At 63.1% G+C, this 56,468-nt stretch carries 54 protein-coding genes and 1 pseudogene (2 of these 55 running past the window's edge); 27 read left to right on the top strand and 28 right to left on the bottom strand.

Annotated elements, in window-relative coordinates:
• From FJ434_RS08330 to FJ434_RS08300, 7 genes are all read left to right on the top strand, one after another.
• On the top strand, positions 1-555 hold the 3' portion of the coding sequence (locus tag FJ434_RS08330; RefSeq protein ID WP_140503111.1) for a TetR/AcrR family transcriptional regulator. It extends 123 nt beyond the left edge of the window; only the last 555 of its 678 coding nucleotides appear in the window; its start codon lies off the left edge, out of view; its stop codon occupies positions 553-555.
• A gap of 366 nt (positions 556-921) precedes the next feature.
• Positions 922-2,238 (top strand): ABC transporter substrate-binding protein, encoded by a 1,317-nt coding sequence (locus FJ434_RS08325; RefSeq protein WP_027144635.1) that lies wholly within the window; start codon positions 922-924, stop codon positions 2,236-2,238.
• A gap of 69 nt (positions 2,239-2,307) precedes the next feature.
• Positions 2,308-3,213: a sugar ABC transporter permease gene (locus FJ434_RS08320; protein WP_015315632.1), complete on the top strand. Its 906-nt coding sequence runs from the start codon at positions 2,308-2,310 to the stop codon at positions 3,211-3,213.
• A gap of 1 nt (position 3,214) precedes the next feature.
• On the top strand, positions 3,215-4,174 hold the full coding sequence (locus FJ434_RS08315) for a carbohydrate ABC transporter permease (RefSeq protein WP_027144637.1): 960 nt from the start codon (positions 3,215-3,217) through the stop codon (positions 4,172-4,174).
• Positions 4,171-4,401 (top strand): hypothetical protein, encoded by a 231-nt coding sequence (locus FJ434_RS08310; protein WP_140503109.1) that lies wholly within the window; start codon positions 4,171-4,173, stop codon positions 4,399-4,401. The genes FJ434_RS08315 and FJ434_RS08310 overlap by 4 nt, the downstream gene beginning before the upstream one ends.
• Entirely contained in the window at positions 4,398-5,501 is a 1,104-nt protein-coding gene (locus FJ434_RS08305) for an ABC transporter ATP-binding protein (protein WP_140503107.1), read from the top strand. The genes FJ434_RS08310 and FJ434_RS08305 overlap by 4 nt, the downstream gene beginning before the upstream one ends.
• A complete protein-coding gene (locus FJ434_RS08300) occupies positions 5,501-6,604 on the top strand; it encodes an ABC transporter ATP-binding protein (RefSeq protein ID WP_140503105.1) in 1,104 nt (367 codons plus the stop codon). The genes FJ434_RS08305 and FJ434_RS08300 overlap by 1 nt, the downstream gene beginning before the upstream one ends.
• Positions 6,605-6,610: 6 nt before the next feature.
• On the opposite strand, the gene FJ434_RS08295 is transcribed toward FJ434_RS08300, so the two are convergent.
• On the bottom strand, positions 6,611-7,042 hold the full coding sequence (locus FJ434_RS08295) for a DUF4437 domain-containing protein (RefSeq protein WP_140745108.1): 432 nt from the start codon (positions 7,040-7,042) through the stop codon (positions 6,611-6,613).
• Between the two features lie 117 nt (positions 7,043-7,159).
• Entirely contained in the window at positions 7,160-8,131 is a 972-nt protein-coding gene (locus FJ434_RS08290; protein ID WP_140503102.1) for an AraC family transcriptional regulator, read from the bottom strand.
• A gap of 177 nt (positions 8,132-8,308) precedes the next feature.
• On the opposite strand from FJ434_RS08290, the pseudogene FJ434_RS08285 reads away from it, so the two are divergent.
• Positions 8,309-9,524 (top strand): annotated as a pseudogene (locus tag FJ434_RS08285) (MFS transporter).
• 113 nt (positions 9,525-9,637) lie between these two features.
• Here the strand turns inward: FJ434_RS08285 and FJ434_RS08280 are convergent.
• Positions 9,638-9,985 (bottom strand): GFA family protein, encoded by a 348-nt coding sequence (locus FJ434_RS08280; protein ID WP_140503098.1) that lies wholly within the window; start codon positions 9,983-9,985, stop codon positions 9,638-9,640.
• 116 nt (positions 9,986-10,101) lie between these two features.
• On the opposite strand from FJ434_RS08280, the gene FJ434_RS08275 reads away from it, so the two are divergent.
• On the top strand, positions 10,102-11,397 hold the full coding sequence (locus FJ434_RS08275) for an amidase (RefSeq protein WP_140745110.1): 1,296 nt from the start codon (positions 10,102-10,104) through the stop codon (positions 11,395-11,397).
• A gap of 24 nt (positions 11,398-11,421) precedes the next feature.
• Here the strand turns inward: FJ434_RS08275 and FJ434_RS08270 are convergent, their stop codons facing one another.
• Genes FJ434_RS08270 through FJ434_RS08250 form a run of 5 tightly spaced genes read right to left on the bottom strand, consistent with a single transcriptional unit; the run spans position 11,422 to position 15,677 of the window.
• Positions 11,422-11,811, bottom strand: a complete 390-nt coding sequence (locus FJ434_RS08270; protein ID WP_140745112.1) for a hypothetical protein — start codon at positions 11,809-11,811, stop codon at positions 11,422-11,424.
• 39 nt (positions 11,812-11,850) lie between these two features.
• The gene (locus FJ434_RS08265; protein ID WP_140745601.1) at positions 11,851-12,831 is read right to left on the bottom strand and encodes a hydroxyacid dehydrogenase; all 981 of its coding nucleotides are present in this window, start codon (positions 12,829-12,831) and stop codon (positions 11,851-11,853) included.
• Positions 12,832-12,845: 14 nt separating this feature from the next.
• Positions 12,846-13,565: a FadR/GntR family transcriptional regulator gene (locus FJ434_RS08260; RefSeq protein ID WP_140503093.1), complete on the bottom strand. Its 720-nt coding sequence runs from the start codon at positions 13,563-13,565 to the stop codon at positions 12,846-12,848.
• Between the two features lie 2 nt (positions 13,566-13,567).
• Positions 13,568-14,737 (bottom strand): mandelate racemase/muconate lactonizing enzyme family protein, encoded by a 1,170-nt coding sequence (locus FJ434_RS08255; protein WP_140503091.1) that lies wholly within the window; start codon positions 14,735-14,737, stop codon positions 13,568-13,570.
• A gap of 52 nt (positions 14,738-14,789) precedes the next feature.
• The gene (locus FJ434_RS08250) at positions 14,790-15,677 is read right to left on the bottom strand and encodes a sugar phosphate isomerase/epimerase (protein ID WP_140503089.1); all 888 of its coding nucleotides are present in this window, start codon (positions 15,675-15,677) and stop codon (positions 14,790-14,792) included.
• A 399-nt stretch (positions 15,678-16,076) separates the two neighbouring features.
• Here FJ434_RS08250 and FJ434_RS08245 point away from each other — a divergent pair, with 399 nt between their 5' ends.
• Genes FJ434_RS08245 through FJ434_RS08235 form a run of 3 tightly spaced genes read left to right on the top strand, consistent with a single transcriptional unit; the run spans position 16,077 to position 19,262 of the window.
• A complete protein-coding gene (locus tag FJ434_RS08245; protein ID WP_140503087.1) occupies positions 16,077-17,132 on the top strand; it encodes a sugar phosphate isomerase/epimerase in 1,056 nt (351 codons plus the stop codon).
• Between the two features lie 53 nt (positions 17,133-17,185).
• Positions 17,186-18,373, top strand: a complete 1,188-nt coding sequence (locus FJ434_RS08240; protein ID WP_140745114.1) for a Gfo/Idh/MocA family oxidoreductase — start codon at positions 17,186-17,188, stop codon at positions 18,371-18,373.
• A 37-nt stretch (positions 18,374-18,410) separates the two neighbouring features.
• Positions 18,411-19,262 carry a sugar phosphate isomerase/epimerase gene (locus FJ434_RS08235; RefSeq protein WP_140745116.1) on the top strand — a complete coding sequence of 284 codons (852 nt, stop codon included), beginning with the start codon at positions 18,411-18,413 and terminating at the stop codon, positions 19,260-19,262.
• Positions 19,263-19,340: 78 nt separating this feature from the next.
• Here FJ434_RS08235 and phnE (FJ434_RS08230) read toward each other — a convergent pair whose 3' ends face one another.
• From phnE (FJ434_RS08230) to phnG, 12 genes are all read right to left on the bottom strand, one after another.
• Positions 19,341-20,708 carry a phosphonate ABC transporter, permease protein PhnE gene (phnE, locus tag FJ434_RS08230; protein ID WP_140745118.1) on the bottom strand — a complete coding sequence of 456 codons (1,368 nt, stop codon included), beginning with the start codon at positions 20,706-20,708 and terminating at the stop codon, positions 19,341-19,343.
• A 3-nt stretch (positions 20,709-20,711) separates the two neighbouring features.
• Positions 20,712-21,668: a phosphonate ABC transporter, permease protein PhnE gene (phnE, locus tag FJ434_RS08225; protein WP_140745121.1), complete on the bottom strand. Its 957-nt coding sequence runs from the start codon at positions 21,666-21,668 to the stop codon at positions 20,712-20,714.
• 60 nt (positions 21,669-21,728) lie between these two features.
• A complete protein-coding gene (gene phnD / locus FJ434_RS08220; protein WP_140745123.1) occupies positions 21,729-22,637 on the bottom strand; it encodes a phosphonate ABC transporter substrate-binding protein in 909 nt (302 codons plus the stop codon).
• 110 nt (positions 22,638-22,747) lie between these two features.
• Positions 22,748-23,605: a phosphonate ABC transporter ATP-binding protein gene (gene phnC, locus FJ434_RS08215; protein ID WP_140745125.1), complete on the bottom strand. Its 858-nt coding sequence runs from the start codon at positions 23,603-23,605 to the stop codon at positions 22,748-22,750.
• A gap of 130 nt (positions 23,606-23,735) precedes the next feature.
• Entirely contained in the window at positions 23,736-24,446 is a 711-nt protein-coding gene (locus FJ434_RS08210) for a DUF1868 domain-containing protein (protein WP_140745127.1), read from the bottom strand.
• A 149-nt stretch (positions 24,447-24,595) separates the two neighbouring features.
• A complete protein-coding gene (locus FJ434_RS08205; protein ID WP_140745129.1) occupies positions 24,596-25,213 on the bottom strand; it encodes a DapH/DapD/GlmU-related protein in 618 nt (205 codons plus the stop codon).
• Complete coding sequence (phnL, locus tag FJ434_RS08200) at positions 25,210-25,917, bottom strand: phosphonate C-P lyase system protein PhnL (protein WP_140745132.1); 708 nt, start codon at positions 25,915-25,917, stop codon at positions 25,210-25,212. Before phnL ends, FJ434_RS08205 begins: the two co-directional genes overlap by 4 nt.
• A 49-nt stretch (positions 25,918-25,966) precedes the next feature.
• Positions 25,967-26,743 (bottom strand): phosphonate C-P lyase system protein PhnK, encoded by a 777-nt coding sequence (phnK, locus tag FJ434_RS08195; protein WP_056577906.1) that lies wholly within the window; start codon positions 26,741-26,743, stop codon positions 25,967-25,969.
• The gene (locus FJ434_RS08190) at positions 26,740-27,651 is read right to left on the bottom strand and encodes an alpha-D-ribose 1-methylphosphonate 5-phosphate C-P-lyase PhnJ (protein ID WP_140712114.1); all 912 of its coding nucleotides are present in this window, start codon (positions 27,649-27,651) and stop codon (positions 26,740-26,742) included. Before FJ434_RS08190 ends, phnK begins: the two co-directional genes overlap by 4 nt.
• Positions 27,648-28,760: a carbon-phosphorus lyase complex subunit PhnI gene (locus tag FJ434_RS08185; protein ID WP_140745135.1), complete on the bottom strand. Its 1,113-nt coding sequence runs from the start codon at positions 28,758-28,760 to the stop codon at positions 27,648-27,650. The genes FJ434_RS08190 and FJ434_RS08185 overlap by 4 nt, the downstream gene beginning before the upstream one ends.
• Before the next feature lie 2 nt (positions 28,761-28,762).
• Complete coding sequence (gene phnH / locus FJ434_RS08180) at positions 28,763-29,374, bottom strand: phosphonate C-P lyase system protein PhnH (RefSeq protein WP_140745137.1); 612 nt, start codon at positions 29,372-29,374, stop codon at positions 28,763-28,765.
• A complete protein-coding gene (gene phnG / locus FJ434_RS08175; protein ID WP_140745139.1) occupies positions 29,374-29,835 on the bottom strand; it encodes a phosphonate C-P lyase system protein PhnG in 462 nt (153 codons plus the stop codon). The genes phnH and phnG overlap by 1 nt, the downstream gene beginning before the upstream one ends.
• Positions 29,836-29,943: 108 nt before the next feature.
• Between phnG and phnF the strand changes: the two genes are divergently transcribed.
• Entirely contained in the window at positions 29,944-30,690 is a 747-nt protein-coding gene (gene phnF, locus FJ434_RS08170; RefSeq protein WP_140745141.1) for a phosphonate metabolism transcriptional regulator PhnF, read from the top strand.
• An 8-nt stretch (positions 30,691-30,698) separates the two neighbouring features.
• On the opposite strand, the gene FJ434_RS08165 is transcribed toward phnF, so the two are convergent.
• From FJ434_RS08165 to FJ434_RS08140, 6 genes are all read right to left on the bottom strand, one after another.
• A complete protein-coding gene (locus FJ434_RS08165) occupies positions 30,699-31,715 on the bottom strand; it encodes a zinc-binding alcohol dehydrogenase family protein (protein WP_140745144.1) in 1,017 nt (338 codons plus the stop codon).
• A 76-nt stretch (positions 31,716-31,791) separates the two neighbouring features.
• Positions 31,792-32,760 carry an ABC transporter permease gene (locus FJ434_RS08160; protein ID WP_140745146.1) on the bottom strand — a complete coding sequence of 323 codons (969 nt, stop codon included), beginning with the start codon at positions 32,758-32,760 and terminating at the stop codon, positions 31,792-31,794.
• Positions 32,757-34,310: a sugar ABC transporter ATP-binding protein gene (locus tag FJ434_RS08155; protein ID WP_140712102.1), complete on the bottom strand. Its 1,554-nt coding sequence runs from the start codon at positions 34,308-34,310 to the stop codon at positions 32,757-32,759. The genes FJ434_RS08160 and FJ434_RS08155 overlap by 4 nt, the downstream gene beginning before the upstream one ends.
• Positions 34,311-34,467: 157 nt before the next feature.
• Entirely contained in the window at positions 34,468-35,460 is a 993-nt protein-coding gene (locus FJ434_RS08150; RefSeq protein WP_140745149.1) for an ABC transporter substrate-binding protein, read from the bottom strand.
• 337 nt (positions 35,461-35,797) lie between these two features.
• Entirely contained in the window at positions 35,798-36,796 is a 999-nt protein-coding gene (locus FJ434_RS08145) for an aldo/keto reductase (protein WP_140503052.1), read from the bottom strand.
• Between the two features lie 61 nt (positions 36,797-36,857).
• The gene (locus tag FJ434_RS08140; RefSeq protein WP_027144671.1) at positions 36,858-38,363 is read right to left on the bottom strand and encodes an altronate dehydratase family protein; all 1,506 of its coding nucleotides are present in this window, start codon (positions 38,361-38,363) and stop codon (positions 36,858-36,860) included.
• 243 nt (positions 38,364-38,606) lie between these two features.
• On the opposite strand from FJ434_RS08140, the gene FJ434_RS08135 reads away from it, so the two are divergent.
• From FJ434_RS08135 to gndA, 6 genes are all read left to right on the top strand, one after another.
• A complete protein-coding gene (locus tag FJ434_RS08135; RefSeq protein WP_140712096.1) occupies positions 38,607-39,509 on the top strand; it encodes a GntR family transcriptional regulator in 903 nt (300 codons plus the stop codon).
• A gap of 120 nt (positions 39,510-39,629) precedes the next feature.
• The gene (locus FJ434_RS08130) at positions 39,630-39,986 is read left to right on the top strand and encodes a DUF2946 family protein (protein ID WP_140745151.1); all 357 of its coding nucleotides are present in this window, start codon (positions 39,630-39,632) and stop codon (positions 39,984-39,986) included.
• A gap of 96 nt (positions 39,987-40,082) precedes the next feature.
• A complete protein-coding gene (locus FJ434_RS08125; RefSeq protein ID WP_140745153.1) occupies positions 40,083-40,625 on the top strand; it encodes a copper chaperone PCu(A)C in 543 nt (180 codons plus the stop codon).
• A gap of 40 nt (positions 40,626-40,665) precedes the next feature.
• A complete protein-coding gene (locus FJ434_RS08120) occupies positions 40,666-41,184 on the top strand; it encodes a YcnI family protein (protein WP_140745155.1) in 519 nt (172 codons plus the stop codon).
• An 88-nt stretch (positions 41,185-41,272) separates the two neighbouring features.
• Complete coding sequence (locus FJ434_RS08115; protein ID WP_246678243.1) at positions 41,273-42,874, top strand: copper resistance CopC/CopD family protein; 1,602 nt, start codon at positions 41,273-41,275, stop codon at positions 42,872-42,874.
• A 135-nt stretch (positions 42,875-43,009) separates the two neighbouring features.
• Positions 43,010-44,437, top strand: coding sequence for an NADP-dependent phosphogluconate dehydrogenase (gndA, locus tag FJ434_RS08110; RefSeq protein ID WP_140745159.1), 1,428 nt, complete (start codon positions 43,010-43,012; stop codon positions 44,435-44,437).
• A gap of 56 nt (positions 44,438-44,493) precedes the next feature.
• Here the strand turns inward: gndA and FJ434_RS08105 are convergent, their stop codons facing one another.
• On the bottom strand, positions 44,494-45,546 hold the full coding sequence (locus tag FJ434_RS08105) for a LacI family transcriptional regulator (protein WP_140745161.1): 1,053 nt from the start codon (positions 45,544-45,546) through the stop codon (positions 44,494-44,496).
• A gap of 403 nt (positions 45,547-45,949) precedes the next feature.
• On the opposite strand from FJ434_RS08105, the gene FJ434_RS08100 reads away from it, so the two are divergent.
• The 8 genes from FJ434_RS08100 (at position 45,950) to FJ434_RS08065 (ending at position 54,092) form a co-directional block, all read left to right on the top strand.
• Complete coding sequence (locus tag FJ434_RS08100; RefSeq protein WP_140745163.1) at positions 45,950-47,188, top strand: ABC transporter substrate-binding protein; 1,239 nt, start codon at positions 45,950-45,952, stop codon at positions 47,186-47,188.
• A 98-nt stretch (positions 47,189-47,286) separates the two neighbouring features.
• Positions 47,287-48,180 (top strand): sugar ABC transporter permease, encoded by an 894-nt coding sequence (locus FJ434_RS08095; protein ID WP_015315676.1) that lies wholly within the window; start codon positions 47,287-47,289, stop codon positions 48,178-48,180.
• A complete protein-coding gene (locus tag FJ434_RS08090) occupies positions 48,173-49,108 on the top strand; it encodes a carbohydrate ABC transporter permease (RefSeq protein WP_140503031.1) in 936 nt (311 codons plus the stop codon). The genes FJ434_RS08095 and FJ434_RS08090 overlap by 8 nt, the downstream gene beginning before the upstream one ends.
• 5 nt (positions 49,109-49,113) lie before the next feature.
• Positions 49,114-50,211, top strand: coding sequence for an ABC transporter ATP-binding protein (locus tag FJ434_RS08085; protein ID WP_140745165.1), 1,098 nt, complete (start codon positions 49,114-49,116; stop codon positions 50,209-50,211).
• A gap of 54 nt (positions 50,212-50,265) precedes the next feature.
• Positions 50,266-51,012 carry a sugar phosphate isomerase/epimerase gene (locus tag FJ434_RS08080; protein WP_140745167.1) on the top strand — a complete coding sequence of 249 codons (747 nt, stop codon included), beginning with the start codon at positions 50,266-50,268 and terminating at the stop codon, positions 51,010-51,012.
• 11 nt (positions 51,013-51,023) lie between these two features.
• Entirely contained in the window at positions 51,024-52,166 is a 1,143-nt protein-coding gene (locus FJ434_RS08075) for a Gfo/Idh/MocA family oxidoreductase (protein ID WP_140745169.1), read from the top strand.
• A gap of 131 nt (positions 52,167-52,297) precedes the next feature.
• Positions 52,298-53,344 carry an L-glyceraldehyde 3-phosphate reductase gene (gene mgrA / locus FJ434_RS08070; protein ID WP_140745171.1) on the top strand — a complete coding sequence of 349 codons (1,047 nt, stop codon included), beginning with the start codon at positions 52,298-52,300 and terminating at the stop codon, positions 53,342-53,344.
• 343 nt (positions 53,345-53,687) lie between these two features.
• Entirely contained in the window at positions 53,688-54,092 is a 405-nt protein-coding gene (locus tag FJ434_RS08065) for a Fur family transcriptional regulator (RefSeq protein ID WP_140712072.1), read from the top strand.
• A gap of 143 nt (positions 54,093-54,235) precedes the next feature.
• Here FJ434_RS08065 and polA read toward each other — a convergent pair whose 3' ends face one another.
• Positions 54,236-56,468, bottom strand: the 3' portion of a protein-coding gene (polA, locus tag FJ434_RS08060) for a DNA polymerase I (RefSeq protein ID WP_181165826.1). The gene runs 725 nt beyond the window's last position; the window shows 2,233 of its 2,958 coding nt (coding positions 726-2,958); its start codon lies off the right edge, out of view — the gene reads right to left on this strand; it ends in the stop codon at positions 54,236-54,238.

The raw sequence follows: 56,468 nt of genomic DNA, 5'->3' as shown, positions 1-56,468 counted from the left end.
GCGACGCCCTCGGTCAGCGAGGTGGCGGAGGCGGCCGAGGTTTCCCGCGCCACCGCCTATCGCTATTTCCCGAGCCAGGCAGCCTTGGTGCAGGCGGTCGTCGACGAGGGACTCGGGCCGATCCTCACCTGGAAATCCACCGCCGCCGACGCCGAGCGCCGGGTCGCAGAACTGTTCGATACGGCCATGCCGCGCATCGAGGCCTTCGAGGCGACATTCAAGGCAGCGTTGAAGCTGTCGCTCGATCAATGGGCGCGACGCCAGGCGGGTACGCTGGGCGGCGAGCCTGCCTTCACGCGCGGCCATCGCGTCGAATTGCTGAAAGAGGCGCTCGCGCCGCTCAAGGGCCGCTTGCCGCCGCGCGACTTCAAGCGGCTGGCGCAGGCGCTGTCGCTCATCTTCGGCGTGGAGGTGCTGATCGTGCTCAAGGATATATGGGGGCTGGACAGCCCCCGGACGATGTCGGTCGCGCAATGGGCGGCGAGTGCGTTGGTGCGCGCGGCGATCGCGGAGTCGGCCACCGATACGCCTGGGATGACGCTGGCGACGACATAGGAATAGCGCTAATCTGGTTCTACCAGATTAGCGCGTCGACCACTGATAATACCCGCCATGCAAAAGTCCGCACAAGGCCGAAGCATATCAACGAGTAGGAAAATACAGAGAAAACAGCTGGATAAGTCTGAAATTCGACGGCTTTGGCAGGCATCGTTGCGCAAGAAAGGGCTTGACGGGCATTCATAATTGGTAATACCAGATTTGGAAAGAAAAGCGGATCGAAAGTGAGGGCTGCGACCCATTTCCGGACAGAGCGAGGAGGCTCCGAATTTCGGAAAGCGCGACCACCGGAGGAACTACCAGGGCCAGCTCCGTCGCCGGCTCGCAAGACAAGGTAGAATGCGCACAAGGGAGGAAATCATTATGCGCAAGTTAGTGACCAGCGTGCTTGCTGGTATCGGCTTAACGCTTGCCTGCGGAACATCCGTCTACGCGCAGGAAAAGTCGCTCACCATCTTCTGGGCGGAGTGGGATCCGGCCAATTACCTGCAGGAACTCGGCAACGAGTACGAGAAGGAAACCGGCGTCAAGATCACGGTGGAGACTACGCCCTGGTCCGACTTCCAGACCAAGGCCTTCACCGAGTTCAACGCCCATGGCGACGCCTATGACCTAGTCGTTGGCGACTCGCAGTGGCTCGGCGCCGGTTCCACCGGCGGCCACTATGTCGACCTGACCGACTTCTTCAAGAAGCATGATCTTGGCAACGTCATGGCACCGGCGACGGTGAAATACTATGCCGAGTATCCCGGCAACAGCGGCAAATACTGGGCGATCCCGCTCGAGGGCGATGCCGTCGGCTGGTCCTATCGCAAGGACTGGTTCGAGGATCCGAAGGAGAAGGAAGCCTTCAAGGCCAAGTACGGCTACGACCTCGACGTGCCGAAGGACTTCAAGGCGCTGCGCGACATCGCCGAGTTCTTCCACCGGCCGGATCAGAAGAGATACGGCATCGCCATCTACACCGACAATTCCTACGACGCGATGGCGATGGGCTTCGAGAACGCGCTGTTCTCCTATGGCGGTGAGTTGGGCGACTACACGACCTACAAGGTCGATGGTCACATCAACTCCGACAAGGCGGTGGCCGCGCTCGATGCCTATAAGGAACTCTACAAGTTCACGCCTCCGGGTTGGGCCAAATCGTTCTTCGTCGAGGACAACCAAGCAATCACGGAAAACCTGGCCGCGATGAGCATGAACTTCTTCGCGTTCTTCCCGTCGCTGATCAACGAAGCGTCGAACCCGAATGCCAAGAACACCGGCTTCTTCGCCAACCCTCCCGGTCCCAATGGCGACCAGTTCGCCGCGCTCGGCGGGCAAGGTATCTCCGTCATCTCGTACTCGCAGAAGCAGGAAGAGGCGATGAAGTTCCTCGAATGGTTCATCAAGGACGAGACCCAGAAGAAGTGGGCGGCCCTTGGCGGCTATACCTGCAGCCAGGCAGTGCTCAAGTCGCCTGAGTTCCAGAACGCCACGCCCTACAACAAGGCCTTCTACGAGACCATGTTCAAGGTGAAGGACTTCTGGGCGGTGCCGGAATATGCCGAACTGCTGCAGCAGCTGAACCAGCGCGTCTATCCCTACATAATCGGCGGCAGTGGCACCGCCAAGGAAACGCTGGACGCCTTGGCTGGAGACTGGAACGCGACCTTCAAGAAATACGGCCGCGGCCAATAATCATTCATGTCCCGCGGAGGGGGCGGTGTCGCCTCCTCCGTTTCTTTTTCTTGAACCGGGAGCAGGGTCTTGGCGACCACGATGATCACCACCCTCGACAGATCCTCGCGTGCCGCGGCGCGCGGCCTGAGCGATATTTCCATCCGCAATCTCTTCATCATCCCGACGGTTCTGTTCCTGATCGTCTTCAACATTTTCCCGCTGATCTACTCGCTTGGCTATTCCTTCACCGACTTCCGCGCGTCGACCAACGCGCCGGCGAATTTCGTCGGGCTGCAGAACTATCGCGACCTGCTCAACGACCCCTATGTCTGGTCGAACTTCGCCATCACGGCGAAATACGTGATTGTCTCGGTCGTCGGACAGTTGCTCGTCGGCTTCGGCGTGGCAATGCTGCTCAACCGGGATATTCCGCTCAAGGGTCTTATCACCACACTGCTGCTGCTGCCGATGATGCTGTCGATGGCGGTCGTCGGGCTGTTCTGGAAATTGCTTTACGACCCGTCATGGGGGGTCATCAACTATGCGCTCGGGCTCGGCAATTTCGAGTGGCTGGCCGACCCCAAGATGGCGCTTTACGCCGTCGCGCTGACCGACATCTGGATGTGGTCACCCTTCGTCATGCTGCTGTCGTTGGCCGGCCTGTCGGCGGTGCCGAAGCATCTCTACGAAGCCGCCGCGATCGACCGCGCCGGGCCGTTCTACACCTTCTTCCGTATCACGCTGCCGCTGGTCGCGCCGATCCTGATGATCGCGGTCATTTTCCGCACCATGGAAGCGTTCAAGACCTTCGACCTTGCCTACATCCTGACCAGCCAGCCGACGGCCGAGCTGATCTCGATCCGGCTCTACAAGATGGCGTTCCAGGAATGGCAGACCGGGCGCTCCTGCGCGATGGCCTACATCGTGCTGATCATGGTGCTGGCGATCACCAACATCTATGTCAAATACCTCAACAAGGTGAAGGAGCGCTGAGATGGCCGCCGTCCGCACTTCTTCCGAAATCACCTTCAACCGCGTCGCCATCGTCGCCGTGCTGCTGGTGACGATAATATTCCTGGCGCCGATCTACTGGATCGCATCAACGGCGTTCAAGCCGCGCAATCTTGCCACGACCATTCCGCCGACCGTCGTCTTTCAGCCGGAGATATCGCCCTTCGTGAAGCTGTTCACCAAGCGATCTCAATTGCGCAGTCCGCCGTCGCCGGAAGAGTACGCGGCGGCCCCATGGTGGGAGCGCGTCGTCTTCGACGGTGGCGAAAAGATCGTGCGCGACGGCAAGGGCCAGGTGCAGTGGTCCGGCTATCCGAGCCGCTTTCTGAACTCGCTGATCATCGCCATCACATCGACGGTGCTGGCGGTCGGCATGGGCACGTTCACCGCCTATGGGTTCTCGCGCTTCAAGGTGAAGGGAGAGGCGGACCTGCTCTTCTTCATCCTGTCGACACGCATGTTGCCACCCGTGGTGGTGGCGATCCCGATGTTCCTGATGTACCGCGCGGTCGGCCTCAACGATACCCACATCGGGCTGATCATCCTCTACACCGCCTTCAACCTGTCCTTCTCGGTGTGGCTGATGAAGGGTTTCATGGATGAAATCCCGAAGGAATATGAGGAGGCGGCACTGGTCGATGGTTACACCCGCATGGAAGCCTTCTTCAAGATCGTGCTGCCGGAGGCCGCCACCGGCATCGCCGCCACCGCCGTCTTCTGCTTCATCACGGCGTGGAACGAATATGCCTTCGCCCTGATCATGACCAACCGCCGCGCCCAGACCGCACCGCCGTTCATTCCCAGCCAGGTCGGCTCCGGCCTGCCGGACTGGACGGTGATCGCCGCCGGAACCTTCCTGTTCCTGCTGCCGGTCGCCATCTTCACCTTCCTGCTCCGCAATCATCTCTTGCGCGGCATGTCCTTCGGAGCAATCCGCAAATGAGCTTTCGCGCCATCAATCAGAAATATCTGGAACCGGGTTCGCAAATACTCATGGTGCTCGGCATCGTGGCCCTCTGCCAGCCCTGGAACATGCTGCTGCACGCCTATGGCCTGACCATCATCCTGATCGGGCTGATCGGCTTCAACATCACCTCGAAGATCGCACCCGAGGAACAGGCCGGCACCGGCCATGGCGCGGATGCGCGAAATCCGGGAGCACAGCATTGACCCAGATCGAGCTTCGCGGCGTCCAGAAATTCTTCGGTGCCGTCCAGGTCATCAAGGACCTCAACCTCAAGATCGCGGACAATGAGTTCATCGTGCTGCTCGGCCAGTCCGGCTGCGGCAAGACGACGACGTTGCGCGCCATCGCCGGGCTGGAAACCATCGATGAGGGGGATATCCTCATCGATGGCAAACCGGTCCAGCATTTGAAGGCGGCCGACCGCGATATCGCCATGGTGTTCCAGTCGTTTTCGCTCTACCCGCATATGAGCGTCTACGAGAACATCGCCTTTCCACTCCGCGCCACGCGCAAGAGCAAAAGCGAGATCGACCAGGAAGTACGTTCGGTCGCCAAAACGCTGCAAATCTTGGACCTGTTGGCCAAGAAACCGTCGGCGCTCTCAGGCGGCGACATGCAGCGCGTCGCCATCGGCCGGGCGCTGGTGCGGCGGCCGAAGGCGATGCTGATGGATGAGCCGATCGGTGCGCTTGACGCCAAGCTGCGCGAGGAGATGCGGGCCGAGATCAAGCGGCTGCACATCAAGCAGGGCTCGACCACCATCTATGTCACGCACGATCAGATCGAGGCGATGAGCCTGGCGGACCGCATCGTCATCATGCATGAGGGGGTGCTGCAGCAGGTGGGAACGCCCGACGAGGTCTATTCGCGTCCGGCCAACCTGTTCGTGGCCCAGTTCGTCGGCAGCCCGGTGATGAACGTCGCCGACGCGGCGGTCGCCGAGACGGCGTCTTCCGTTTCGGTCTCAGTCGGTGGAGCGGCTTCCGGCTTCGAGTTTCCCCGCACATTGCTGTCGAAGCTCAATGGCCATGCCAGTGGCAGCCTGGCGCTCGGCATTCGGCCCGAAGGGGTGCTCATTCGCCGTGACGCGGCCGATGGCTTCATGGCCGTCGAGACGCAGATCGTCGAACCGCTCGGCTCCTTCGACATCGTCGACCTCAAGGTCGGCTCCAAGATGCTGCGTGCCCGCACCAAGAGTGGCTACATTTCAGGTCCCGGCGAAAAGGTCTTTGCCAGGATCGATCCGACGCAGGCGCATTTCTTCGACAAGTCAAGCGGCAAGTCGCTTGAGGTGAGGCTCTGATGGCCCATATCCAGCTCAAGAACATCTCCAAGACTTTCGGCAACCACACGGCCTTGACCGGGCTCGACCTCGACATCGCCGATGGCGAATTCTTTGTCTTGCTCGGCGAAACGGGCGCCGGCAAGACGACGACGCTGCGTCTGATCGCCGGCCTGGAGAAGCCGAGCGAGGGGCAGGTCTTCATCGATGGGGTCGACGTTGCCGACTGGGGCGCGGCCGAGCGCGACGTGGCGCTGGTGCTGCAGCAATACTCGCTTTATCCGCGTTACACGGTGCGCGAGAATCTCGAATTTCCGCTGAAGCCGAAGATCCGCCGTCTGCCGGACGCCGAGATCAAGGACCGCGTCGACCGCGCCGCCCGCACGCTGCGGATCGAGCACCTGCTCGACCGCAAGACCGACCGGCTATCCGGCGGCGAGATGCAGCGCGTCTCCATCGGCCGCGCCATCGTGCGCAAGCCGCGCGTGTTCCTGATGGACGAGCCGCTGTCGGCGCTCGACGCCAAATTGCGCGAGGCGCTGCGCACCGAGTTGAAGAACCTGCAGATACAGCTCGGCGCCACCTTCCTGTTCGTCACCCACGACCAGATCGAGGCGATGTCGATGGGCGACAAAGTCGGCGTGCTCAACCACGGCCGCATCATCCAGACCGGCACGCCGCACGAGATCTACAACAATCCGCGCGACACCTATGTAGCGAGCTTCGTCGGCTCGCCGCCGATGAACCTGATCGACGGCAGGCTGGTGAACGGCCGGGCGGTGATGGCGCCGTTGAATTTCGAACTGCCTTTTGCGGGGGCGGCTAAAATCTTTGCGGGGGCTGGGGCGAGTGGGGCGACCGACGGTCGCCCGCTCGTCTTCGGCATCCGTCCGGAGGATGTCTATCTGGAAAGCGGCGCACCGGTCGAGGCGCGTGTCCACGACGTCGAGAACCATGGCGTGGAAAAGATCCTGACGCTGCGGGTCGGCGATACGACACTGCGCGCCACGGTGCCGGCCAGGACCGACGTCGCGATCGAGCAACCGGTGCGCTTTGCATGGAACCCCGACAAGGTGGTGCTGTTCGACAAGGGCAGTGGGGTCAGCCTGCGGCACGCGTCATAAGCGCGGCTATTTTGGCAGGTAGGTTTCGTATGGCGTGTCGTTGATCAACAGGATCACGCATTCCGTCTCCGACAGGCAGGCGTCGTCATGCATCTCGTTGGCCTTTTGCGTCCAGTAGGAACCAGGTGGCAGTTCGACCTTGGTCGCCTCACCGCCTTCCATCTGCCAGTGCGCCCATAGACCCTGGATGACTACGGCGCGATAGTCGGCGGTGTGCGCGTGAACAGGAGCGCGCCAGTTGCCCGGGACTTTCAGCAAGGTGCCGGCAGGCCCCTTGGCCCTTTCGCCCCACAGTGGTCCCAGGCGCTGCGGCTGGTCCGGCGCCTCGGCGACGTAAGGGATCTTGCCTGCCCGCAGATAGCTATCCTCGAGGGCAAAGGCGCGTCCGGGAATGACCGACAGGACACCAAGCGCCAGCAGTGCGAAATGATTGGCCATGGGATTTCCTCCACGGACCAGATTATCCGCCGGAAGCCGGCCGGCAATGACGCTGTGTCCAAAAGACCTGGCAATTCCTCCAGCCGGGAAGGATTGGAGCGATTTCGTTGCCTGACGTCAGGACGGGTCGTCGCCGGCACCAATGTGGCGCAGATGGCTCGGCGCCACGCCCATCACCCGCTTGAAGGCGCGGCTGAAGGATGCTTCCGAATCATAACCCAGTTTCGCCGCCGCCACCGATACCCTCATGCCATCGCGGGCCAACCATTGCCTGGCCTGGTGCATGCGCACGCGCAGCACATATTTGGCCGGCGTCTCTCCGACCACTGTGGCGAAGCGCTGGGCAAAGGCGGAGCGCGAGGCTCCCATCATCCGCGCCAGCGCCTCGACGCTCCAATCGCGATCCGGCTGCAGGTGGATGGCTGCCAGCACTTTGCCGACGTCGGGATTGCGGACGGCGGCGATCCAGCCGGTGGCATCGCCACAGCCGTTCTCCACCCAGGAGCGGATGATCGTGGCGGCGAGCACATCGGCAAGGCGGGCAAGGATTCCGCCGGAGCCGACCCGGTCCATCGTCACCTCGCCGGCCATCGCGTCGAGCAGATGCTGAATACCCGGCGCGTTCGCCATCAACTTGTGCGCCTGCATCAGGTTTGGCATCATATCGAGCAGCGGGTGCGAGCCGTCGAGATTGAAATGCATGCTGCCGCAAAACAGCAACGTCTTGGGCCCACCGCACTCGTTGGAGACGTCGTAGATGTTCTCGCACACCGGTTCGATCGTGTAGCGGCCGATCGGCACCGGGGGCACGCCGGGCGCGCTGGCCAGGACATGTGCGTCGCCGCGCGGGATCAGAAGCGCGTCGCCTACGGAGAGTTCGATCCACTCCCTGGCCGGCGAGAACAGCCAGCAACCCTGCTGGCCGATGAAATGAAACCGCGCCGCCTTCTGTGCGGGGAAGGAAACGGCCCAGGGCTCGCCCAACACGCAGCGGCCATAGTCGACGCCGTCGAGCCGTAATCCGCGCAGCATGTCGGTCAGCGGATCACCAGAAGTCGGCAGCGTCATTTTGGACGAATTGTAATTCATCCTGGTGTTTCTAGCATGGAAACTCCAACCCGTCACTCCCACGTTGCGCTGCAGCCAAATGCTGCGCTGCAAACAAACGGAAGACCTGCCGCATAGCCAAGCCATGGCGGCAAGGCGTGTAACGGTAGCCCGAGCCGGTTCGTTTCTATGTGGCGCTGCAAACATCGGAGACTGACCATGGCCGACCCCGCGACAGGCGCCATTGACGCCGCACTTCTGAACCCCGCAGAATCCGATGAACGAACCGAGCCCGCATGGGGCGCCGTGGTCTCGCTCGCCCTTGGCGTTTTCGGTCTGGTCACCGCCGAATTCCTGCCCGCCAGCCTTTTGACGCCGATGGCGCGCGATCTGGGCGTAAGCGAAGGCGTGGCAGGGCAGGCGGTGACGGCAACCGCCATCGTCGGCGCCATCGCCGCCCCCACCATGGCCATCATCACAAGGCGCATGGACCGCAGGCTGGTGATGTGGATGTTGACGATGTTCCTCATCCTGTCCAATCTTCTCGCCACCTTTGCCTCGTCGCTATCCATGCTTCTGCTTGCCCGTGTCGTGCTCGGCGTGGCCCTTGGCGGCTTCTGGGCAATGTCGGCGGCCATGGCGTTGCGGCTGGTGCCGATGCGGTTGATGCCGCGCGCCATGTCGATCATCCTGACCGGCGTGTCGCTTGCCACCGTTACCGCAGCTCCGGTCGGCGCCTATGTCGGCGACGTCTGGGGCTGGCGCACGGCCTTCATGATTGCGACGATCGTCGGGGCGCTGGCGCTGCTGGTGCAATTGGCCACCATTCCGAAGCTGCCGCCGATGGGGGTCGCGAGCTTCCGCACCTTGCTCGAGGTGCTGGAGCGGCCGTCGATCAGGGTTGCCCTGCTGGTGGTGCTGCTTGTCGCGTCCGGGCACTTTGCCGGCTTCACCTATGTCCGTCCCTTCCTTGAGAAGGTGCCGGTGCTCAACATCGAGACGATCTCCCTGGTGCTGCTGGCCTACGGCATAGGCGGTTTCTTCGGCAACATCGCCGGCGGCATCCTGGCCGAGCGCAACCTCAAGGCCGCGGTGGCCCTAGCGCCCCTGCTGATTGCATTGGCGGCCGCCTCGATGCTGATCCTTGGCACTTCGCCCATGGTCGCCGGTCGCCGCCGTCGCGGGCTGGGGCTTTGCCTTCGGCGCGGTGCCGGTCGGGTTGCAGAGCTGGCTGGTGCGGGCAGCGCCGGACCAGGCTGAAAGCGCCGGCGGCCTGATGGTAGCGACCTTCCAGGTGGCGATTGCGATGGGCGCCGTCTTTGGCGGTCTGCTGGTCGACCATGCCGGCGTTGCCAGCGCCTTTGCCTATTGCGGCGCGGCGACGTTGCTGGCTGCCATCGTGGTATTCCTGCGCGGTCCGAAGCAGGCCGAATAGTCTCTCCCAACGGTCGTCCCTGGCAACGGCCCGAGAACCCTTACGGCTTTCGGGCCGCCGTTATTTTGAGGCAGCGGTGAACGAATAGCGGGCGATGGGGGATACTGGGAAGCTTAGACTGCCCGCCCGTCGAAGTCGAAGATCGGCAAGGCGGACGGGTCGAGACCGATGACGCAATTGATGTTGACGTAAGCGCTGCGTTCGCCGCCTTCGCTGGTGTCCTCGGCAAAAGGATGGATGCCGCAGGTTCGGCAGAAGCGGTGCGCTATTCTCGCCTCGCCGAATGTGTAGCGGCCAAGGTCATCGCCCCAGGCGACGAGGGTAAGCCTGTCACGTGGCACGGCCCATAGCAGCGCACCCTTGCGGGCGCAGATCGAGCAATTGCAGCGCACGACGCCCTCAAGCTCGCCCTCCACCTCGAAAGCAACCTTGCCGCAATGGCAGCTGCCTTTGTACAGCATCAGTATCTTCCTATCGCTGGCAGGTGCAAAGGCACGCTGGCCGGGTTATCCCTTCGGCAGGCTTAGCGGCTGGTTGCCCTAAGGACGTTTCTATCCTGGCGGAGTCCGACACCGACATGCAATCAATCCGCGACCGTCTCGAAAACATCCTGTCACGTCTTGCCTATCGCGCGGCCGACGAGAAGGCCTTCACGAAGCTCTATGCCGAAGCGGCGCGCGCTGCCGCTGATGCCAGCGACGCCCGCAAAAGAGTGGGCGTGACGCTCGGGCCGCTCGACGGCACCATTGTCTCGATCAAGGATTTGTTCGATGTCGCCGGCGAGCCGACCACGGCCGGTTCGCTGATGCGCAGGACCGCCGCGCCCGCTATGCGCGATGCCACCATCGTCGGCAGGCTGCGCCAGGCCGGCGCCGTCATTATCGGCAAGACCAACATGACCGAATTCGCCTTCACCGCGATCGGCGACAACATGCATTATGGCACGCCAGGCAATGCCGTTCATGCCAGCCGCATTCCAGGTGGTTCGTCCTCGGGCGCCGGGGTGTCTGTGGGCGAGGAGACGAGCGAAATCTCGATCGGATCCGACACCGGTGGTTCGATCCGTATTCCGGCGGCGCTCAATGGTGTCGTCGGTTTCAAGCCGACAGCGCGGCGCGTGCCGCTCTCCGGCGCCTTTCCGCTTTCGGGAACGTTGGACTCGGTCGGACCGCTCGCCCGAACCGTCCCGCAATGCGCCGCCGCCGACGCGGTGATGGCCGGCGAGGAGCCGAACGAGTTGGTGGCCATTCCACTCGCCGGGCTTCGCATCGGCATTCCGCGCGGCGTTCTCTTCGGCGACACGGAAGGCGAAATTGCCGCGGCCTTCGAGCATTGTCTTGGCAAGATCGAACAGGCTGGCGCACGCATTGCGGATCTGCCGATCGACGACATGATCGCGGATCTGCGCGCGGCCACCAAGCGCGGATCGATCGCGGCGATGGAGGGCGCGGAAGTGCATGCCGACTGGCTGGCGACAGGCGCACCGGTGCCGGTGGATCCGCATGTCAGCAGGCCGCTGGCGCGCGCCGCACTGCTGCCGACGCCGGTTTATATCAGGGCGCTCCGCCGCCGTGCCGCCCTTACCGCCGCGATGGATGAGCGGCTGGCGTCGATCGATGTGCTGGCCCTACCAACCGTGCCGGTGACGGCGCCGACCATCGCTTCCCTGGCCGAGGATGCCGAACTGCGTGATCGTATCGAAGGACTGCTTTTGCGCAACACGCAGGTCGCCAACCAATTCGACCTCTGCGCAATCTCGTTGCCGATGCCAGGCATGAAGCTGCCTGCCGGACTGATGCTCGTGGCGCGCAATGGCCATGACAGTCGTCTGCTGAGTATCGCCGCGTCAGTGGAGGGGCTGCTGGGTGGTTGATCGGCAGTGAGCCGCAGTGGCGGATCAGCGCGATGAACAGTGCTTGCGTTCGCCGTCCTTGGCGGTGCGCACGATGTGGGTCGCGACCAGCCAGGGCAAGCTGTAATCCTTGCCGGTGATGGTCTGCGTGCGCTGCTCGATCGAGCCCCTGACCACGATCTTTCCGCTATAAAGCACGTCGGACTGATCGGTTATCGCTTTGTCGGCCTGCGGCAATCCGCTGGTGTCGATCGACACACCCTTGATGATCGTGCCGGTGACGAGATCGAGCGCGCTGCTCGATGGACAGGGCGCCTTGAAGCAGCGCATCCCGTTGTCGCAATAGACATAGCTGCTCTCGGCCGCAGCGAGTGCCGGCAAGGTGCAGATGGAGGAAGTTGCGGCAATCAGAGATGCAAGGCGAAGACCGGGCATAGCCTCAACGTCGCGGAGAATTGGGGCGAAACCGCGATGCTATATCTGCGCCGGAAACCGTCGCCGGTAATGATCGACCACTTCCGGATTGCGCAGATTGACCGGCAGCTTGCCGGCCAGCACCAGCAGGACTTCGCTGGCCGCGCCGACGCCCATGCGCATCATCGATTCCTCGGTGATCCCCGCCATATGCGGGGTGATGACGACATTGTCGAAGCCGAAATAGGGATGATTTGGCGGCAGCGGCTGCGTCGAGAAAACGTCGAGCGCGGCGCCGCCGATGCGGCGCTCCCGCAAGGCCTCGATCAACGCGTCATCATCGACGACCGGCCCGCGCGACACGTTGATCAGCAGTGCGTTGGGCTTCATGCGGGCGATGCGTTCGCGGCTGATCAGGCCGCGGGTCTCCGGCGTCAGCGGGCAGCAGAGCACGATGATGTCGCTCTGCTCGACCAGCGCGTCGATCGACAGGAAGCCGACTTTTTCCGGCGCCGGCTGCATGCTGCGCGTCGTTGCCACCACTTTCAGGTCGAAGCCGTGCGCGGCGATATGGCCGACGGCCTGCCCGACGGCGCCGAGACCGACAATGCCGAGAGTCTTGCCGGCGAGTTCGATGTTGGAATTGGCATGCTCGCGGCCGGCAAGCCAGCCCTTGGCACGCAGGTCGCGGTCGACCCTGCGGAACTGCCGCAGCAGTGCAAGCGCGGTAAACATGACATGTTCGGCGACCGAGCGGGCATTGACCGCCGGCACGTTGGCCACGAGCACGCCGGCTGCAGCGGCCGCTTCCATCGGGATCATGTCGAGCCCGGCGCCATGGCGGATCGCGGCCCTCAGCTTCCAGGCTCCCTCGAACAATGCCGGCGGCAGTGGCGCCCGCACGATGACGATGTCGGCGTCCTTGGCCTCCCTGGTCAAGGTGGCGGCGTCGAGCGCGGAGGCAATGACGAGCTGACCGGCGCCGGCGAGCCTGGCCGTGGCGTGCGGATGCAGCGGATGGGTCGACAGGATCTTGGGCATGGCCTGGGTCACGGTCAGGCCTTTTCGAGTGTCGCGCCCGCGGGCACAGCCGCCATACCGCCCTCGATCAGGCCCTTCCAATAGCTTTCCGCGCCTTGGAGGTGGGCGCTCATCAGCGCCTGGGCGAGATTGCCATCGCGGCGCAGCAGCGCCTCGTAGATCTGCACGTGCTCGGCATGCGAGCGCACGCTACGTTCGGGATCGTTGAAGTAGATCGGCAGGCGCTGCTCGCCCATCAGATAGTAGACGCTACAGATGTTGTGGAAGACGCTATTCTTGGTGGCGCGCACGATCTCCAGATGAAATTCGCGGTCCTCCTTGGCCAGGCCTTCGCCCGCGGCGATGCGGTCTTCCGATGCCCTGAGGATTTCGCGCAGGCGCTCGAAATTCTCCTCGGTGGCGCGCGAGCAGGCAAGCTCGGCAGCCTTGATCTCATGGATCTTGCGTAACTCGACCGTTTCATAAATCTGCAAGGGATCGAGCGGCAGGCCGGCGCGCGCAAACAGTGCCAGCGCCTCGACGCTTGCCTGCTTGGTGTCGATGTAGATGCCCGATTTGGCGCGGCGCTCGACAATGCGCATGGCTTCGAGGATGGCGAGCGCTTCGCGGATCTGGCCACGGCTGACGCCGAAATGCTCCGCCAGCTCGCGTTCCGACGGCGTGCGGCCGCTCTCCTTGTCCGAATGGGAGAACAGATAGGCGGCGAGTTCCGCGAGAAGGTTCTTTTCTTTCATGGTCAATTGCGTTGCGCGTGCGCCTCCAGGAATCGCTCCGAAATGGTGAATCCCAATCCGGGCTTTTCCGGGATCGCTATCATGCCGTCCCTTGCTTCGACAGTCTCTTCGATCAGATCGTGGATCATCGGGTTGGCGCCGAGCGAATATTCGACCGTGAAACTCGAAGGCGAGGCGGCGCAGACATGCAGTCCGGCGAAGAAGCATGGCGCACCGGCCCAAAGATGCGGCGCGAAGCGCAAATTGAAGGCGCTGGCGATGGTGCCGATCTTCATCGCCTCGCTGATGCCGCCGCAGAAGGCCGGGTCCGGCTGGAAGATGTCGGCGGCCTTGAGCATGGCGAGGTCGCGGAAGGCATAGCGCGTCGCCTCGCTCTCGCCGGTGGCGATCGGAACCGCGCCGGCGGTGCGCACTTCGGCCATGCCCGGCTTGTCGTCGGCGATCACAGGCTCCTCGAACCAGGCGAGATCGAGATCGCCGACGAGATGGATGAAGCGCTTGGCCTCCGCCACCGTATAGGTGCCGTGGGCATCGACCATCAGCTCGACGTCGGGGCCGAGCGCCTGGCGCGCAGCGCGCACGCGGGCGGCGGAAATGTGTGCCGCGCCATCCATGGCGCCCACCCGCATCTTCAGCGCCTTGAAGCCGCCCCTGGCGACGTAGGATCTCAATTGCTCGCCGATGGCATCGGCGGAGGCCCAGCCGCCGGAGGCATAGGCCTGCATGCGATCGGCCTTGCGGCCGCCGAGCAATCGCCAGACCGGCTGGCCCAGCGACTTGCCAAGGATGTCCCAGAGCGCGATGTCGACGGCGCTGATAGCGGCGATGCTCATGCCGCGCCGCGCCAGTTGCGGCATGGCGTGGCCGGCATGGGCGGCGCTCTCATGGCGTACGCCGTTGTAGAGCATCTCCCAGATGATGCCGATATCGGCCGGATCGCGGCCGATCAATTGCGGGCCGACCTCGTGGTTCAGCATGTGGACGAGAGCGCCGTAGCTGCCCGCGCTGCCAGCTGCGTTCTTGCCTTCGCCCCAGCCGACCAGCCCGTCATCGGTTTCGATGCGCAGAATGGCGGCGTCGAAGGTCGTCACCTGGCCGAAGTCGCTACGATGCTGCTTCGCGGCTTCGATCGGCACGCGGACCCACCAGGCCTGGACTGTCTTGATGCGCATTTTGTTCCCCTGCCCGCCGCCGGTAGGGCGGAAGGCAAATTCCAGGCGTCGACTACTTGATCAGCGGCAACAGCGTTTCGGCGGTGATGCGCATCTGGTCGGTGTAGAATTTCTCGGTGAGCACGCTGGAGCCGTGATCCTGGATGAACTTCAGCTGCTCGGGCGAGATATCGACCGGGTGGCGCTCGACCATTTCGGGATAGGGTGCTGCCGGCGTGCGGTCGACCGGGGCGACGAACTCATTGGTCAGCGCGCCGTCATAACCGACTTCCTTCAAGGTCGCGACGATCCTTGGCCAGTCGATCTGGCCGAGCCCGGCGGCGAAGCGATTGTTGTCGGCGACATGGAAGTCGAACAGGCGCTTTCCGACCTGCCGGATGGCGTCATGGACGTTAAATTCCTCCATGTGGATATGATAGGCGTCAAGGCAGACGCCGCATTCGGGGCTGACCGCATCGGCCAGCGCCAGCGCCTGGGCGCCGCGATTGAACAGATAGGTTTCGAAGCGGTTGAGCGGTTCGATAGCGATCTTGACGCCGACCTTCTTGGCGTGGGTGAAACATTCGCGGGTCGCATCGACGACCCACTTCCACTCCTCCTCCTCGGTGCCGTCCGGCACCACCTTGCCGACGGTTGCCGGAACCAGCGTGATGATCTCGCCGTCGAGTTCGCTGACCATCGTCAGCACGTCCTTGACGTATTGCACGGAGCGCTCACGCTGGCCCTGGTTCCTGGCGGCAAGGTTGCGTTCACCCAGCATCAAGGTGACCGCGCCCCAGCAGCGGATGCCATGCTCCTTCAGCAGCGCCCGTGTCTCCTTGGTCTTGTACTGCGCGGGCTCGCCGGAAATCTCGATCGACTCATAGCCGAATTTCTTGATGCGCTTGAGCGTCGTCTCAAGCGGTTCCGCGCGCATCCAGTTGTGCGTCGAAAGATGCATGGCTTGTCCTTCCCAGATTCGTCCGTATGGTTTGCCTGCGACATGCATCGCCGAAAGACGACGCAAGGGTTCCTCCCCAAGGCATCCCCAGACTTTCCTGCAAACTGGTTCGACCAATTGGGCCTGAAATTAGGTCTACAGCAAATTCCTCGAGACGGCAACAACTGTGGTGTCGCAACTTCCAGGATGGATTAGTTTGTTGATTACATTGCGATATGTGCCATTATTTTGCGCGTCCGGAGCGCCTTTTCGGCGCATTCCGGGACTTGACCAAATTGCCTTATTTGGTCATACCAGAATGGCATTGTCGGCCGAGCGTCCGACGCGAAAAGACCAAAGTGACTGGCCCTGCTTTCATCAGGCGCTATGCTTGGTCGTGACAAAACGAGGAGGATGCCGATGCCGACGACAATGAAGGGCCCTGGGCTGTTTCTGGCGCAGTTCGCGGGCGATGCCGCACCGTTCAATTCGCTGGCGTCGATCACCAAATGGGCTGCCGGTCTCGGCTACAAGGGCGTGCAGATCCCAACTTGGGACGCGCGCCTGTTCGACCTCGAGAAGGCGGCGTCCTCCAAGGCCTATTGCGACGAGGTGAAGGGCACCTGCACTGACGCCGGCGTCGAGATCACCGAACTGTCGACGCATCTGCAGGGGCAATTGGTGGCGGTGCATCCGGCCTATGACGCGCAGATGGATGGATTCGCGCCAGCTTCGGTGCACAACAACCCGCAGGCGCGGCAGAAATGGGCCGTCGAACAGATGAAGTTCGGCGCCAAGGCGTCGCGCAATCTCGGGCTGAATGCATCGGTGTCGTTCACCGGCTCGCTGGCTTTCCCATACCTTTATCCCTTTCCGCAGCGGCCCGCCGGACTGATCGAGGAAGCCTTCGGCGAACTCGGCAAGCGCTGGAAGCCGATCCTCGACGTCTATGAGGACAATGGTGTCGATGTCGGCTACGAAATTCATCCTTCAGAGGACGTGTTCGACGGGGCGACCTTCGAGATGTTCCTCGACGCGGTCGGTGGCCACAAGCGCTGCAACATCAATTACGACCCTTCGCATTTCCTGCTGCAGCAGCTCGACTATCTCGAATTCATCGACATCTATCACGAGCGGATCAAGGCCTTCCACGTCAAGGACGCCGAGTTCAATCCGACCGGACGGCAGGGCGTGTACTCCGGTTACCAGAGCTGGACGAACCGCGCTGGCCGTTTCCGTTCGCTCGGTGACGGGCAGGTCGATTTCGGCGGCATCTTCTCCAAGCTGACGCAGTACGATTACGATTCCTGGGCGGTGCTGGAATGGGAATGCTGCCTGAAGCATCCGGAGGACGGCGCGGCCGAAGGGGCACCCTTCATCCAGCATCACATCATCCGGGTGACGGAGAAGGCATTCGACGATTTCGCCGCCGGCACCACGGACAAGAAGCTGCTGCGCGCCATGATGGGAATTTGACACGGCTTTCACTTCCCCTCGGCGGAGGGGAATCTCACACGAGGGAGAAAAACATGGTTGCTGCATCGAAGTCGGAAACGGGAGGCGGCCCGATCCGCTACGGCATGGTTGGCGGCGGGCAAGGCGCTTTCATCGGCGCCGTGCACCGCATCGCGGCACGCATGGACAATGATTTCGTGCTGGTCGCCGGCGCTCTGTCGTCCGACCCGGCGCGTGCGAAAGCCTCGGCCGCCGAACTCGGGCTCGATCCCTCACGCAGCTATGCGTCCTACGCCGAAATGGCCAAGGCCGAGGCGAAGCGCCCGGATGGCATCGAGGCGGTGGCCATCGTCACCCCCAACAACGTGCATGTGCCGGCAGCCAAGGCTTTCCTGGAGGCAGGCATCCACGTGATCTGCGACAAGCCGCTGGCCACGACACTGGCCGAAGCCAAGAAGCTCGCAGCGATAGTCGAGAAGACCGGCAAGGTGTTCGTTCTCACCCACAATTATACCGCCTACCCGATGGTGCGGCAGGCCCGCGAAATGGTGGCCAAGGGCGTGCTCGGCGACATCCGCATCGTGCAGTCGGAATATCCGCAGGACTGGCTGACCGAGGACCTCGCCGCCACCGGCCAGAAGCAGGCCTCATGGCGGGGCGATCCCAAGCAGGCGGGTGCCGGCGGCGCGCTCGGCGATATCGGCACCCATGCCTACAACCTCGCCCGCTTCGTCTCCGGGCTCGAGCTCGATACCCTGTCGGCCGATCTCGATGCCTTCGTGCCGGGCAGGCTGCTCGACGACAATGTCAATGTCATGCTGCGTTTCAAACCGACGGGAAAAACGCATCCGGCAAAAGGCATGATCTGGGCAAGCCAGGTGGCGCCTGGTCATGAGAACGGCCTGAAGCTGCGCATCTACGGTTCGAGGGGCGGTCTGGAATGGGTTCAGGCCGATCCCAACTATCTCTGGTACACGCCGTTCGGCCAGCCGAAACAATTGATCACCCGCAACGGCGCCGGCGCACTGCCGGTGGCGGGCCGTGTCAGCCGCGTCCCGTCAGGCCATCCCGAGGGCTATCTCGAAGGTTTCGCCAATATTTACCAGGAGGCGGCACGCGCCATCCGCGCGGCACGCAAGAAGGGCGGCAAGCCGGCAAAGGATGTCGTCTTCCCGACCATTCAGGACGGCATCGAAGGCATGGCTTTCATCGAGGCCTGTGTGAAGTCGTCGAAGAAGAATGGGGCGTGGACGAAGCTGTAAGAAGCGCCTGGCCAGCGGAAAATGGGGGAGGGCGTCGATGAAAATCGGCATGTGCATGTTCTTGTGGACGACGGCGGTGTCGAAGAAGCACGAGCCATTGCTTCGCGACATCAAGGCAACCGGCTTTGACGGCGTCGAAATCCCGATCTTCGCCGGCACGCCGGACGACTACAGGAAACTGGGAGAACTGCTGGACCGGATCGGGCTGGAGCGGACCGCGGTCTCGGCGATCGGCGATCCAGCGATGAACCTGATCGCGGCCGATGCGGCAACGCGCAAGGCTGGTGTCGATTACATGAAATGGGCCATCGATTGCGCCGATGCGCTTGGCGCCAGCACGCTGAGCGGACCGCTGCATTCGACCCTTGGCGCCCTTTCCGGGTCCGGACCGACTTCCGCCGAGAAAAAGCGCTCGGTCGCCTCGCAGCGCGCCATCGGCGACCATGCCGGCAAGCGCAACGTCACCATCGGGCTCGAGGCGCTGAACCGCTTCGAATGCTATCTCCTCAACACCATGGCCGACCTGTCTGAGCACATCGACGCCATCGACCGGCCGCACATCAGGGCGATGTACGACACTTTCCACGCCAATATCGAGGAGGCCGACCCGATCGGCGCCTATACGAAGCACCGCAGGAACGTCGTGCATATCCACATATCGGAGAACGATCGCGGCGTGCCGGGGCGCGGCAACATTCCGTGGAAAGAAACCTTCGCGGCGATCCGCAAGAGCGGCTACGACGACTGGCTGACCATCGAGGCGTTCGGCCGCTCGCTGAAGGAATTGGCGGCTGCGACCAAGGTGTGGCGCGATTTTTCCGAAACGCCGGAAGCAGTGTACCGGGAGGGGTACAAGCATATCAGGAACGGGTGGAAGAAGGCGGCTTAGGAAGCCGATCACGTTGCGTCGGCGATCCTTCGCGCCCCCTCTGTCCCGCCGGCCTCCAGTCCGTTTCTATATCACAAGCTATCCCTGCTGGGCCTGGATTCTGTTGTAGTCGTGGATGGTCCGGCTCAGCCGGCGGCGCAGGAAGTTGGATATGTTGTCGAAAATGAAGACGACGAGCAGGGTCAGCAGCACCATGTAGAAGACGTTGGCCCAGTTGGAATTGGTGCGCATCGCTTCCCACAGTTTCAGGCCGATGCCGCCGGCGCCGACGGCGCCGATGATGGTGGCGCCGCGGGTGTTGGATTCCCACTGGTAAAGCGTCTGGCTGATGAAGACCGGGATCACTTCGGGCATCACGCCGTAGCGCTGCACCAGGATGCCGTTGGCGCCGGTGGAAAGCACCCCTTCACGTGGCTTGTCGTCGATGTTCTCCAGACCTTCCGAATAGACTTTGCCGAGGGTGCCGATCTCGGTGAAGAAGATCGCGGCACTTCCCGCCAGCGGGCCGGGGCCGAAGGCGCGGGTGAAGAAAAGCGCCCAGATCAGCATGTCGACCGAGCGCATGAAGTCGAAGAAGCGTTTGAGCACCTGGCTGAGCACGCCGCTCGGCGTGATGTTGCGCGCTGCGAAGAAGGCCAGCGGGAAGGCGACGATGCCGCCGAGCAGCGTGCCGAGGAAAGCCATGACGATGGTCTGCAAGAGCTTCGTCCAGACGTCGCCATGCTGCCACTGGGCGTTGTTCCAGATGTTGTCGCCGGCCAGTGCGAGGTTGGTGGTACCTGGTTTCAGCTCTGGTCCCGAGATGACCAACGAGATCACTTCCCACGCTGATTTGCCGAAGAAGGGTGAGCGCGTGTCGAAGACGAAGTTCGCCCAGCCGAGGAAGCGCTTTCGCACCTTGACGCGGTCTACCGTGACGCGCACCTCGCCGGCGAAGCCCATCTTGGCCACCACCTCGTCGTCATGCGCGGTGATCCAGTCCGGCACCGGGCCCGTGATCACCGGCTTGCCGCTGGTCAGCGCCACCGGCACCGTCTGGCCATGAGCGACAATCGTCGCGTAGGTCTTGTCGAATGTGACGGATTTGGCCTGGCCGTCGATCCGCACGGTGAAGGACCCGTCGGCATTCTTGATCACCCAATCCGGATTGGGATTGTCGCCCAGCGCCGAGAAACGCGGATATTTGGGCGTGATCTCCGGCTGGTCGAGACGGAATTCCGGTTGCAGATCGTAGCTGATCCATTGTGTCAGGAAGAGCGGGAGGCGCTCCCAATGCGATTCCCGCAGCACCTGCGGCAGGCTGAAGAACCACAAGGCATAGATCAGATACAGGAGAGTGCCGACGAACAGGAGCAGCGGACCAAAGCGCTTGTATGCCGGGCGTCGGAACACCTGTGGATGGCGCGTCTCGATCGACAGAATCTCCTCGGCGGTCATGTTCGCCATGATTTACGCCCCCATCATAAAGGCTTGTTCGCCGACCAGCTTGCGGCGAAGCCAGGCGGAAAACTGGTCGATGATGAAGATGGTTGTGAACAGCAGCAGCACCAGCGCCAGCGTCTTGGCGCCGAAGCCGCGCGAGATGGAGAGCTTCAGTTCCTCGCCGATGCCACCCCCGCCGACGGCGCCGATGATGGTCGAGGCCCGCACGTTGATCTCGACCCGCAGCAGCGTATAGGAGACGAAATTGGGCAACACCTGAGGCAGGTCGGCGAAGCGCACCCGTTCGAACCAGTTGGCGCCGACCGCCGTCAGGCCTTCCTCGGCACGCATGTCGATGTTCTCGTTGATCTCGTAGAACAGCTTGCCGAGTGCGCCGATGGAATGCAGGCCGATGGCGATGATGGCGGCGATCGGGCCGGTCGAGACGATGGCCGCGAACAAGCCGGCGATGACAATCTCCGGAAAGGCACGCAGCAATTCCATGAAGCGCTTGACCACCAGCCTCAGTGCCGGATGGGGCGTCAGGTTGCGTGCCGCGATGAATGAAAAAGGCACCGCGAAGACAAAGCCGATGAAGGTCGAGACCAGCGCCACGTTCACGGTGGTCAGCATCAGCTCGAAATATTCGGGGATGTAGAAACCGCCCCAGGCGTGGACGCGGCCGAGCGGGAAGTTGAATTCCTGGGTGCCGGTGTCATGCGGCGAGGCGATATCGAATAGCGCCCGCCAGACGTCGTTCCAGTCCTTGGGGACCAGCCAGCTCAGGAAATCCAGAATATGCGGCAGCCGGTCGAAGAAATGCCCGGCGTTGGCTTCGTCGGCGAACCACATGCTGGCGAACATGGCGGCGAGCAGCAGGCCGACGCCGAGCACTGTATAGAGCCGGCGCAGCGACGTCTGGCGTCGCCAGGCATCGGCCGTCTGATGGGTGGCGCCGGAGGGGGCTGTCACGGAAAGGGTCATGATCGGAGATGCAAAAAGGGCGGTACTTGATGAGGTACCGCCCCTCTTGCGATTTCGCCGTTAGCCGCCGATGGCTGCCTTACGGGCTTCGACGATGACGCTGTAGAAGTCCGGCTTCACCGGAACGTAGCCGGTGAAATCGCCACCCTCGACGCCTTCGAAGCAAGCCTTGTCCTTCTTGGGCAGGTCGGTGAAGAAGGCGGCCAGCTTGGCGGTCATGTCGTCGCCGATCGCGGTGCGCACGACAAGCGGGCCATTCGGGATCAGGCCGGAGCGCCAGACTTCGACGAAGTCGTTGGGGTCAACGGCGCCCTTGGCGACTTCCTTGTGGAATGTGCCGGAGGTGTAACCGTTCTTGAAGTCGCCGATGCCCGAGGAATCGTCGACCGCAACATCGACCTTGCCGTCACGCACGGCCAGAACGTTGTTTTCGTGGCCGCCATTGAACTGGGTCGAGGCGAAGAAGGTTTCGTTCGAGGCGCCGGTGGTCTTCGGAATCTGGGTCAGCGGGATCAGGTAGCCGGAGGTCGAATCCGGATCGGCATAGCCGAGCTTCTTGCCCTTGGCCGACTTGATGTCGGTGATCCCCGACGTCTTCAGCGCCAGCCCGATCGAATAGTAGCCAGTGGAGCCGTCGGTCTGCTTGGTGGTGAGGATCGGGGTAACCGCCTTCGGATCCTTCAGATAGACGCTGGCGTAGCCGGAAGCGCCGAGTTCGGCGAAGTCGAGCGTGCCGCCGAGCAGGCCTTGGATAACGCCGTCATAGTCGGCGGCGGGGAACAGCGAAACCTTCTCGAAGCCGAACTCGGCCTTCAGGTGGTCGGCCAGGCACTGGTAGTTACGCAGCCGGTCGGTTTCGTTTTCGCCGCCGAGAATGCCGACGCGAAATTCCTTCATATCGGCGGCGTGGGCCATGCTGGTGGCCATGGCGAGCACCGAAACGGCACCGAAAACCATCTTCCTGAACATTTGCTATCTCTCCTGTAGGTTCCGGCCCCGCGCCGGCAGCGTTCTTGATCTTGACAAGTGCCCTTGACGCGGGCGGACGATCCAGGCTGCTCGCTATGCCCGTAATGGGCTCAGTATCCCGGGAATGCGGGTTCGAGCGGTCGGGCGGATGCGGCGATCTTCTGCTTGAAGGCAACGCTGGTGGAGGTGATGACCTCCGATATCTCACCGCCATTGCTGTCGGCGCCATAGACTAGACGCACCGCTTCGCGGTTGAGCTCTTCGGGCGGCCCGTCGAAGACGACCTTGCCGGCGGCCATGCCGATGATGCGGTTGCAATAGGTGCGGGCGGTATCGAGCGTGTGCAGGTTGGTGACGACGGTGATGCCTTCGCGCAGATTGATGTCCTGCAGCGAATCCATCACCACCTTGGCGTTGAGCGGATCGAGCGAGGCGATCGGCTCGTCGGCGAGGATCACCCTGGGCTGCTGCATCATTGCGCGGGCAATCGCGACGCGCTGCTGCTGACCGCCCGACAGGGTGCCGGCGGGTTGAAGTGCCGTACGGGCGATGTCGAGCCGCTCGAGCGCGGCGACCGCCTCCGCGCACTCGGCGCGCGAAAACATGCCCAGAAGATTGGACAAGGTCGAACGGTGGTTCAATTTGCCAAGCAGCACGTTGGTGAGCACATCGAGGCGCGGCACCAGGTTGAACTGCTGGAAGATCATGGCGCAGTCGCGCTGCCAACGCCGCAACGGCGACCCGCGAAGGCGGGAGACCTCGGCGCCATCAAAAAAAATCGACCCTTGGCTGGGGTCGACAAGACGGTTGATCATGCGAAGAAGCGTCGACTTGCCTGCACCCGAACGACCGATGACGCCGACCATCTGCCCCTGCGGGATCGAGATGTTGACGTCGCTGACGGCGGTGTTCTTGCCAAATCGTCGGCTGACACCGCGAATTTCGAGCGTGGCAGAGCTTGCTGACATGGGCTGGTTCCAGTCCGGTCCATATTGATCGTCAGGCACTCGCCTAACGCAGCCACATGAACCTGCCGTGTCGCCAGCATGTCAGTTTTGTTACGCTCCACAGATACGACGGCCGGCGTCCTGCCGGCGATCAGCCGAGCACCAGCAATTCCTCGAAATGCTCCATGTCGCGGAATGCGCAGAAGGCTGGAGCCTTGATCTCGATCACCGGGGCCTGCCGCGCGAAAAGCGCCAGGCATTCGTCGAACAGCGTCTGCCATGCGGCGGCCCTGTCGTCGGCAAGACGCTGGATCTGATAAGCGAAGGTGATGTGAAAGACGTAATTGTCGTGATCGGAGTGCCGGTAGCCGAATGGCACGGCCAGCGCATCGCGCCATTCACGCATGATGCGCACATCCTCGTCGGTCGCGCCGGCAACGGTGAGGCCAGTAGGCACGATCTCGACGACCTTGATGTTGAATGGACCGGCACCCTGGAAACCCTTCAGGCGCTCCAGATAGAGGCGGGTCATGGCGTCGATGCCGGTGTCGAGCGGCACGTCCCGTGGCCAGTAAGGCAAGCGGCGGCGATATTCGATGATGCCCTGGAACAGCGTCATGTGCAGGCTGGAGACAGGCGTGAAGGCAAGGCGGTCGGCGTCTGGCATTGCCATCATCCGATCGCGCACAGCGAGCACCACGGCTTCGGATGGCGAGCCGCTGACCAGATGGCTGACGACGGTGTTGCCGGGCTCGAGGAGAAAGTTGCCTGACGCGTCGTAGCGCGTGCCGAGATGCGCCGGCGGCGTCGGATTGGAGCCGGCAAAGAATCCGGCGAGCGAGGGTCTGACGGTGTCGAGCATGGCGATCTCCTTGGAACACCCGCGTCCTGCCCCGGTGATGTGTCAAGGATATGAAACAGAGTCGTTCATGACGTCGGTGTGAGGGCTATGTCTCCTTGCCTGCAACAATTGCGAACGGAAAACCGGTTCCCACTTTTTCTGGAACTGCTCTATCCCCCGTATTTCTCCAGGAATGTCTCGGCCGACAGCTCGCGGAAGTCGTCGAGCGACGCACGCAGCCTGGCATGGTCCCAGTCCCACCAGGCAAGCGCCTGGTAGCGCTCGGCGGTGCGGCGGTCGAAGCGCTCGCGGATCGGTTTGGCCGGCACGCCGGCGACGATGGTGTAGGGCGCGACGTCCTTCGAGACGACCGCGCCAGCGCCGACCGCAGCACCATCGCCAACGGTGACGCCGGGCAGGACGGTCGAGCCGTGGCCGAGCCAGGTGTCGTGGCCGATGGTGACGCGTTTGGCGCGGCGCTGAGCGAAGAATTCGCTCTCGTGCTCGGCGTCGTCCCAATAGTCGGAGGCACGGTAGGTGAAATGGTGCAGCGTCGGCCGCCATGTCGGGTGATTGGTGGCGTTGAGGCGCACGCTGGCCGCGATGTTGGCGAACTTGCCGATCGTCGCGCACCAGACGGCGCAGTCCTGCATCATGTAGGAATAGTCGCCGAGTTCGCTTTCCGAGACCCGGCTGCGGTCGGCGATCTCGGTCCAGCGGCCGAGCGTCGAGTTGTGCACCTCCGCTGTCGGGTGGACCAGCGGCGTTTCCGACAATTTCCTGGTCATGCGGCGAGTTTTCCCGGAGCGAAGGCGGTGACGTCGATGATGCGGTCGGCCACCGCCTCGCGCACTTCGTGGTCATGGAAGATACCGAGCAAGGCAACGCCTGCCGTCTTCTTGGCGGCGATGAGTTCGATCACCACGTCGCGATTGGTCGCGTCGAGCGATGCGGTCGGCTCGTCGAGCAGCAGGATCGGATGTTCGGTGATGAAACCGCGCGCGATGTTAACGCGCTGCTGCTCGCCGCCCGAGAAGGTTGCCGGCGGCAGCATCCAGAGTTTTTCCGGCAGGTTGAGCTGGGCCAGCAAGGAGCGTGCCTTGGCCCGGGCTGCCTCGCGCTCCTCGCCGCGTTCAACCAGTGGTTCGGCGACGACATCGAGAGCCGAGACGCGCGGCACGGTGCGCAGGAATTGGCTGACATAGCCGATCGTTTGCCGGCGCACGGCAAGCACGGTGCGTGGGCTGGCATGGGCGAGATCGATCAACCCATCCTCGTGCGTGACGATGATCTGGCCTTCGTCGACGGCGTAGTTGCCGTAGAGCATCTTCAGGATCGAGCTTTTGCCGGCACCGGACGGACCGCCGAGCACGGTGCATTCTCCGGCCTTGATCGAGAACGAAACACCCGCGACGACGGGCAATTTGATGCCGTCGCGCAGATGCATGGTGAAGCTTTTGGCGACATCGGAGACAACGAGAGGCGTCGGCATCAGAAGGTTCTCCAATCGTCAATCGTCGGCGGGCGTACACGCGCCATCATCACACCTGCAAAATCGAGGAAACGAGCAATTGCGTGTACGGCGCGCGCGGGTCGTCGAGGACGCGGTCGGTGAGGCCGCTTTCGACGACGCGGCCGTCCTTCATCACCATCATGCGCTGCGACAGGAGTCGCGCCACGGCGAGGTCGTGGGTAACGACGATCGCGGCAAGGCCAAGGTCGGTGACCAGGCCGCGCAACAGGTCGAGCAGGCGCGCCTGCACGGAAACGTCAAGGCCGCCGGTCGGCTCATCCATGAACACCAGCCGTGGCCCGGTGACGAGATTGCGGGCGATTTGCAGGCGCTGGCGCATGCCGCCGGAAAAGGCGCGGGGTTCGTCGTCGATACGGTCTTCCTCGATCTCGACGCGCGACAGCCAGTCGACCGCGGTAGCGCGAATCTTGCCGTAGTGACGGTCGCCGACCGCCATCAGACGCTCGCCGACATTGGCGCCGGCCGAGACCGTCATGCGCAGGCCATCTGCCGGGTTCTGGTGGACAAAGCCCCAGTCGGTGCGCATCAGGAAGCGGCGCTCGGCCTCGCTCATGCGGTAGAGCTCGCGAAACTGGCCGTCGCGCATGCGGTAGCTGGCGGTGCCGGAGGAGGGCAGCAGCCGCGTCGACAGGCAGTTGAGCAGCGTCGTCTTGCCGGAGCCGGACTCGCCGACGACAGCCAGGACTTCGCCCGGCCACAGGTCGAAAGTGACGTTGTCGCAGCCGACCCGCGAGCCGTAGAACTTGGAGAGCGCCGAGACGCGCAGCAGCGGTTCGTCGGTCATTGCGCCGGCTCCAAATTTTCTGGGGCAAGATGGGTTTCGGGAGCAAGGTGGCCGCGATGGCCCTCTTCACGCCGCTTCTCGCAGTAATCGGTGTCCGAGCAGACGAACATATGGCCGCCATGGTCGTCGAGGATGACCTCGTCGAGATAGACATTTTCGGCCGCGCACAGCGCGCAGGGCTGGTCGAAAGTCTGCACCTCGAACGGATGATCCTCGAAGTCGAGGCTCACCACATCGGTGAAGGGCGGCACGGCGTAGATGCGCTTTTCGCGGCCGGCGCCGAACAGCTGCAGGGCCGGCGAGCGATGCATCTTGGGATTGTCGAATTTCGGCGTCGGCGACGGGTCCATCACATAGCGGCCCTCGACCTTGACCGGATAGGCATAGGTTGTGGCGATGCGGCCGTGCTTGGCGATGTCCTCATAGAGCTTCACATGCATGAGGCCGTACTCCTCCAGCGCATGCATTTTCCGCGTTTCGGTCTCGCGCGGCTCGAGGAAGCGCAGCGGTTCGGGGATCGGCACCTGGTAGACCAGCACCTGGCCCGCGGTGAGCGGATGCTCGGGAATGCGGTGGCGGGTCTGGATGATGCTGGCGGTGGCGGTATCGGTGGTCACCGCGACATTGGCTACTTTCTTGAAGAAGGCGCGGATCGATACGGCATTGGTGGTGTCGTCCGCACCCTGGTCGATGACCTTCAGCACGTCGTCGGGGCCGATGATCGAGGCGGTAACCTGCACGCCGCCGGTGCCCCAGCCATAAGGCATCGGCATTTCGCGCGAGGCGAAGGGCACCTGGTAGCCGGGGATGGCGATGCCCTTGAGGATCGCGCGGCGTATCATCCGCTTGGTCTGCTCGTCGAGATAGGCGAAGTTGTAGGTGGCGATGTCGGTGGATTGCGCGGTCATTCCGCAGCCTCCTTCTTTTCTTCCGCCTTTGCTGGATTTTCGCGGGCCTCATATTCGGCGCGCATGCGGCGCACGAGGTCGAGCTCGGCCTGGAAGTCGACATAGTGCGGCAGCTTCAGGTGCTCGACGAAGCCGGTGGCCTGGACATTGTCCGAGTGCGAGATGACGAACTCCTCGTCCTGCGCGGCGGCAACGACGTCCTCACCGAGTTCGGAGGCGCGCAGCGCCCGGTCGCAGAGCGCCATGGCCATCGCCTTGCGCTCGCTCTGGCCGAAGACGAGACCGTAGCCACGGGTGAATTGCGGCGGCGCCTTGGCCGAGCCCTTGAACTGGTTGACCATCTGGCATTCGGTGACGCGCACCGTGCCGAGCGGCACCGCGAAGGGCAGTTCGGGAACGTCGAGCTCCAGCTCGACCTCGCCGATGCGGATCTCGCCGACGAATGGATGGTTGCGGGCATAGCCGCGCTGCGTTGAATAGCCGAGGGCCAGCAGAAAACCCTCGTCGCCGCGCGACAGTGCCTGCAGGCGGATGTCGCGCGCCATCGGGAATTCCAGCGGCTCGCGGGTGATGTCGCCGGGGACATGATCCCCAGGCATGTCGCCATCGGGCTCGATCAGGCCTTCGCGGGCAAGGATCGCCGAGACACGCGGCATCGCCTGGGCTTCCGTCTCGCGCCGCAAGGGCTCGGCGACATCGGCACCGGCGGCGAGCTCAGGGTCGAGCAGGCGGTGCGTGTAGTCGAAGGTCGGACCAAGCAACTGGCCGCCGGGCAGGTCCTTGTAGGTCGCCGACACACGCCGCTCGACCAGCATTGTGCCGGTGTCGATCGGTCTGGAATAGCCGAAGCGCGGCAGCGTGGTGCGGTAGGCGCGCACCAGGAAGATCGCCTCGATCATGTCGCCCCGCGCCTGGACGATAGCGAGTGCCGCCAATTCACGGTCATAGAGCGAACCTTCGCTCATCACCCGGTCGACGCCGAGCGCCAGCTGTTCGACGATCTGGTCGAGGCGCAGCGCCGGCACCGAGCGGTCGCCACGCCGGCGGTCGGCAAGCAGGCTGTGAGCGTTGGCAATTGCGGCTTCGCCGCCTTTTACCGCGACATACATCTTCAAGCCTCCATCGTCTTGATGCGCGTCGTGCGCGGCAGGCAGGCTATGCCGTCCGATGTGGCGAGGATGATGTCGACGCCGCGCGGAAAGCGCTTGTTGTTTTGCTTCCACTGCTCGACGAAGTGACGCGGCATCTGCGCCGGCGCGATCGCGGCGCTGGTTTCGATGCCCGGGCCTTCGAGCAACAGCGGGGACCCTGAAGCGAGGTCGCCGACCTGCAGGATCAGCGTCGTCGAGCGGTCGGGATAATCCTGCGTGCCCTGCGAAAAACCGTCGAGCGCCATCATCTCGGCCGGCGTGGCGACAAACGCGAAATGCGCGTCGGCCGGCGTGTTGGCCAGCGGCGCGCCGGTGTGGAAACCAAGCCAGGACCTGATCGCGGGGGACGCATGGAGGGCCGGGTCGAGCCAGAGCGGCGTGTCGTTGTCGCACAGCGCCAGTGCAATGGCGCCCAATGTTGCCGAAAGCGGCGCCGGCGGGCGGGCCAGGGCCGGTAAGGGCTGGACGCTGCCTGGCCGCGCCATGGCATCCATGACGGCCCGAAACACGGTCTGGGCGTTGAAGACCGGATCGGCGAAACCGCCCTCGATCGATTGTGCCGCGATATCCATCAATCTTCTCCGCGAACCATGGTGAAGAAATCCACTTTCGTCGCCGCCGTCTCGGCGCGGCGTTTTTCGTGGGCAGCGGTCAGAGCCGAGCGCAAGGGCGCAATGAGCCTGGTCTCGACCTCGGTGCGGCGGGCAGGGTCCTGCCAGAGCGCGTCGGCGATGGCTGTCAGCTTCGCCTTCTGCTTGTCGCGGCCAAGCGTGTAGCAATGGCCGACCTGCCCGGATGGCAGCCGGACAGTGGCACGAGTGACGGTCGCCTCGCCGACATTGAAGGGCGCGCCTCCGCCGCCGATGCGGCCACGCAGCGTGACCAGGCCCGTCTCGGGACCGCGCAGAAGCTCGGCTTGCGAAGGCAGGCCGGACTCGTTCCAGAGCCGCACGATGTCGTCGCCGCTCGATTGCGCCAAGGTGGCCATGGCGGCCTTGCGCTCGGCCTGGTCGCGGGCTTCCTGTCCTCGCATCGCCAACTTTCCTCTAAATTTGTCTATTGATATAGACAACTATACAAATTATACATATTACCTAGCGCGAGTCCATGACGGGTGCGTGACAGGCCGGGAGGCAAAAACATGACCGGGCAAGCGGCCGATACCATCGAGCGGCGCAGCGGCGTCTCACTTTGGCGCCAGATCGCCGACAGGATCCTGCAAGCGATTGCCATTGGCGATTTCGCCGAAAATGCCGCACTGCCGCCCGAGGTCGCGCTGGCGGAGCGCTACGGCGTCAATCGTCACACCGTGCGTAGCGCCATATCGGCCCTCGTACAGGAGGGCGTATTGCGGGCCGAACAGGGGCGCGGCACGTTCGTCTTGTCGCGCAAGCGGCTGTCCTATCCGATCGGCGCGCGCACGCGCTTCTCTGCGGGGCTGCAGGGGCAGACCTCGGAACGGCACATCGTGCTGCTTGCTTTCTCGGTCGAGCCTGCCAGCCAGCGCGTTGCCGAGGGGCTTGGCCTTGCCCGGGGTGCCGAGGTAATCCGGCTGGAAACGCGCGGCGAGGCCGACGGACGGCCGGTGTCGCGCGCTGCCGCATGGTTCGAGGCGAAGCGCTTTGCCGGCATCGACAAGGCGATGGCGCAAACCGGTTCGATCACCGCGTCGCTCGCCCGTTTCGGTATCGATGACTATCTCAGGCAATCGACCGTGCTGTCCGCGCGCCATGCGGACGCCGCCGATCTCGCCGATCTCGATCTGCAGCCGGGCGCCATCGTGCTGGTGACAGTGGCGGTCAACGTCACGCCCGACGGCCAGCCAATCCAGTTTTCCGAATCGCGTTTTCCGGCCGAGCGAGTGGAGCTGAAGCTCTCAGCGCTATAACGTCCCGGCTATCCGATCTCGATCACGGCCTTTATCAGGCCCGACTTCTCGTGTGCCCAGCGTGCGAGATCCCCTGGCGTATCGGCCAGCGTGGTGCGGTGGGTGACGAGCTTGGCCAGCGGCACAGCACCATTGCGGATCGAGGCGGCGACATGATCGAAGTCTGCACGCAACGCATTGCGGCTGCCGACCAATGTCATTTCGCGCTTGTGGAATTCAGGATCGGAAAAGACGATGTCGTCCTTGACGACACTGACCAGCACCAGCGTGCCGCCATGCGCGACATGGGCGAAGGCCGATTGCACCGACCGGGTGTTGCCGGTGGCGTCGAAGACCACGTCGAAGCCTTCGCCGCCGGTCGCATCACGCACCAGATCGGACACGGGTGCTTGCGAGCCGTCGAGAATCGAAAAGCCGAGCTCACCCGCCGCGAAGACCAGTCTTTCGGAGCTCATGTCGAGAAGTGTCACCTCGAGCCCGGCAACGCGTGCGAAGATGGCGGTGCCAAGCCCGATCGGGCCGGCGCCGATGACCAGCGTGCGTGCACCGGGCTCGGAACGCGCGCGGCGCACGGCATGCGCGCCGATGGCCAGGAATTCGACGGCGGCGGCGTCGGCGAGCGACAGCCCGTTTGTGCGATAGAGATTCTCAGCCGGCACCAGGATCTGTTCGCACATGGCGCCGTCGCGATGCACGCCGAGCACTTCGATCCTGACACAGCAATTTGGTTTGCCATGCCGGCAGGCGATGCATTTGCCGCAGGAGAGATACGGGTTGATGATGACCGGTTCGCCGACCGCAAGCCCGACTCCTTCGCCGACTTCGACGACGGTGCCAGACACCTCATGGCCCATGATGCGGGGGTAGGCGAGGAACGGGTGCTTGCCCTCGAAGATATGGTAGTCGGTGCCGCAGATGCCGACATGGCTGACCGCCACCAGTGCCCAGCCGGGAGGCGGCGAGCCGGGAGCCGGACGGTCTTCCAAAATGAGTTCGCCGGGCGAGCGGCAGACGACGGCTTTCATGTTTCAGTCCATTTTGGGTTTACGAAAACGCCGGCCCGTTTTGATACCGGGCCGGAGATCGTTTTCGGCTCGTTGACTACTTGCCGCTGCGGCGGCGCAGGCCGTCGAAATAGACAATGACGATGATCAGCACGCCGGTGATGACACGCTGCCAGAAGGCGTTGACGTTGAGCAGGTTGGCGCCGTTGTTGATGGTGGCGAGAATGAAGGCGCCGAGCAGCGGCCCGTGCACCGAGCCGACCGCGCCGAACAGGGAGGTGCCGCCGATCACCGACGAGGCGATCGCCTGTAATTCCCAGCCTTCGGCCTGCGTCGGATTGCCGATGCCGATGCGCGAAGCCAAGAGCACGCCGACGAAGGCCGCGCAGAGACCCGACAGCGTGTAGGCCATGAAGATGGTGCGCTGGACGTTGACGCCGGACAGGCGCGAGGCCTCGGCGTTCGACCCGACCGAGAACAGGTACCGGCCCCAGCGGCTGTGATGCAGGAAGACATAGGCGGGTATGCCGACCAGCAGGACCATCCAGAACAGATTGGGAACGCCGAGGAAGGAGTTGCGCGAGAATTCCTGGAAAGCATCATTGTTGATCGAAATCGAATTGCCGTTGGTCATCAAGAGGCCAATGCCGCGCAGCGACGTCAGGGTCGCCAGCGTGATGATGAAGGGCGGCAGGCCCATCTTGACGATGCCAAAACCATGGAAGAGGCCGATGGCGACGCCGACCAGCAAGGTGAGCAGGATGGCGAGGAAGACTGGGACGCCGGCATTGATCAGCATCGCGGCGATGACGGTTGCGAAGCCGACCACCGCGCCGACGGACAGATCGATGCCGCCGGTGATGATGACGAAGGTCTGGCCGACAGCCAAAATGGCGATCATCGAACCCTGACGCAGCAGGTTCGAGATGTTGTTGGCCGACGCGAAGCTCGATGTGGACAACGACAGGATGACCCACAGCAGCACCAGCAGCGCCAGCAGCGTCAGTCCGAACAGGGCGTTGTAATTGCGCTTCGGTTTTTCGGCAGGAATCGCCTCGGTGCTCATGTCTTTCCTCCCAGCTTTTCTTGTTTCTCGGCGAGCGCCTGTGTGAGAATGTCCTCGTGATCGGCGGTGTGGAACCCGTGCGTGGCCACCAGCTTGCCGCGGCGGAACACGTGCAGCGTGTCGGCCAGTTCATAGACCTCCGGCAAATAGGACGAGATCAGGATGATGCCGGCGCCCTTCGACAAGAGCGCGCTGAACAGGCGGTAGATTTCGGCCTTGGTGCCGACATCGACGCCAACCGTCGGCTCGTCGAAGATGAACAGCTTGGCGCCGTGCGCCAGCCATTTGCCGATAACGATCTTCTGCTGGTTGCCGCCGGACAGGCTGGAAGCCAACGCATGGCGCGTCGGAGTCTTGATCCTGAGGCCAGCAATCTGGCGGTCGGCCTCGGCCTTCTCTTTCGCGTTCGAGATCAACAAATTGCTGGAGATGCGCTTGTAGATCGGCAGGTTGAGGTTGAGGCCAACCGGCAAATTGAGGCAGAGACCCTGGTCGCGGCGGCTTTCCGGCGCCAGCGCCATGCCGAGCTTGATCGCGTCATGCTCGGAGTTGATTTGGACATCCTTGCCTTGCCACAGGACCTGGCCGGCCGACTTCTTGTGCCGGCCGTAGAGCGTGGTGACGAATTCGCTGCGCCCGGCGCCGATCAGGCCGTAGAGCCCGACGATCTCGCCGGCACGGACCGTCATCGACACGTTTTCGAAGCCCTTGCCCGAGAGGTTCCTGGCCTCGATGATCGCCGCACCGGGAGTGAAATGCTCCTTGTGGTAGATTTGTTCGATCGAGCGGTTGATCATCAGCTTGACGAGTTCTGCATCGTTGGTCTCGCTGATGTTCCTGGTGCCGACCAGCGTGCCGTCGCGCAGCACCGAAACACGATCGGCGAGCTCGAACACTTCCTCCATGCGGTGGCTGATATAGATGATCGTCACGCCCTCGGTCTTCAGGCGGCGGATCAAGGTGAAGAGCTGGTCGGCCTCCTTGCGGGTCAGGTAGGCGGTCGGCTCGTCGAAGATCAGGAATTTGGTGCCACGCACGGTGGCGCGGGCGGCGGCGATCAACTGCTGCTGGCCGATGGTCAGATCGCCCAATGTGACATGCGCCGGCAAGTCGAAGCCGAGATCATCGATGATCTTCTGCGCTTCCTTGACCATGGCGCGCTGCTGCAGGATGCCGAAGCGCGAATTCTCCTCGCCGAGGAACATGTTGGCGGCGACCGTGAGGTGACGGCAGAGCACGACTTCCTGGTGGACGGCGTTGATGCCGAGCGCCATCGCCTCATGCGGGGTCGCCAGTGCAGCCGGTTGACCCTCCCAGATCACTTCTCCGGAGGTGCGCGGCATGACGCCGGTCAAAAGCTTGATGAGCGTGGATTTGCCGGCGCCGTTCTCGCCGACGATGGCGTGGATCTCGCTTGCCTTGAAGGCAAGGTCCACCGGCTTCAAGGCATGAGTGCCGGGATAACGCTTTTCCAGCCCACGCAATTCGAGGATGGTCCTGCCGGGCTCCAGCGCGGGAGCCGGATGCAGTTCGTGCGCCGTCGGCGTCATGGCGATCCTCCCAGATTGGCCCCGCGGCTGGCACCTGGCGAGGCTGTGATCGTCTTTTCAAACAGCCTAGCCGAAGCCGGCCGATTGCCAAGCCGCTCGTGGCGGCGGATGTTTCCGGGGCGCGACGCCCCGGAAACGATTTTTGAACACTGGCTGCTCAGAGCTTCGGATTGAGCAGCGCGTCGATCTTGGGATCCTTCATGTTGTCCTTGGTCACGAGATTGGCACCGGTGTCGACATTTGCCTCCACCTTCTCGCCCTTCGAAGCGGCGAGCGCCGTCTTGATGCCGTCATAGCCCATCCGATACGGATCCTGGACGACGAGGCCCGAAATGACGCCGTCATTGAGGAACTTGATCAGCTTCTCGTCGCTGTCGAAGCCGATCAGTCCGACCTTGCCGGCAAGTTTGTTCTCGGCGATCGCCTGGCCGACGCCTTGCGCCATGATCAGGTTTGACGCGAAGATGCCCTTCAGGTCCGGATTGGCGGTGATCAGGTCGGTCGCGATGTTGAGGCCGGTGGTGGCCTGGCCGTCGGCGTATTTGTCGGCGATCAGTTCGAGGCCGGGATATTTGGCCTTGAGCTGTTCCTTGAAGCCTTGCGCGCGCTGTTCGAGCGAGCCAGCGCCAGGGAGCGCCGTGATAAGCGCAACCTTGCCTTCGACCTTGCCGCCGTTGGCGGCGCCGATCGCGGCGGCGAGACCGTCAGCGGCGACGCGGCCGCCCTGGACGTTGTCGGTGGTCAGGAACGAGGTGAAGGCCTTGGAGTCGGCGCCCGAGTCGATGCCGATGACCTTGACCTTGGCCGCGGCCTCGTCGATCGGCTTGCCGAGCGCCTTGGCTTCGGTCGGCGCGATGACGACGGCGGCCGGGTTGCCGGCGACGGCGTTCTCGAGGATCGAGATCTGGCCGTTGACGTCGGTCTCAGCCTGGGCGCCGAGTTCCGGCACATTGACGCCGAGATCCTTGCCGGCCTTGCGGGCGCCGGCCAGGACGATCTGCCAGTAGAAGGACGTGGTATCCTTGACGATGATCGGAATGGTCACGTCCGCCGCCGAAACCGGTGCGGTATGCATGACGCCGGTGAGCATCGAGGCTGCCGCCAGGGCCAGGACGGCGCGGCGGTTGAGAATGCTGGTCACGAATTTCATAGGATCCTCCCTAAGTCGCCTGGTGAAACGTTACGGAAGCCCGGTTCGGATAGGCGTGGCCCAAACAGAACTTTATCAATAAAAAACAGTTGCACTGTTTTGATAGTCCATCGATCCAGCCGATGCAAGCGGTGTTTCCGGCCAACTCTCCCAAAGGTCTGACAACGACTCCTACCGGCGTCGGCTCTCTCCAGTCTTGGTCGGGCGCTCCCGTTTCCGTTCTGAGGGAGTATGGAATATTAATTCCATACTCCAGTCAATATGGAATGTTCATTCTTCCAGATCGCGATATTGTGAAGCCGCCCGCGACCCTGTGGACATCGCGAAAGTGCGGGCTTCAAGGCAGTTCCTGCACCACGGTGTAGGGACGATACTTGGCATATTCTGTCTCCGGCACGTCGATATCGAGCAATTCGAGGTTGCGCGTCAGGTTCGCCAATTTTGCGGTGCCGGTCAGCACGGTGGCGACTGTTGGCTCGTGCAAAGGAAACTGGAACGCGGCCGCCGCCAGCGGATAACCGCCTTCACCGGCGATCTTCTCCATGGCGTCGACACGACCGAGCACATCGTGGCTGGCGGGTGCGTAGTCGAAATGCGCGCCTTGCACCGGCCCGGTCGCCAATATGCCCGAGTTGAAAACACCACCGATCACCAGCGAGGTCTGTTGCGCGCGGCACAGCGGCAGCAGTTCGGCTTCCGCGCTGCGGTCGAGCAAGGAATAACGGCTGGCGAGCAGGGTGCAGTCGAGCGGCGCCCGGCGCATGACTTCGAGGCAGATCTGGACTTCGTTGACGCCGAGCCCATAGGCCGAAATCGTGCCGGCCCGCTTCAGCTCTTCGAGCGCCTTGAGCCCGCCGTCCATCAGCTGGCGAAAGTGCAGTTTGGTCTTCTCGACTCCGTGCGTGTAGACGCCGATGTCGTGCACATACAGGATGTCTATCCTGTTTAGCCCAAGGCGCGCATAGCTGAAGTCGACCGACCGCATGATACCGTCATAGGAATAGTCGTAGTCCAGCGCGAAGGGCAGCGGATCGACATAGGAGTGGTCGGGAACCTGGTCTTCCGGCACCGGGCGGAACAGGCGGCCGACCTTGGTCGACAGCACGTAGGAATCACGCGGCTTGTAGCGCAGAAAGTCGCCGAAGCGACGCTCCGACAGGCCGAAACCGTAGAAGGGCGCGGTATCGAAATAACGCAAGCCGGCTTCCCACGCGCCCTGCAATGTTTCCATAGCCGCCTCACGCGAACAGGCCCGGTATAGACCGCCGATCGCGGCGCCGCCGAAACTGACTTCGGTCACCTCCAGCGCTGTCTGGCCGATACGGCGTTTTTTCATCCACAATCTCCCTATTCCCGGCCACTTGTGCGGCCGGGCAGTCTACCAGATATCAGTCGAATTAGAGCGTTGCGCCGAGATGCCAGGGCACGAACTCGTTATCGCCGTAGCCGAAATCCTCGCTTTTGGTCTTGCGGCCCGAAGCCGTCTCGACGATCAGTTCGAAGATCTCGCGGCCCATGCCGGCAATGGTCTTTTCGCCGGAGGCGATGACGCCGCAATTGACGTCCATGTCCTCTTCCATCTGGTTATACATGGTCGAGTTAGTGGCGACTTTGATCGAGGGTGTCGGCCGGCAGCCGAAGCAGGAACCGCGGCCGGTGGTGAAGACGATGACATTGGCGCCGCCCGCGACCTGTCCGGTGGCCGAGACCGGGTCGTAGCCGGGCGTGTCCATGAACACCAGCCCGTTGCCGGTGACCTTCTCTGCATAGCCGAACACGCCGTTGAGCGGCGTCTGGCCGCCCTTGGCGACCGCGCCGAGCGACTTTTCCAGGATCGTGGTGAGGCCGCCGCGCTTATTGCCGGGCGAGGGGTTGTTGTCGATCGAGGCGCCATGCTTGGCGACGTGATCTTCCCACCATTTCACGTAGCCATCGAGTTTCTTGGCGATCTCGGGGCTTGCGGCGCGGTAGGCGAGCAGGTGTTCGGCGCCGTAGATTTCCGTCGTCTCGGAAAGGATGCCGATGCCGCCGACGCCGGCCAGGATGTCGACCGCCGCGCCGAGAGCCGGGTTGGCCGTGATGCCCGACATGCCGTCGGAGCCGCCGCATTGCAGGCCGACGACGATCTCGCTGACCGGAATCGGTTCGCGTTTCAACTGGCCGACTTCCTCGGCGATCTCGGCCAGAACGCCCATCGCCTTTTCCACCGATTTGCGCGACCCGCCGGCATCCTGGATGTTGAAGTGGCGCTTGCCGGCGGCGGCACCCTTTTGGCCGTAAAGCGTGAGCTGGTTGACCTCGCAGCCGAGGCCGACCATCAGCACGCCGCCGAAGTTCGGGTGGCGGGCATAGCCGGCCAAGGTCCGATGCAGCACCATCATGCCGTCGCCGGTGGCGCTCATGCCGCAACCCTGGCCATGGACGATCGGCACGAAGCCATCAATGCCGGGATATTTCGGCAGCAAGGTCCTGTTGGCGGTGTCGGCGATCGAATGGCAGACGGTGGCCGAGCAATTGACGCTGGCGATGATGCCGATGAAGTTGCGGGTGCCGGCGCGGCCATCGGCGCGGCGATAGCCCATGAAGGTGCGGGCGCGGTCGGCCTCCGTCGCATGCTCGGCCTCGCTCGGCGGCACCACCGGCAGGCGGCCGGCCTCGAAGACCAGATTGTGCGAATGGACATGCTCGCCCGGTGCGATGTCCTGTGTGGCGCGGCCGATCGCCTGGGCGTATTTGACGACTGCTTCACCCGCGGCGATCGGCTTGATCGCCACCTTGTGGCCAGGCTCGATGACGGCGGCAGCGAGCGCGCCGCCCGGCAGCGTGGTGCCGATCTCGATACGGCCATTGGCAACGGCGACATTGTCGGCGGGGGACAGAAGAATGGTGTTCGACACGTTCACGGGCGTTTCCTGGGTGATCCTGGGATGCGCGGATTGACACGCGCCTGTTAAGAGTTAATGTCTTTTATCGTGAAAAAACAGTTTTGCGTCAATCGTTTTTTCGCAGCAGTTCGCCCTGAGGCAAGTGGTGGTGCCGGAACAATGAACCGGACCCGGAGAAAGAGATTCCTGCTTTTCAGGGTCATTGGAACACATATTGCGCTTCAAGCCGACCGCCGCAAGCGGGCATGAATGGATCAGGGGATGTCGAAGAGCAACAACGTCTATAAGGACGCCTATAACCGCTGCCTCAGGCTGCTCGACGAAACGCGCAGCCTGCCGTCGGAACCGGAGTTGGGCGCGGTGCTCGGCGTCAGCCGTACGACGGTGCGCAGCATCCTGGCGCGCATGGAAGAGACCGGACTGATCGCCTGGAACAAGCGCGCCAAGACGGTGCTGCGCGCTCCGCGTCCCGATGATTTCTTTCCCGAGGAAGAGACCGACACGCTGGCCGAGATTATCGAACGGTCGTTCATGCGCAGGCTGCTGGCCGGCGGCGCCGAGGCCGGCATGCAGATCAACGAGCTCGAACTGGCGCGCGAGATCGGCGTCGGCACCACCAGCGTGCGCGAGTTCCTGATCCGCTTCTCCCGCTTTGGCCTGATCGAAAAACGCCGCAACAGCCATTGGGTGCTGAAGGGCTTTACGCGGGCCTTCGCACTGGAACTGACCGAGATCCGCGAAATGTTCGAATTGCGCTCGGCCGCCGCCTTCACTGCGCTGCCGCAGGACAGTCCGGTCTGGGGCGATCTCGACCGGCTGGAGGGGGAACACCGCGTTCTGGCACGCGAGATCGCGACGCGCTTCAATGAGTTCTCGGAGCTGGACGAGCGCCTCCACCGGCTCATCCACCGCGCCTCGCGCAACCGCTTCATCGTCGATTTCTACGACGTCATCGCCATGATTTTCCACTACCACTACCAGTGGAACAAGGCGCAGGAACGCGAGCGCAACGAAGTCGCGATCGGCGAACATCTAGCCTATATCGAGGCACTCAAGTCGCGCGACCTCGGCAAGGTCGATGCCGCCTGCCGCAAGCATTTGAAGTCGGCACGCCAGACATTGCTGACCTCGATCCCGGAAAGCCGGTCATCCCAAAAGAGCTGATCCTGCCGTGTTGCCGCAGTGTCGATTTGGCGATTTTCGACCTGTCCCGGCCGTGGTAGGTATCGTCATCGATCGTTTGAAGAGGCAGATGGTTTGAGCCGCCGGGGGAGACAACGGTGCATGCCGGTCGCGCTTGTCGCGGCCTGTCTGCTGTTGCTCCAGTCGACACTTGGTGCGTTCGCCTTCAGCTCCGGGCCGAGTGCCGCGCCGCTCGATGCCTTCGGCAATGTCATCTGTACCCGCGACGGCGCCACCCAGCTTCCCGGCGGCGACCAGCACCCGTCACATCTGCCGGCCTGCTGCACACTCGGCTGCAGCATGTTTTCTCCGGCCTATGCGCCGCCGCCCGATGCGGGGCTCGCGCTTGCATCCCTTTCCTTCGAGACCGCCGCCTTCGTCTTTCCGGCGACCACCCATCTCGACTTCGCCCGCGAACGCTCCCCATCGAACCCGCGCGCGCCGCCGCTTGCGGCCTGAGCCTGCTTGCTTGCGGAACCTTTCGCGAGCGTACTCATCCAAGATCAAAACCATTCGCGACCGGCGACGGCGCGATCATCACGTCATGGAGCAACCATGTCCCATTCTTTCCGTATGTCGGCGGGCACTGTGTTCGGCCGCATCCTGCCTCGGTTCAAAGCCGATCTCGGCATTGTCACGCTGGCCTTTGCCCTGTTGTTCGTCGGCGTCCAGGCCGTCCTGGCGCATGAATTCAAGGTGGGCGATCTCGAAATCGAACACCCCTGGTCGCGCGCCACCCCCGCCGGCGCCAAGGTGGCCGGCGGCTATTTCACCGTCATCAACAAGGGTAGCGCCGCGGACCGGCTGCTGTCGATTTCCTCCGACGTTTCTGAAAAGGCCGAGCTGCATCAAATGGGCGTCAAGGACGGCGTCATGACCATGCGGCCAGTTGACGGTGGCCTGGAGATTCCGGCCGGAGGCAAGGTGGCGCTGGCGCCCGGTGGCTATCACCTGATGTTCATCGGCCTGAAGCGGCAACCCAAGCAGGGTGAAAAATTCGCCGCCACGCTGACTTTCGAGAAGGCCGGCGCCGTCAGCATCGAGTTCGCGGTCGAGGGCATGGGTGAAATGGGCGGCATGGGCGACCACGCCAATTGATCGCGCCGATCCACCATTTTTTGAAATCAGAGGGACCATCATGATCAAGTATCTTTTGGCGGCCGGCGCGCTTCTCGTGCCGGGGACAAATGCCGCCTTGGCGCACATCACGCTCGAAACCCAGGAGGCGGCCGTCGGCTCGACCTACAAGGCTGTGCTGCGCGTGCCGCATGGCTGCGACGGCAAGGCGACGACCGCCGTGCGTGTACAGATTCCGGAAGGGGTGATCGCGGTGAAGCCGATGCCGAAGCCCGGCTGGACACTGCAGACCAAGAAGGGCAAATATGAAAAATCCTACCAGCTCTATGGCCAGGCGGTGGCCGACGGAGTCAAGGAAGTCGACTGGAGCGGCGGCAATCTGCCGGATGAATTCTACGACGAGTTCGTCTTCCGGGCGACGCTGACGGCCGATCTGCCCGCCGGCCAGAAGCTCTACTTCCCGGTGGTGCAGGAATGCGGCGATGCCGCCGCCCGCTGGATCGAGATTCCGGCGGCCGGACAGGATGAGGACGCGCTGGAGACCCCGGCGCCCGGCATCAAGCTCACGCCGAAGAAATGATTTTCTGGCGGCGCGCCCTGTCCGCAAGGTGCGCCGCCAATTCCATAGCGGCAGCATGAACCCAACATCCCCACTCCAAAGGACCGCAATGGCCGGCAAGCGATTCGGCTGGGCTGGTGGGCTCTTTGCGGTGCTCATGGCGCTCATCGTCATGGCCTCGACAGGCCAGGCCTTTGCCCATGCGGCGCTGATCAAGACCGACCCGGCCGACGGCGCCGTGCTGGCGCAGGCGCCGGCGCGGTTCTCGCTGACCTTCAGCGAGCCGGTCTCGCCGCTGGTGCTGACGCTGGTGACGCCCGATGGTACGCCGATCCCGCTGACATCCTTCCGCCTCAGCGACCAGACGGTCGAGATCGACAATCCGCAAACACTCAAATCCGGCACGCATGTGCTGAGCTGGCGTGTCATCTCCGCCGATGGCCATCCGGTCGGCGGTTCGCTGCTGTTTTCCATCGGTGCGCCAAGCGAGCCTCCAGCCGTCTCCGAGGCGGTCGACTGGCCGTTGCGGTCGGCGATCTGGATCGGCAAGGTCGTTCTCTATGCCGGCCTTTTCCTCGGCACTGGCGGCGCTTTCGCCCTTGCCTGGCTGGCCGGGGATGGCCGCGCCGGTCAACGCTTTGTTGCCGGGACGATCCTGTGCGGGCTGGTGGCGGCACTCTTGTCGCTCGTCTTGCAAGGTCTCGATGCGCTCGGTGCGCCGCTCTCCCATCTGGCGCAGCCGGTGGTCTGGCGCACAGGGCTCGGCACCAGCTTCGGCTGGACGGTGCTGATCGCCCTGATCGCGCTGGGGCTTGGCCTGCTGTCGCTGGCCGGACCGCGCGCGGCCGCCAGGCAGCTTGCCCTTGCCGGGCTGGTCGGTGTGGGCGCAGCGCTTGCCGCCAGCGGCCATGCCAGTGCCGCCGAACCGCAATGGCTGACACGGCCGCTGGTCTTCGTCCATGGCGTCGGTATCGCCTTCTGGGCCGGCGCTCTGGTGCCGCTCGGCCTCTCGCTGAAGCGTCAAGCGGCCGGCGCCGTTGAATTCCTGCGCCGCTTCTCATGGGCAATCGTGCCTGTGGTCGCCTTGCTTGCCGTGGCAGGCATCGTGTTGGCCGTGATCCAGGTGCAGACGCCCTCGGCGCTGGTCGACACTGCCTATGGCCGGTTGCTGCTGATCAAGCTCGCGCTGCTGGTCTTCCTGTTCACGCTGGCCGCCGTCAATCGCTGGAAGCTCACCGCTTCGGCCGAGGCGGGAGCGACCGAGGTGCAACGCCGGCTCACCCGCTCGGTCGGCGTCGAAGTGCTGATCGTGCTGGCGATCTTCGGGGTCGCGGCGGGCTGGCGCTTCACGCCGCCGCCACGAGCGCTGGCGATCGCCGCGGCCCAGCCGGTTTCGGTGCACGTCCACGCGCTGCAGGCGATGGCCGATCTCAGCATCACGCCTGGCCATGCCGGACCCGTCGCCGCCTCGATGATCATCATGAGCGGCGATTTCGGACCGCTCGACGCCAAGGAAGTGACGCTGGTGCTGTCGAAGCCCGATTCCGGCATCGAGCCGCTGAAGCGCGCGGCAACCAGGCCCGGCGATGGCAGCTGGCGTGTCGACAACCTCATCATCCCGGTTCCCGGCCGCTGGACGGTGCGCATAGACATACTGATCTCGGACTTCGACATGGTGAAGATCGAGGCGCCGATCGACATCAGGCCGTAATGGCCGCGACAACACAATTGGGCGAGGCGGTTGACGCGGGCCTGAAGGCCCGTCAATCATCCAAGCAATAATGGGCATCGAGGCAAGAACGGGCTCGAGCTCGAAAACACCAGATCCGGAAACAGGGAAGAAACGATGGAAAAAGCCGAAATCGGCCTGATCGGCCTTGGCACGATGGGCTCCAACCTGGCGCTGAACATCGCCGAGCACGGGCACCGCATCGCCGTCTTCAACCGCACCAAGGCACGCACGGACGCTTTCGTCGAGAATGCCGGTGCGCTCAGGGACATGGTCATTCCTTGCTACAGTCTGGAGGAACTCGCCGCAGCGATCCGGCCGCCGCGCCCGATCATCATCATGGTGCTGGCCGGCAAGCCGGTCGACGAGCAGATCGAAGCCTTGCGCGGCGTGCTGTCCGACAACGACATCGTCATCGATGCCGGCAATGCCAATTTCCGCGATACGATGCGGCGCTTCTCGGAACTGTCCGGCTCGGGCTTGACCTTCATCGGCATGGGTGTCTCCGGCGGCGAGGAGGGCGCACGCCACGGACCGTCGATCATGGTCGGCGGCACCGAAGACTCCTGGAAGCGTGTCGAGAAGGTGCTGACCGCCATCTCCGCCAAGTTCAACGACGAGCCCTGTGCCGCCTGGCTCGGCACTGACGGCGCCGGACATTTCGTCAAGACCATCCACAACGGTATCGAATATGCCGACATGCAGATGATCGCCGAGATCTACGGCATCCTGCGCGATGGTCTGGGCATGGGGCCGAAAGAGATCGGCACGGTGTTTTCCAACTGGAACAAGGGCCGGCTCAATTCCTACCTGATCGAGATCACCGCCAAGGTGCTCGCCGCCGACGATCCGAAGACCGGCAAGCCGGCGGTCGACATCATCCTCGACCGCGCCGGCCAGAAGGGCACCGGCAAATGGTCCGTCATCGAGGCGCAGCAGCTCGGCATTCCGGCGACAGCGATCGAAGCGGCGGTGGCGGCGCGCGTGCTGTCGTCGATCAAGGACGAACGGCAGGCAGCCGAAAAAGCCTATGGCAATATCGGCGTGACGAAAATTTCCGGCGACAAGGACGCGCTGCTGAAAGACCTCGAACTGGCGCTGTTCGCCGGCAAGATCGCCGCTTACGCGCAGGGTTTTGCGGTGATGAGCGGCGCTTCGAAGGAGTTCAACTGGAACCTGCCGATGCCGACCATCGCCAAGATCTGGCGCGCCGGCTGCATCATCCGCTCGCAGATGCTCGACACGATGGCCGAAGCGTTCGGCAGCGGCGGCGCTTTGACCAACCTTTTGATGGCGCCGGCCTTTATCACCATGATGCAGGAGGCGCATCCGTCGCTGCGACGTGTCGTCGCGAGGGCTTCCGAGGCCGGTGCGCCGGTGCCGGCGCTGTCTTCGGCGCTTGCCTATTTCGACAGCTACCGCCAGGGCCGCGGTACCTCGAACCTGATCCAGGCGCAGCGCGACTTCTTCGGTGCGCATGGTTTCGAGCGCATTGGCGAACAGGGTGCGTTCCACGGGCCGTGGGGCAGCGGCGCGGCTGGCTAGATCAATTCCAGGAGATTGCGTGGCGGTTTCCGTCCGGAATTGCGTAAAAAAGGAGTCTATTCGCCGGAGCGCCGATAGGCCACGACGCCCTTCGGCTCGCTCAGGCTCTGCAGCGAGCCGGGCGCGGCACCACCGATCCAGCCGAGCACCGAGCGGGCGAGTTCGGACCCGGCCAACCGGAAGTCTTCGTTGACGACCAGCAATTCATGCCTGAACAGATGCAGCAGTTCCGACGATTGCTTCGACACAACGTCGACGTCGCGGCCGAGCTTCAGGCCGGCATCCTCGATGCCGGCGACGATAGCGAGCGTCGCGGCTGCAGCACTGCTGATGATGCCGTCCGGCCTGATGTCGCGCCGCATCAGCTGCGCCGTCCTCATCCTGATCTGCTCGATCGAGTGGTCGATAGAGACGGTGTTGAACGGCACCTCGCTGGCGCCGACTTCGCTCAGCGCGTCGGCAAAGCCGTCGACCGTATGACGGTAGTAGCTCAAACCGACCGGCGGCGTCACCAAAGCGAGCCGGCGGCGGCCCATGCCGGCGAGGTGGCGCACCGCCTCGGCCGCGAAGGCGTAGTTGTCGAAATCATGATAGGGATGCACCAGCCCCATATCGGTGCGGCCATGCGTGGCAAAGGGAATGCCGCGCTGCAGCATGTAGCGGGCGCGGGGATCGTTCGGCTGCGTGCGTGAAATGATGACGCCGTCGGCGGAGCCGGTCTCAACAAGATAGCGCACCGGATCCAGCGGATCCTGCGAGCGCGAATAGGGTGTGACGATCAGGTGGTAGGGCGTGTCGGCGATGACTTCCGTCACGCCATAGATGATGTCGGAGACAAAGCTCATGAGTTCGTGCTCGGTGTTGAGCACGAGGCTGATGACATTGGTCTTGCCGGTCCGCAGGCGCACGCCGGCGCGGTTCGGCCGATAGCCGATCTGCTTGGCCACGAGCTGGACACGACGCCTGGTCTCTGCGCCGATCTCGGGCGCGTCCTTCAAGGCGCGCGAGACGGTGGTGACGCCGAGGCCGGTCATGAACGCAAGCGTCTTCAGCGTCGGCCGCTCCTGTGCCGTCGCCACGTCATCCTTGTCCGTGCGTTGTCTGTCCATCCGTCCCGCCCATCAGGCGCATAGCAGCCGCCGGGCAGCCCGGCAATGTTGCGGGCCGCTTCCCATGGCGCGTCATCTGCATTGGAAGCAATATACTGAAACGTTACAGCTTGTCACGATCGGTGTAAAAGTGGGTGCTCGCGGAGACGGAAAGACATCGTCAACCGCTGGCGAAAAATCGTTGGGATTCAGGGGGAAGCATGCTCCTAGCAAGTTTCTTGCTGCTTTTGCTCATTGTGCAGCGCACTCTTGCTCATTGCGTCGCACAATAAGGCCGCAACGAAACGATTTTGTTCGCGGCTCGAAAAATATCAAACGGACTCTTGCCGGAAGGGGTTGCGCATAGTCTTCAATTGCCGTATCGAAAATCTGTAACGTTTCAGATTTCTGGGAGGAAGCCGAAATGCGATATAAATTCCTGACCGCTGCGTTTGCAGCGACGGTTGCGCTCAACTTCGCCGGGCCGGCGGCCGCGACCGATCTGGAAGTCACCCATTGGTGGACTTCCGGCGGCGAGGCGGCAGCGGTCGCCGAACTCGCCAAGGCATTCGACGCCACCGGCAATCACTGGGTCGACGGCGCCATCGCCGGATCCGGCGGCACGGCGCGGCCGATCATGATCAGCCGCATCACCGGCGGCGATCCGATGGGGGCCACCCAATTCAACCATGGCCGGCAAGCGGAAGAGCTGGTGCAGGCCGGCCTGATGCGTGACCTCACCGATGTCGCCAACAAGGGCAAGTGGACGGAGGTGGTGCGGCCCAAGAGCCTGCTCGACTCGTGCACGATCGACGGCAAGATCTATTGTGTGCCGGTCAACATCCATTCCTGGCAGTGGCTGTGGCTGTCGAACGCGGCCTTCGAGAAGGCCGGCGTTCCGGTGCCGAAGAACTGGAATGAGTATGTGGCCGCGGCCCCGGCGCTGGAGAAGGCAGGCGTCGTGCCGCTCGCGGTTGGCGGGCAGGCCTGGCAGGCATCGGGCGCCTTCGACGTGCTGCTTGCCGCGGTCGGTGGAACCGACGCCTTCCTCAAGGTCTACAAGGACAAGGACGCCAAGTTCGCCGCCGGTCCCGAAGTCGCCAAGGTCTTCAAGGCCGCGGACGACGCGCGCAAGATGGCCAAGAACACCAATGTGCAGGACTGGAACCAGGCCACCAACATGGTCATCACAGGCAAGGCCGGCGGCCAGATCATGGGCGACTGGGCGCAAGGCGAGTTCCAGGTCGCCGGCAAGACCGCCGGCAAGGACTATACTTGCCTTCCCGGCCTTGGCCTGAACGAGGTCATCGCCACGGGCGGCGACGCCTTCTACTTCCCGCTGCTCAAGGACGCCGACAAGGCCAAGGCGCAGGAAGTGTTGGCCGAGACCCTGCTCGATCCCAAGACCCAGGTTGCCTTCAACCTCAAGAAGGGTTCGCTGCCGGTGCGCGGCGACGTCGACCTCAACGCGGCCAATGATTGCATGAAGAAGGGCCTCGCTATCCTGGCCAAGGGCGCGGTCATCCCATGGACGGACCAGCTGCTCTCGCAGGACAGCCAGAAGCAGAAGGAGGACCTTTTCTCCGAATTCTTCGCCAAGCCGGACATGAGCCTCGAAGATGCGCAGAAGCGCTTCGCCGACATCATCGCCTCGGCTGACTGACGACTGATGAGCCGCCTCGCTCCCGACCTTGCCAGGCAGGGTCGGGAGCCCAGGCGTGCTGACTTTCCGCCCTTATCCGATCCAGCACGACTGTACCGATGAGCAAGAGCGAACGCCCGAGCCAACTCTTCCGCAATCTCAATGCGAAGGTCGCTTCGATCCCGATGATCCTCACCGCAATGGTGGTCTTTGTCGGCGGCACCGCATGGACGGTGCTCTATTCCTTCACCAATTCGAAGCTCCTGCCGCGGCTGAATTTCGTCGGGCTCGACCAGTATTACCGGCTGTGGGCGACGCCGCGCTGGCTGATCTCGATCGAGAATCTTCTGATCTACGGCGTGATCTCACTGGTGTTCTCGCTGGTGATCGGGTTTCTCCTGGCTGCCCTGCTCGACCAGAAGATCCGTTTCGAGGACACGTTCCGCACCATCTTTCTCTACCCCTTCGCACTCTCCTTCATCGTCACCGGCCTTGTCTGGCAATGGCTGCTCAATCCGGATTTCGGCGTCCAGGGCGTGGTACGAAGCCTCGGCTGGACCAGCTTCGACTTCAATCCGCTCTACAATTCCAGCATCGTCATCTACGGCATATCGATCGCGGCGCTCTGGCAAGGCACAGGGCTGATCATGTGCCTGATGCTGGCGGGCCTGCGCGGCATCGACGAGGACATCTGGAAGGCCGCACGGGTGGATGGGATACCCATGTGGAAGACCTATCTGTTCATCATCATCCCGATGATGCGGCCGGTGTTCATCACCACGCTAGTGATCATCGCGTCAGGCATCGTGAAGGTTTACGATCTCGTTGTCGCGCAGACCAGCGGCGGGCCGGGCATCGCCTCCGAAGTGCCGGCCAAATATGTCTACGACTACATGTTCTTCGCCCAGAACCTCGGCCAGGGTTTTGCCGCTTCGACCATGATGCTGCTGTCGGTGATGATCGTCATCGTGCCGTGGGCCTATCTCGAATTCGGAGGCCGCAAGCGTGTCTGACCATGCCGTCGCCTTGTCCGCCACGTCGTCAAACCCGCGGGATGATGCCGCCGGCCCGAGCGGGCCAAAGCCGCGGCACATGTTCTCGCGCCGCAACATTTTCCTCTACGGCACGCTTGTGGTGGTCGCGCTCTACTACCTTCTGCCGCTCTATGTGATGGTCGTCACCTCGCTCAAGGGCATGCCGGAGATCCGACTCGGCAACATCTTCTCGCCGCCGCTCGAGATCACCTTCGAGCCCTGGGTCAAGGCGTGGTCGCAGGCCTGCACCGGCCTGAATTGCGATGGGCTTTCCCGTGGTTTCTGGAACTCGGTGCGCATCACCGTTCCTTCAGTGATCCTGTCGATCGCCATCGCTTCGGTGAACGGCTATGCGCTGGCCAACTGGCGCTTCAAGGGCGCCGACACGTTCTTCGTCATCCTGATCGTCGGCGCCTTCATTCCCTATCAGGTGATGATCTATCCCATCGTCATCATCCTGCGCGAGATCGGCCTCTATGGCAGCCTTACCGGTCTGGTGATCGTGCACTCCATCTTCGGCATGCCGATCCTGACGCTTCTGTTCCGCAATTATTTCACCTCCATGCCGGAAGAGCTGTTCCGGGCGGCGCGCGTCGACGGTGCCGGCTTCTGGGGCATCTATCTGCGCATCATGCTGCCGATGTCGCTGCCGATCTTCGTCGTCGCCATCATCCTGCAGGTGACAGGCATCTGGAACGACTTCCTGTTCGGCGTCGTCTACACCCGCCCCGACACCTATCCGATGACGGTGCAGCTCAACAACATCGTCAACTCGGTGCAAGGCGTGAAAGAATACAACGTCAACATGGCCGCCACCATCCTGACCGGGCTGGTGCCGCTGATCGTCTATTTCATTTCCGGCAAATTGTTCGTGCGCGGCATCGCCGCCGGCGCGGTGAAAGGGTGATGGCGATGGCGGCGAACGGTACCAGTGTTTCGATCCAGGATCTGTCGCTGAACTTCGGCGCCATCTCGGTGCTGCAGACGCTCAACCTCGATGTCGCCGAAGGCGAGTTCATCGTGCTGCTCGGGCCCTCCGGCTGCGGCAAGTCGACCTTGCTCAACTGCATCGCCGGCCTGCTCGACATTTCCGAAGGCCGTATCTTCATCAAGGGCAAGAACGTCACCTGGGAAGAGCCCAAGGACCGCGGCATCGGCATGGTCTTCCAGTCCTATGCGCTCTATCCGCAGATGACGGTGGAGAAGAACTTGTCCTTCGGGCTGCGCGTCGCCGGCATCGCCAAGGACGAGATCGCCAAGCGCATCGCGCGGGCCGCCGAGATCCTGCAGATCGAGCCGCTTTTGCAGCGCAAGCCGGCCGCACTCTCCGGCGGCCAGCGCCAGCGCGTAGCCATCGGGCGGGCGCTGGTGCGCGATGTCGACGTCTTCCTGTTCGACGAACCGCTGTCCAATCTCGATGCCAAGCTGCGTTCCGAACTGCGCGTCGAGATCAAACTACTGCACCGTAAATTGCAGAACACGATGATCTACGTCACCCATGACCAGATCGAGGCGATGACGCTGGCCGATCGCATAGCGGTGATGAAGGGCGGTGTCATCCAGCAGCTCGACGCGCCGCAAATCATCTACAACCGTCCGGTCAACCGGTTCGTTGCCGGGTTCCTCGGCTCACCGGCGATGAACTTCGTCGAGGGGCAGTTGGAGACCGGCACGACGGCAGTGTTCAAGACCGGGGATTTGAACATACCGCTCGATCGCTACAGCTTCGACGGCACCGGCGACAAGAGCGGGCCTTGCGTGTTCGGGATCCGGCCGGAGCACGTTGCCTTTGGCGAGGCCGCGAATTCCATGCCCTTTGCCACCGATGCCGCCGTCGAGATCGTCGAGCCCATGGGCTCGGATACACTGGTGTGGACGAAGCTCGCCGGCCGCATTTTTTCCTTCCGTGTCGAGGCGGAAAAAACGCTGCGCAATGGCGATCCGATCCGAATCGGTTTCGATCCCGCCCGCGCCTCGCTGTTCGACACCCCATCCGGAAACCGCATGTAGCTCCCAAGAAAACCATCCTCCCAAAGACAATCCCAAGCAGAACGGACAGAGACGATGAACTGGTCATTCCAACTTTACAGCGCTCGCAATTTCTTGCCCTGGACCGATGTGCTCGAAATGCTCGGCAAGCTCGGTTACGCCGAGGTCGAAGGCTTCGGCGGCGTCTATGACGATCCCAAGGCCTTCCGCGCCGAACTCGACAAGAACGGCCTTTCGATGCCGACCGGGCATTTTTCCATCGATGCGCTGGAGAAGGATTTCGACGGCGTGCGCAGGATCGCCGAAACGCTCGGCGTCAAGCTTTTGATCTGCCCTTATCTGATGGCCGAGGACAGGCCATCCGACGCCGCCGGCTGGCGCGCCTTCGGCGAGCGTCTGGCCAAGGTCGGCGACGTGGCCTCGAAGGCCGGCTATGGCTTTGCCTGGCACAACCATGATTTCGAATTCAAGACGCTCGCCGACGGCTCGCTGCCGCAGGACCATATCCTGTCGTCCGCCCCCAATATTGGCTGGGAAATGGACGTTGCCTGGGTGGTGCGCGGCGGCGCCGACCCGCTACCCTGGATCGAGAAGCACGGCCAGCGCATCGTCGCCGTCCATGTCAAGGATATGGCGAAGCCTGGCGAGGGGCTGGATGAGGATGGCTGGTCGGATGTCGGGCATGGCACAATCGACTGGGCCGGCTTGATCAAGGTGTTGCGGGCCAAGAGCGCGGCAAAATACTTTGTCATGGAACAGGACAATCCCAACGACATCGAGCGCTTCGCCCGCCGCTCGATCGCGACCGTCAAGAGCTACTAGGAACAACCACCATGGCAAAGAAACTTGGTATTGGCGTCATCGGCTGCGGCAACATCTCGAAGGCCTATTTTTCGCTGGCGCCGCTGTTTCGCGGCATCGAGATGCGTGCCTGCGCCGACATCAACATGGATGTGGCCAGGGCGCGGGCGAAGGAATTCAAGCTCCGCGCCGAGACCGTCGAGGACCTGCTCAAGGCCGACGACATCGACATCATCGTCAACCTGACCATTCCGGCCGTGCACTACGAGGTGTCGAAGCAGGTGCTCGATGCCGGCAAGCATGTCTATTCGGAAAAGCCGTTCGTGCTGTCGCTCAGGGAAGGCCAGGACCTCAAGGCGCGGGCCGAGAAGAAGGGGCTGCGCATCGGTTCGGCGCCGGACACGTTCCTGGGCGGCGCGCACCAGCTGGTGCGTGAGCTGATCGACGAGGGAAAGCTCGGCAGGATCACCAGCGGCACCTGCCACGTCATGGGCCACGGCATGGAACACTGGCATCCGAATCCCGATTTCTTCTTCCAGCCGGGTGCCGGGCCGGTGCTCGACATCGGGCCGTATTACATCACCAATCTGATCCAGCTGATCGGGCCGGTGAAGCAGGTGGCGGCTTTCGCGACGACTCCGGCCAAGGAGCGGACCATCAGCTCAAAGCCTCGCGCGGGTGAAAAAATCCCGGTCAACACACCGACCACCATTCACGGCCTGCTCGAATTCGAGAACGGCGCCGTGGTGACGCTGAACACCAGCTGGGACGTCTGGGCTCACGGCCACGCGCCGATGGAACTCTATGGTGAGGCCGGGACGGTGTTCGTGCCGGATCCGAACTTCTTCGGTGGCGACGTGCGCTTCACCGAAGAAGGCAAGCCGGCCAAGAAGCTGCCGAAATGGAAGCACCCGCTTGGCATCCCCAATGAGATGCACGGCCAGGGCATGATGGCCAATTACCGCACATCGGGCCTCGCCGACATGGCGCTGGCGATCGCTGAAGGCCGGCCGCACCGCTGTTCGATGGAACTCGCGCTGCATGCCGTCGATGTCATGACCGGCCTCCTGCGCTCGGGCGAAACCGGCAAGTTCGTCGCCATGCAAACCACATGCGAGCGCCCGGCCGCGCTTGGCGTCAAGCAAGCCAAGGATCTTCTGGCCAAGAAGAAATAGGTCGCGAAGATTATCGATAATTTTGCTTGCCCCCCTCCCCGTTCCTCCGGGGAGGGGGTAAAGGATGGGGTACGGGCATGCTCATCGCCTCTGCGATGCGGTGCCCTGTCCGTTCAGATCGAGGATTTCCCATGACCTATGTCGCCGCTGAGAACCGCTACGAAAAAATGATCTACAACCGTTGCGGTCGGTCCGGCCTCAAGCTGCCGGCGATCTCGCTCGGGCTGTGGCACAATTTCGGCGACGATACGCCGCATCGGACCAAGCAGGCGATCGTGCGCAAGGCCTTCGACCTCGGCATCACCCATTTCGACTTGGCCAACAATTATGGGCCGCCGCCCGGCTCGGCCGAGGCGGCTTTCGGCGAGATCCTGCGCACCGATTTTTCCGCCTATCGCGACGAACTGATCATCTCGACCAAGGCCGGCTATGAAATGTGGGCGGGTCCCTACGGTGAATGGGGCGGGCGCAAATACATGCTGGCCAGTCTCGACCAGAGCCTGAAGCGGATGGGCCTCGACTATGTCGACATCTTCTATTCGCACCGCTTCGATCCCGACACGCCGCTCGAAGAAACCATGGGCGCGCTCGACCATGCGGTGCGTTCGGGCAAGGCACTCTATGCCGGCATCTCGTCCTACAATTCGCAGCGCACCCGCGAGGCCGCCGACATATTGAGGCAACTGGGCACGCCCTGCGTCATCCACCAGCCGAGCTATTCGATGTTGAACCGTTGGGTCGAGGAAGACGGCCTTCTCGATACGCTCGAAGGGCTCGGCGTCGGCTCCATCGTGTTCTCGCCGCTGGCGCAAGGTATGTTGACCGATAAATATCTCGGCGGCATTCCCGATGGCAGCCGGGCGTCCCAAGGCAAGTCGCTGAAGACAGCCTTCATCAACGACCGCACCATCGCCAACATCAAGGCGCTCAACGCGATCGCTGGCAAGCGCGGCCAGACGCTGGCGCAGATGGCGCTGGCCTGGGTGCTGCGCAGGGGCCGGGTTACTTCGGCGCTGATCGGCGCCAGCCGGCCCGAGCAGGTCGAGGACTGCGTCGGCGCGCTCAAGGTGCTCGATTTCAGCGATGCCGAACTGGCCGAGATCGATACGTACGCGCGCGAGTCCGACATCAATCTGTGGGCGGCCTCCGCCGAGCGCAAAGGTCCGCCGAGGAAATAGATGAAGCCGGCTAATAAAGGCTGGCGGAATTGCTCGCGCCGGCCTTTCACGGATGAAGTCCAGTCAGGGCGTGGCCGGCCTCCCTGAGGCGGCCTTGATCGCCGCGTGGGTCGGCCGGCCAATGGTGCCGGGCACACCCTTGGCTACCTTCGTCGAGATTTCCGCCAGTATCCTTGAACACCGTGGCGCTATCGATCCCGCCGTCACCAATGTGCCCGCGCGTCATCGACTGACCGGGACGGCAACAGAGGAGTAGCAAAGACGGCGGTTCGTCGCTATCTGAATGGGATCGGGCCGTTTGCACGCGCAGGCAGGCCGCAAACGGTGCAGGACAAGTGGAATCATGGCGGCAAGGGATGTGCTGACGAAAAACCAGTTGTGCGTGCTCGAGAAACTCGAGACCGCCAGCGGGCCGCTCAGCGCCTACACCTTGCTCGACCAACTGCGCGAGCGCGGTTTTCGCGCGCCGCTACAGGTCTATCGCGCGCTCGACACGCTGGTGAAGTCGGGCTTCGTGCACCGGCTGGAAAGCATCAACTCCTTCGTCGCCTGCGCCGAGCCGCACGACCACAGCCACTCGATGACCGCTTTCGCCATTTGCGACGGCTGCGGGCAGGTGACCGAAATGTCCGACCACGATGTCGACCACCGGCTGAACGAATGGGTCAACTCGACCGGCTTCGCCGCCAAGAAGGCGGTGATCGAATTTCGCGGGACGTGCGCGAAGTGTTTGGCGCAGGCGGCCTGAGGGCATTCCGCAGAGCGGTTCAGCGATTGGTAGAATCGCCTAACCGCTCTAACTCTTTGTTTTAATGCAATTTCCAAGGAAAAGCGCTAAGCGCTTTTCCCGGGAAAACCGCTATACACTTCTCCTGAAATTGCTCTAGCGCGTCAGTGCGCCTCGTCCCAATTGTTGGCGGCCCGCGCGTCGACATGCAGCGGCACCGACATCGATACCGCCGGCATCGCCGCGTTTTCCATGACATGGCGCACGACCGGGATCGTCTCCTCGACTTCCGCCTCGACCGTTTCGAAGATCAGTTCGTCATGTACCTGGAGGAGCATGCGGGCGGACAGCTTGGCCTTGTCCAAGGCTTCCTCCATGCGGATCATGGCGCGGCGGATGATGTCAGCGGCGGTGCCTTGCAGGCGGGCGTTGATCGAGGCGCGCTCGTTGAACGCCCGTAGCGACGGGTTCGACGATCTGATGTCGGGATAGTGGATGCGGCGGCCGAAGATTGTTTCGACAAAGCCGTGCTCGCGGGCATAGGCCTTGGTCTCCTCGATATAGTCGCGGATGCCGGGAAAGCGCTCGAAGTACTTCTTGATGTAGGCGCTCGCCTCCTCGCGCGGGATAGACAGCTGGTTGGCGAGGCCGAAAGCCGAGATGCCATAGATGATGCCGAAATTGATCGCCTTGGCGCGGCGGCGCACTTCCGACGGCATGCCCTCCACGGGCACATTGAACATTTCAGAAGCGGTGATGGCGTGGATGTCAGCGCCATCCGCAAAGGCCTGCCGCAGTTGCGGGATTTCGGCGACATGGGCGAGCACGCGCAGTTCGATCTGGCTGTAGTCGGCTGACACCAGCCGGTGGCTCTTGTCGGTGATGAAGGCGGTCCTGATCTTGCGCCCTTCAGCCGTGCGCACCGGAATGTTCTGCAGGTTCGGGTCGGAAGACGACAGCCGCCCGGTCGTCGTCGCGGCCAGCGCGTAGGAGGTGTGGACGCGCTTGGTTTCGGGATTGACGAAGCCCGGCAGCGCATCGGTGTAGGTCGATTTCAGCTTGGTCAGCTGGCGCCAGTCGACGACTTTGCGCGGCAGTTCGTGACCTTCGGCGGCAAGGTCTTCGAGCAGCTGCGCCGAGGTCGACCACTGGCCCGTCTTGGTCTTGGAGCCGCCGGGCAGGCCCATGCGGCCAAACAGGATATCACCGAGCTGCTTGGGCGAGCCGATGTTGATGCGCTCGCCGATGAGCAGGTAGATTTCCTCTTCGAGCCGGGCTGCACCTTGCGCCAGCTCGCCCGAAAGCCGCGACAGGATCTGCCGGTCGACCGAAATACCGCGCTGTTCCATGCGCGCCAGCACCGGCACCAGCGGCCGCTCCAAGCGTTCATAGACCGAGACCAGGCCCTTGGCGGCAAGGCGGGGCTTCAGCACCAGCCACAGCCGCAACGTCACGTCGGCATCCTCGGCGGCGTGAGCCGTCGCCCTGTCGATGTCGACCTGATCGAAACCGACAGAGCTTTTGCCGGAACCGGTCACGTCCTTGAGCTGAAGGGGCCTATGGCCAAGCCATTTGTCGGCAAGGGCATCCATGCCGTGGCCGTGCGGAGTGCCGGCGTCGAGCACGTAGGAGATCAGCATGGTGTCGTCGAAGGGCGCGACATCGATGCCATAGCGGCTCATGATAACCAGGTCATACTTCAGGTTGTGCGCGATCTTCAGCACCGACCTGTCCTCAAGCAGCGGTTTCAGGACCGCCAGCGCCTCGCGAAGCGGTATCTGGTTTTCGAGCGCGCCGCCGCCGAGCAAGTCACCATTGCCGCTCTTGTGGGCAAAGGGAATGTAGCCGGCGCAGCCGGGCGCTGTGGCCATTGCCATGCCGATCAGTTCGGCCTGCATCGGATCGGTCGACGTCGCCCTGACGTCGAAGGCAGCGATACCAGCCTCTCGCGCCTCGGCGACCCAGGCTTTCAGCGTCGCGATATCGCGGATGCACTGATAGGCCGAGGTATCGATCTTGCGTGTCGCCGCGCCCTCCAGCCGCAATGCGGCCAGGAGGGAAGGGGTGTCACCCTGTTTTGGCCTCTCCGTCGTCTCGGCTTCAGCAGCCTGGCCAGGTTCGGAGCCCGGCCCCTTTCGGGCAACGGGCGGTGTTCCGGCACCGACGTCGGGGCCATGTGCGTTATCGGCGCGTTCGACGGTCACAGTGACGGCCTGGACGTCGCCGGCCTCGGTGCCGGTCGCTTCCGCGACGCGGCGGGTCAGCGAGGTGAATTCCATGGTCTTGAGGAAGCCGATCAGCTTCGGCCCGTCGGGCGCATGCAGCAGGAAATCGTCCAGCCCCTCGGCCACCGGCACGTCGTTCTTCAGCGTCACCAACTGGCGCGAGATGCGCGCC

It is taken from the genome of Mesorhizobium sp. B2-5-13 (assembly GCF_006440535.1).
Classification (GTDB): domain Bacteria; phylum Pseudomonadota; class Alphaproteobacteria; order Rhizobiales; family Rhizobiaceae; genus Mesorhizobium; species Mesorhizobium salmacidum.
Note: the sequence above shows the minus strand (reverse complement) of the source record. Positions and strands in the feature narration are given on the sequence as shown.

What these genes read in the sequence shown, in the direction of transcription:
- FJ434_RS08325 (WP_027144635.1), top strand. Translation starts at nt 922, where the DNA reads ATGCGCAAGTTAGTGACCAGCGTGCTTGCTGGTATCGGCTTAACGCTT.
- FJ434_RS08315 (WP_027144637.1), top strand. Translation starts at nt 3,215, where the DNA reads ATGGCCGCCGTCCGCACTTCTTCCGAAATCACCTTCAACCGCGTCGCC.
- FJ434_RS08310 (WP_140503109.1), top strand. Translation starts at nt 4,171, where the DNA reads ATGAGCTTTCGCGCCATCAATCAGAAATATCTGGAACCGGGTTCGCAA.
- FJ434_RS08300 (WP_140503105.1), top strand. Translation starts at nt 5,501, where the DNA reads ATGGCCCATATCCAGCTCAAGAACATCTCCAAGACTTTCGGCAACCAC.
- FJ434_RS08295 (WP_140745108.1), bottom strand. Translation starts at nt 7,042, where the DNA reads ATGGCCAATCATTTCGCACTGCTGGCGCTTGGTGTCCTGTCGGTCATT.
- FJ434_RS08290 (WP_140503102.1), bottom strand. Translation starts at nt 8,131, where the DNA reads ATGAATTACAATTCGTCCAAAATGACGCTGCCGACTTCTGGTGATCCG.
- FJ434_RS08280 (WP_140503098.1), bottom strand. Translation starts at nt 9,985, where the DNA reads ATGCTGTACAAAGGCAGCTGCCATTGCGGCAAGGTTGCTTTCGAGGTG.
- FJ434_RS08275 (WP_140745110.1), top strand. Translation starts at nt 10,102, where the DNA reads ATGCAATCAATCCGCGACCGTCTCGAAAACATCCTGTCACGTCTTGCC.
- FJ434_RS08270 (WP_140745112.1), bottom strand. Translation starts at nt 11,811, where the DNA reads ATGCCCGGTCTTCGCCTTGCATCTCTGATTGCCGCAACTTCCTCCATC.
- FJ434_RS08265 (WP_140745601.1), bottom strand. Translation starts at nt 12,831, where the DNA reads ATGCCCAAGATCCTGTCGACCCATCCGCTGCATCCGCACGCCACGGCC.
- FJ434_RS08260 (WP_140503093.1), bottom strand. Translation starts at nt 13,565, where the DNA reads ATGAAAGAAAAGAACCTTCTCGCGGAACTCGCCGCCTATCTGTTCTCC.
- FJ434_RS08255 (WP_140503091.1), bottom strand. Translation starts at nt 14,737, where the DNA reads ATGCGCATCAAGACAGTCCAGGCCTGGTGGGTCCGCGTGCCGATCGAA.
- FJ434_RS08250 (WP_140503089.1), bottom strand. Translation starts at nt 15,677, where the DNA reads ATGCATCTTTCGACGCACAACTGGATGCGCGCGGAACCGCTTGAGACG.
- FJ434_RS08245 (WP_140503087.1), top strand. Translation starts at nt 16,077, where the DNA reads ATGCCGACGACAATGAAGGGCCCTGGGCTGTTTCTGGCGCAGTTCGCG.
- FJ434_RS08240 (WP_140745114.1), top strand. Translation starts at nt 17,186, where the DNA reads ATGGTTGCTGCATCGAAGTCGGAAACGGGAGGCGGCCCGATCCGCTAC.
- FJ434_RS08235 (WP_140745116.1), top strand. Translation starts at nt 18,411, where the DNA reads ATGAAAATCGGCATGTGCATGTTCTTGTGGACGACGGCGGTGTCGAAG.
- phnE (WP_140745118.1), bottom strand. Translation starts at nt 20,708, where the DNA reads ATGGCGAACATGACCGCCGAGGAGATTCTGTCGATCGAGACGCGCCAT.
- phnE (WP_140745121.1), bottom strand. Translation starts at nt 21,668, where the DNA reads ATGACCCTTTCCGTGACAGCCCCCTCCGGCGCCACCCATCAGACGGCC.
- phnD (WP_140745123.1), bottom strand. Translation starts at nt 22,637, where the DNA reads ATGTTCAGGAAGATGGTTTTCGGTGCCGTTTCGGTGCTCGCCATGGCC.
- phnC (WP_140745125.1), bottom strand. Translation starts at nt 23,605, where the DNA reads ATGTCAGCAAGCTCTGCCACGCTCGAAATTCGCGGTGTCAGCCGACGA.
- FJ434_RS08210 (WP_140745127.1), bottom strand. Translation starts at nt 24,446, where the DNA reads ATGCTCGACACCGTCAGACCCTCGCTCGCCGGATTCTTTGCCGGCTCC.
- FJ434_RS08205 (WP_140745129.1), bottom strand. Translation starts at nt 25,213, where the DNA reads ATGACCAGGAAATTGTCGGAAACGCCGCTGGTCCACCCGACAGCGGAG.
- phnL (WP_140745132.1), bottom strand. Translation starts at nt 25,917, where the DNA reads ATGCCGACGCCTCTCGTTGTCTCCGATGTCGCCAAAAGCTTCACCATG.
- phnK (WP_056577906.1), bottom strand. Translation starts at nt 26,743, where the DNA reads ATGACCGACGAACCGCTGCTGCGCGTCTCGGCGCTCTCCAAGTTCTAC.
- FJ434_RS08190 (WP_140712114.1), bottom strand. Translation starts at nt 27,651, where the DNA reads ATGACCGCGCAATCCACCGACATCGCCACCTACAACTTCGCCTATCTC.
- FJ434_RS08185 (WP_140745135.1), bottom strand. Translation starts at nt 28,760, where the DNA reads ATGTATGTCGCGGTAAAAGGCGGCGAAGCCGCAATTGCCAACGCTCAC.
- phnH (WP_140745137.1), bottom strand. Translation starts at nt 29,374, where the DNA reads ATGGATATCGCGGCACAATCGATCGAGGGCGGTTTCGCCGATCCGGTC.
- phnG (WP_140745139.1), bottom strand. Translation starts at nt 29,835, where the DNA reads ATGCGAGGACAGGAAGCCCGCGACCAGGCCGAGCGCAAGGCCGCCATG.
- phnF (WP_140745141.1), top strand. Translation starts at nt 29,944, where the DNA reads ATGACCGGGCAAGCGGCCGATACCATCGAGCGGCGCAGCGGCGTCTCA.
- FJ434_RS08165 (WP_140745144.1), bottom strand. Translation starts at nt 31,715, where the DNA reads ATGAAAGCCGTCGTCTGCCGCTCGCCCGGCGAACTCATTTTGGAAGAC.
- FJ434_RS08160 (WP_140745146.1), bottom strand. Translation starts at nt 32,760, where the DNA reads ATGAGCACCGAGGCGATTCCTGCCGAAAAACCGAAGCGCAATTACAAC.
- FJ434_RS08155 (WP_140712102.1), bottom strand. Translation starts at nt 34,310, where the DNA reads ATGACGCCGACGGCGCACGAACTGCATCCGGCTCCCGCGCTGGAGCCC.
- FJ434_RS08150 (WP_140745149.1), bottom strand. Translation starts at nt 35,460, where the DNA reads ATGAAATTCGTGACCAGCATTCTCAACCGCCGCGCCGTCCTGGCCCTG.
- FJ434_RS08145 (WP_140503052.1), bottom strand. Translation starts at nt 36,796, where the DNA reads ATGAAAAAACGCCGTATCGGCCAGACAGCGCTGGAGGTGACCGAAGTC.
- FJ434_RS08135 (WP_140712096.1), top strand. Translation starts at nt 38,607, where the DNA reads ATGTCGAAGAGCAACAACGTCTATAAGGACGCCTATAACCGCTGCCTC.
- FJ434_RS08130 (WP_140745151.1), top strand. Translation starts at nt 39,630, where the DNA reads ATGCCGGTCGCGCTTGTCGCGGCCTGTCTGCTGTTGCTCCAGTCGACA.
- FJ434_RS08125 (WP_140745153.1), top strand. Translation starts at nt 40,083, where the DNA reads ATGTCCCATTCTTTCCGTATGTCGGCGGGCACTGTGTTCGGCCGCATC.
- FJ434_RS08120 (WP_140745155.1), top strand. Translation starts at nt 40,666, where the DNA reads ATGATCAAGTATCTTTTGGCGGCCGGCGCGCTTCTCGTGCCGGGGACA.
- FJ434_RS08115 (WP_246678243.1), top strand. Translation starts at nt 41,273, where the DNA reads ATGGCCGGCAAGCGATTCGGCTGGGCTGGTGGGCTCTTTGCGGTGCTC.
- gndA (WP_140745159.1), top strand. Translation starts at nt 43,010, where the DNA reads ATGGAAAAAGCCGAAATCGGCCTGATCGGCCTTGGCACGATGGGCTCC.
- FJ434_RS08105 (WP_140745161.1), bottom strand. Translation starts at nt 45,546, where the DNA reads ATGGACAGACAACGCACGGACAAGGATGACGTGGCGACGGCACAGGAG.
- FJ434_RS08100 (WP_140745163.1), top strand. Translation starts at nt 45,950, where the DNA reads ATGCGATATAAATTCCTGACCGCTGCGTTTGCAGCGACGGTTGCGCTC.
- FJ434_RS08095 (WP_015315676.1), top strand. Translation starts at nt 47,287, where the DNA reads ATGAGCAAGAGCGAACGCCCGAGCCAACTCTTCCGCAATCTCAATGCG.
- FJ434_RS08085 (WP_140745165.1), top strand. Translation starts at nt 49,114, where the DNA reads ATGGCGGCGAACGGTACCAGTGTTTCGATCCAGGATCTGTCGCTGAAC.
- FJ434_RS08080 (WP_140745167.1), top strand. Translation starts at nt 50,266, where the DNA reads ATGAACTGGTCATTCCAACTTTACAGCGCTCGCAATTTCTTGCCCTGG.
- FJ434_RS08075 (WP_140745169.1), top strand. Translation starts at nt 51,024, where the DNA reads ATGGCAAAGAAACTTGGTATTGGCGTCATCGGCTGCGGCAACATCTCG.
- mgrA (WP_140745171.1), top strand. Translation starts at nt 52,298, where the DNA reads ATGACCTATGTCGCCGCTGAGAACCGCTACGAAAAAATGATCTACAAC.
- FJ434_RS08065 (WP_140712072.1), top strand. Translation starts at nt 53,688, where the DNA reads ATGGCGGCAAGGGATGTGCTGACGAAAAACCAGTTGTGCGTGCTCGAG.